The sequence below is a fragment of the Pseudomonas sp. NPDC090233 genome, assembly GCF_044772285.1.
Taxonomy (GTDB): Bacteria; Pseudomonadota; Gammaproteobacteria; order Pseudomonadales; family Pseudomonadaceae; genus Aquipseudomonas.
Map to the genome: position 1 here is coordinate 741,431 of NZ_JBIVYQ010000002.1, position 57,136 is coordinate 798,566.

The 57,136-nt window shown below is 61.9% G+C and carries 52 protein-coding genes (2 of these 52 cut by a window edge); 15 read left to right on the forward strand and 37 right to left on the reverse strand.

The features are described 5' to 3' along the window. The 3 genes in view from ACIQUF_RS07785 to ACIQUF_RS07795 are tightly spaced (each overlapping or abutting the next) and all read right to left on the reverse strand, a layout consistent with a single transcriptional unit that may run on beyond the window. Positions 1–102: the 5' portion of a response regulator transcription factor gene (locus ACIQUF_RS07785; RefSeq protein WP_403130163.1), read on the reverse strand. The gene continues 567 nt to the left of window position 1, outside the view; the window shows 102 of its 669 coding nt (coding positions 1–102); the start codon lies at positions 100–102; its stop codon lies off the left edge, out of view. Beyond that, complete coding sequence (locus tag ACIQUF_RS07790; RefSeq protein ID WP_403130166.1) at positions 103–417, reverse strand: PepSY domain-containing protein; 315 nt, start codon at positions 415–417, stop codon at positions 103–105. Further along, complete coding sequence (locus tag ACIQUF_RS07795; RefSeq protein ID WP_403130169.1) at positions 417–725, reverse strand: PepSY domain-containing protein; 309 nt, start codon at positions 723–725, stop codon at positions 417–419. The genes ACIQUF_RS07790 and ACIQUF_RS07795 overlap by 1 nt, the downstream gene beginning before the upstream one ends. 153 nt (positions 726–878) lie before the next feature. Here ACIQUF_RS07795 and ACIQUF_RS07800 point away from each other — a divergent pair, with 153 nt between their 5' ends. Continuing rightward, complete coding sequence (locus ACIQUF_RS07800; protein WP_403130172.1) at positions 879–1,958, forward strand: patatin-like phospholipase family protein; 1,080 nt, start codon at positions 879–881, stop codon at positions 1,956–1,958. 53 nt (positions 1,959–2,011) lie between these two features. Continuing rightward, a complete protein-coding gene (gene queD, locus ACIQUF_RS07805; protein WP_119140288.1) occupies positions 2,012–2,368 on the forward strand; it encodes a 6-carboxytetrahydropterin synthase QueD in 357 nt (118 codons plus the stop codon). Positions 2,369–2,435: 67 nt separating this feature from the next. On the opposite strand, the gene ACIQUF_RS07810 is transcribed toward queD, so the two are convergent. Continuing rightward, positions 2,436–2,915, reverse strand: a complete 480-nt coding sequence (locus ACIQUF_RS07810) for a DUF1289 domain-containing protein (RefSeq protein WP_403130175.1) — start codon at positions 2,913–2,915, stop codon at positions 2,436–2,438. A gap of 405 nt (positions 2,916–3,320) precedes the next feature. Here ACIQUF_RS07810 and acnB point away from each other — a divergent pair, with 405 nt between their 5' ends. Next, complete coding sequence (acnB, locus tag ACIQUF_RS07815) at positions 3,321–5,930, forward strand: bifunctional aconitate hydratase 2/2-methylisocitrate dehydratase (RefSeq protein ID WP_403130326.1); 2,610 nt, start codon at positions 3,321–3,323, stop codon at positions 5,928–5,930. Positions 5,931–5,977: 47 nt separating this feature from the next. Here the strand turns inward: acnB and ACIQUF_RS07820 are convergent, their stop codons facing one another. Continuing rightward, positions 5,978–6,982 carry an amidohydrolase family protein gene (locus ACIQUF_RS07820; RefSeq protein WP_403130178.1) on the reverse strand — a complete coding sequence of 335 codons (1,005 nt, stop codon included), beginning with the start codon at positions 6,980–6,982 and terminating at the stop codon, positions 5,978–5,980. Positions 6,983–7,095: 113 nt separating this feature from the next. Here ACIQUF_RS07820 and ACIQUF_RS07825 point away from each other — a divergent pair, with 113 nt between their 5' ends. Continuing rightward, entirely contained in the window at positions 7,096–7,959 is an 864-nt protein-coding gene (locus ACIQUF_RS07825) for a pirin family protein (RefSeq protein ID WP_403130180.1), read from the forward strand. Positions 7,960–7,989: 30 nt separating this feature from the next. On the opposite strand, the gene ACIQUF_RS07830 is transcribed toward ACIQUF_RS07825, so the two are convergent. The 4 genes from ACIQUF_RS07830 to ACIQUF_RS07845 form a co-directional block, all read right to left on the reverse strand. Beyond that, positions 7,990–8,715, reverse strand: a complete 726-nt coding sequence (locus ACIQUF_RS07830) for a dienelactone hydrolase family protein (RefSeq protein WP_403130183.1) — start codon at positions 8,713–8,715, stop codon at positions 7,990–7,992. Between the two features lie 64 nt (positions 8,716–8,779). Then, positions 8,780–10,684 carry a molecular chaperone HtpG gene (gene htpG / locus ACIQUF_RS07835; protein WP_403130186.1) on the reverse strand — a complete coding sequence of 635 codons (1,905 nt, stop codon included), beginning with the start codon at positions 10,682–10,684 and terminating at the stop codon, positions 8,780–8,782. Positions 10,685–10,754: 70 nt separating this feature from the next. Next, positions 10,755–11,237 carry a PaaI family thioesterase gene (locus tag ACIQUF_RS07840; protein WP_403130189.1) on the reverse strand — a complete coding sequence of 161 codons (483 nt, stop codon included), beginning with the start codon at positions 11,235–11,237 and terminating at the stop codon, positions 10,755–10,757. Continuing rightward, the gene (locus tag ACIQUF_RS07845; protein WP_403130191.1) at positions 11,234–11,710 is read right to left on the reverse strand and encodes a PaaI family thioesterase; all 477 of its coding nucleotides are present in this window, start codon (positions 11,708–11,710) and stop codon (positions 11,234–11,236) included. Before ACIQUF_RS07845 ends, ACIQUF_RS07840 begins: the two co-directional genes overlap by 4 nt. Positions 11,711–11,857: 147 nt before the next feature. On the opposite strand from ACIQUF_RS07845, the gene ACIQUF_RS07850 reads away from it, so the two are divergent. Further along, on the forward strand, positions 11,858–12,118 hold the full coding sequence (locus ACIQUF_RS07850; protein ID WP_400794113.1) for a hypothetical protein: 261 nt from the start codon (positions 11,858–11,860) through the stop codon (positions 12,116–12,118). 67 nt (positions 12,119–12,185) lie between these two features. Here the strand turns inward: ACIQUF_RS07850 and ACIQUF_RS07855 are convergent, their stop codons facing one another. The 11 genes from ACIQUF_RS07855 to sdhC all read right to left on the reverse strand — a co-directional run bounded on the left by ACIQUF_RS07855 (position 12,186) and on the right by sdhC (position 26,122). Further along, on the reverse strand, positions 12,186–12,929 hold the full coding sequence (locus tag ACIQUF_RS07855; protein ID WP_403130194.1) for a DUF599 domain-containing protein: 744 nt from the start codon (positions 12,927–12,929) through the stop codon (positions 12,186–12,188). Between the two features lie 183 nt (positions 12,930–13,112). Then, complete coding sequence (gene brnQ / locus ACIQUF_RS07860; RefSeq protein ID WP_403130198.1) at positions 13,113–14,426, reverse strand: branched-chain amino acid transport system II carrier protein; 1,314 nt, start codon at positions 14,424–14,426, stop codon at positions 13,113–13,115. Between the two features lie 361 nt (positions 14,427–14,787). After that, the gene (sucD, locus tag ACIQUF_RS07865) at positions 14,788–15,672 is read right to left on the reverse strand and encodes a succinate--CoA ligase subunit alpha (RefSeq protein WP_016393102.1); all 885 of its coding nucleotides are present in this window, start codon (positions 15,670–15,672) and stop codon (positions 14,788–14,790) included. Continuing rightward, on the reverse strand, positions 15,672–16,838 hold the full coding sequence (sucC, locus tag ACIQUF_RS07870; RefSeq protein WP_403130202.1) for an ADP-forming succinate--CoA ligase subunit beta: 1,167 nt from the start codon (positions 16,836–16,838) through the stop codon (positions 15,672–15,674). Before sucC ends, sucD begins: the two co-directional genes overlap by 1 nt. Positions 16,839–17,010: 172 nt before the next feature. Further along, the gene (gene lpdA, locus ACIQUF_RS07875) at positions 17,011–18,447 is read right to left on the reverse strand and encodes a dihydrolipoyl dehydrogenase (RefSeq protein ID WP_403130206.1); all 1,437 of its coding nucleotides are present in this window, start codon (positions 18,445–18,447) and stop codon (positions 17,011–17,013) included. A gap of 93 nt (positions 18,448–18,540) precedes the next feature. Then, a complete protein-coding gene (gene odhB / locus ACIQUF_RS07880; protein WP_400794106.1) occupies positions 18,541–19,761 on the reverse strand; it encodes a 2-oxoglutarate dehydrogenase complex dihydrolipoyllysine-residue succinyltransferase in 1,221 nt (406 codons plus the stop codon). A gap of 42 nt (positions 19,762–19,803) precedes the next feature. Further along, entirely contained in the window at positions 19,804–22,635 is a 2,832-nt protein-coding gene (locus ACIQUF_RS07885; RefSeq protein WP_403130209.1) for a 2-oxoglutarate dehydrogenase E1 component, read from the reverse strand. 246 nt (positions 22,636–22,881) lie between these two features. Then, a complete protein-coding gene (locus tag ACIQUF_RS07890) occupies positions 22,882–23,586 on the reverse strand; it encodes a succinate dehydrogenase iron-sulfur subunit (RefSeq protein WP_133331444.1) in 705 nt (234 codons plus the stop codon). An 11-nt stretch (positions 23,587–23,597) separates the two neighbouring features. Further along, positions 23,598–25,370, reverse strand: a complete 1,773-nt coding sequence (gene sdhA, locus ACIQUF_RS07895) for a succinate dehydrogenase flavoprotein subunit (protein WP_172287553.1) — start codon at positions 25,368–25,370, stop codon at positions 23,598–23,600. 3 nt (positions 25,371–25,373) lie between these two features. Next, positions 25,374–25,742, reverse strand: a complete 369-nt coding sequence (gene sdhD, locus ACIQUF_RS07900) for a succinate dehydrogenase, hydrophobic membrane anchor protein (protein ID WP_008091903.1) — start codon at positions 25,740–25,742, stop codon at positions 25,374–25,376. Next, a complete protein-coding gene (sdhC, locus tag ACIQUF_RS07905) occupies positions 25,736–26,122 on the reverse strand; it encodes a succinate dehydrogenase, cytochrome b556 subunit (RefSeq protein ID WP_012315350.1) in 387 nt (128 codons plus the stop codon). The genes sdhD and sdhC overlap by 7 nt, the downstream gene beginning before the upstream one ends. 352 nt (positions 26,123–26,474) lie before the next feature. On the opposite strand from sdhC, the gene gltA reads away from it, so the two are divergent. Next, on the forward strand, positions 26,475–27,764 hold the full coding sequence (gene gltA / locus ACIQUF_RS07910) for a citrate synthase (RefSeq protein WP_403130214.1): 1,290 nt from the start codon (positions 26,475–26,477) through the stop codon (positions 27,762–27,764). A 67-nt stretch (positions 27,765–27,831) separates the two neighbouring features. Here gltA and ACIQUF_RS07915 read toward each other — a convergent pair whose 3' ends face one another. The 9 genes from ACIQUF_RS07915 to ACIQUF_RS07955 form a co-directional block, all read right to left on the reverse strand. Continuing rightward, positions 27,832–28,437, reverse strand: coding sequence for an START domain-containing protein (locus ACIQUF_RS07915; protein WP_403130329.1), 606 nt, complete (start codon positions 28,435–28,437; stop codon positions 27,832–27,834). 34 nt (positions 28,438–28,471) lie between these two features. Continuing rightward, positions 28,472–28,726: a YkgJ family cysteine cluster protein gene (locus ACIQUF_RS07920; RefSeq protein WP_403130216.1), complete on the reverse strand. Its 255-nt coding sequence runs from the start codon at positions 28,724–28,726 to the stop codon at positions 28,472–28,474. Between the two features lie 121 nt (positions 28,727–28,847). Continuing rightward, positions 28,848–29,306 (reverse strand): hypothetical protein, encoded by a 459-nt coding sequence (locus ACIQUF_RS07925; protein ID WP_403130219.1) that lies wholly within the window; start codon positions 29,304–29,306, stop codon positions 28,848–28,850. A 63-nt stretch (positions 29,307–29,369) separates the two neighbouring features. Next, positions 29,370–30,812 (reverse strand): PLP-dependent aminotransferase family protein, encoded by a 1,443-nt coding sequence (locus ACIQUF_RS07930; protein WP_403130221.1) that lies wholly within the window; start codon positions 30,810–30,812, stop codon positions 29,370–29,372. A gap of 187 nt (positions 30,813–30,999) precedes the next feature. Beyond that, the gene (locus ACIQUF_RS07935; RefSeq protein WP_403130223.1) at positions 31,000–31,812 is read right to left on the reverse strand and encodes an OmpA family protein; all 813 of its coding nucleotides are present in this window, start codon (positions 31,810–31,812) and stop codon (positions 31,000–31,002) included. Next, on the reverse strand, positions 31,809–32,162 hold the full coding sequence (locus ACIQUF_RS07940) for a DUF4398 domain-containing protein (RefSeq protein WP_403130226.1): 354 nt from the start codon (positions 32,160–32,162) through the stop codon (positions 31,809–31,811). Before ACIQUF_RS07940 ends, ACIQUF_RS07935 begins: the two co-directional genes overlap by 4 nt. A 9-nt stretch (positions 32,163–32,171) precedes the next feature. Beyond that, positions 32,172–32,993: a substrate-binding periplasmic protein gene (locus ACIQUF_RS07945; RefSeq protein WP_403130229.1), complete on the reverse strand. Its 822-nt coding sequence runs from the start codon at positions 32,991–32,993 to the stop codon at positions 32,172–32,174. A 77-nt stretch (positions 32,994–33,070) separates the two neighbouring features. Continuing rightward, the gene (locus tag ACIQUF_RS07950) at positions 33,071–34,000 is read right to left on the reverse strand and encodes an electron transfer flavoprotein subunit alpha/FixB family protein (RefSeq protein ID WP_403130232.1); all 930 of its coding nucleotides are present in this window, start codon (positions 33,998–34,000) and stop codon (positions 33,071–33,073) included. Then, a complete protein-coding gene (locus ACIQUF_RS07955) occupies positions 34,001–34,750 on the reverse strand; it encodes an electron transfer flavoprotein subunit beta/FixA family protein (RefSeq protein ID WP_012315360.1) in 750 nt (249 codons plus the stop codon). A 538-nt stretch (positions 34,751–35,288) separates the two neighbouring features. Between ACIQUF_RS07955 and ACIQUF_RS07960 the strand changes: the two genes are divergently transcribed. Further along, positions 35,289–36,971, forward strand: a complete 1,683-nt coding sequence (locus ACIQUF_RS07960; protein ID WP_403130234.1) for an electron transfer flavoprotein-ubiquinone oxidoreductase — start codon at positions 35,289–35,291, stop codon at positions 36,969–36,971. Between the two features lie 72 nt (positions 36,972–37,043). Here ACIQUF_RS07960 and ACIQUF_RS07965 read toward each other — a convergent pair whose 3' ends face one another. The 5 genes from ACIQUF_RS07965 to ACIQUF_RS07985 all read right to left on the reverse strand — a co-directional run bounded on the left by ACIQUF_RS07965 (position 37,044) and on the right by ACIQUF_RS07985 (position 41,373). Further along, positions 37,044–37,877 carry a hypothetical protein gene (locus tag ACIQUF_RS07965; protein ID WP_403130235.1) on the reverse strand — a complete coding sequence of 278 codons (834 nt, stop codon included), beginning with the start codon at positions 37,875–37,877 and terminating at the stop codon, positions 37,044–37,046. A 75-nt stretch (positions 37,878–37,952) separates the two neighbouring features. Continuing rightward, positions 37,953–38,735, reverse strand: coding sequence for a hypothetical protein (locus ACIQUF_RS07970; RefSeq protein ID WP_403130236.1), 783 nt, complete (start codon positions 38,733–38,735; stop codon positions 37,953–37,955). A gap of 130 nt (positions 38,736–38,865) precedes the next feature. Beyond that, positions 38,866–40,173 carry an MFS transporter gene (locus ACIQUF_RS07975; protein ID WP_403130237.1) on the reverse strand — a complete coding sequence of 436 codons (1,308 nt, stop codon included), beginning with the start codon at positions 40,171–40,173 and terminating at the stop codon, positions 38,866–38,868. Positions 40,174–40,244: 71 nt separating this feature from the next. Continuing rightward, positions 40,245–40,724 carry a histidine kinase gene (locus ACIQUF_RS07980; RefSeq protein WP_403130238.1) on the reverse strand — a complete coding sequence of 160 codons (480 nt, stop codon included), beginning with the start codon at positions 40,722–40,724 and terminating at the stop codon, positions 40,245–40,247. Between the two features lie 172 nt (positions 40,725–40,896). After that, complete coding sequence (locus ACIQUF_RS07985) at positions 40,897–41,373, reverse strand: sigma-70 family RNA polymerase sigma factor (RefSeq protein WP_403130240.1); 477 nt, start codon at positions 41,371–41,373, stop codon at positions 40,897–40,899. Between the two features lie 205 nt (positions 41,374–41,578). On the opposite strand from ACIQUF_RS07985, the gene ACIQUF_RS07990 reads away from it, so the two are divergent. Genes ACIQUF_RS07990 through ACIQUF_RS08000 form a run of 3 tightly spaced genes read left to right on the forward strand, consistent with a single transcriptional unit; the run spans position 41,579 to position 46,126 of the window. After that, complete coding sequence (locus tag ACIQUF_RS07990; RefSeq protein WP_403130243.1) at positions 41,579–42,757, forward strand: efflux RND transporter periplasmic adaptor subunit; 1,179 nt, start codon at positions 41,579–41,581, stop codon at positions 42,755–42,757. After that, entirely contained in the window at positions 42,758–44,722 is a 1,965-nt protein-coding gene (locus tag ACIQUF_RS07995; RefSeq protein WP_403130245.1) for a MacB family efflux pump subunit, read from the forward strand. Positions 44,723–44,725: 3 nt separating this feature from the next. Continuing rightward, positions 44,726–46,126, forward strand: coding sequence for an efflux transporter outer membrane subunit (locus ACIQUF_RS08000; RefSeq protein WP_403130248.1), 1,401 nt, complete (start codon positions 44,726–44,728; stop codon positions 46,124–46,126). Between the two features lie 48 nt (positions 46,127–46,174). Here the strand turns inward: ACIQUF_RS08000 and ACIQUF_RS08005 are convergent, their stop codons facing one another. Further along, complete coding sequence (locus ACIQUF_RS08005) at positions 46,175–47,797, reverse strand: twin-arginine translocation signal domain-containing protein (RefSeq protein WP_403130250.1); 1,623 nt, start codon at positions 47,795–47,797, stop codon at positions 46,175–46,177. Positions 47,798–47,979: 182 nt separating this feature from the next. Here ACIQUF_RS08005 and pvdM point away from each other — a divergent pair, with 182 nt between their 5' ends. The 5 genes from pvdM to ACIQUF_RS08030 all read left to right on the forward strand — a co-directional run bounded on the left by pvdM (position 47,980) and on the right by ACIQUF_RS08030 (position 55,886). Beyond that, complete coding sequence (pvdM, locus tag ACIQUF_RS08010) at positions 47,980–49,332, forward strand: pyoverdine-tailoring dipeptidase-like protein PvdM (protein ID WP_403130253.1); 1,353 nt, start codon at positions 47,980–47,982, stop codon at positions 49,330–49,332. Between the two features lie 8 nt (positions 49,333–49,340). Beyond that, entirely contained in the window at positions 49,341–50,624 is a 1,284-nt protein-coding gene (locus tag ACIQUF_RS08015; protein WP_403130256.1) for an aminotransferase class V-fold PLP-dependent enzyme, read from the forward strand. A gap of 33 nt (positions 50,625–50,657) precedes the next feature. Further along, entirely contained in the window at positions 50,658–51,578 is a 921-nt protein-coding gene (locus tag ACIQUF_RS08020) for a formylglycine-generating enzyme family protein (protein WP_403130259.1), read from the forward strand. 122 nt (positions 51,579–51,700) lie between these two features. Continuing rightward, entirely contained in the window at positions 51,701–53,350 is a 1,650-nt protein-coding gene (locus ACIQUF_RS08025; protein ID WP_403130262.1) for a cyclic peptide export ABC transporter, read from the forward strand. Positions 53,351–53,507: 157 nt separating this feature from the next. Next, complete coding sequence (locus ACIQUF_RS08030; protein ID WP_403130265.1) at positions 53,508–55,886, forward strand: TonB-dependent siderophore receptor; 2,379 nt, start codon at positions 53,508–53,510, stop codon at positions 55,884–55,886. A 52-nt stretch (positions 55,887–55,938) separates the two neighbouring features. Here ACIQUF_RS08030 and ACIQUF_RS08035 read toward each other — a convergent pair whose 3' ends face one another. Then, positions 55,939–56,883 carry an alpha/beta hydrolase gene (locus ACIQUF_RS08035; protein ID WP_403130267.1) on the reverse strand — a complete coding sequence of 315 codons (945 nt, stop codon included), beginning with the start codon at positions 56,881–56,883 and terminating at the stop codon, positions 55,939–55,941. 68 nt (positions 56,884–56,951) lie between these two features. After that, positions 56,952–57,136, reverse strand: the 3' portion of a protein-coding gene (locus tag ACIQUF_RS08040) for an amino acid adenylation domain-containing protein (protein WP_403130332.1). It continues 11,650 nt past the right edge of the window; the window shows 185 of its 11,835 coding nt (coding positions 11,651–11,835); its start codon lies beyond the right edge, outside the window; the stop codon is at positions 56,952–56,954.

Genomic DNA, 57,136 nt, shown 5'->3' on the forward strand with positions numbered 1-57,136 from the left:
ACGGCCGTCGGCCAGCCAGTCCACGGCGTAGCCCTGGCGCTGCAGGCCGGCAATCAGTTCGTCAGCGAGCGGGACATTGTCCTCGACAAGCAACAGGCGCATTCAGTCGTCTTCCTCGTCTTTGAGCAGGGCACCGGTGCTGGCGTCGAGCTTGATCTCACGCACCACGCCCGCGCTTGTCAGCAGCTCGACTTCATATTCGTAACGATCATCGTCTTCTTCCAGCTCGGCCTCCAGCAGACGCGCCCCGGGGTGACGCCCCAGGGCGGTCTCCAGCAGTTGCTCAAGCGGCAGGATGACACCCTCCTGGCGCAGCTTGAGGGCTTCATCCTGGTCCAGGTCGCGGGCAACAGCCAGGGAGCAGACGGCCAGCAGCGAGAGCGCCAGGTAACGCGCTGGCCGGGGTACGTGGATCATTAGCGGTCCTGTTCGTCCTTGAGGACTTCACCGGTCTTGGCATCCAGGTCGACGTCCCATTCGACGTTCTGAGTGTCTCGCAATTCGACCTTGTAGATGTAGCGGCCGTACTCGTTTTCCAGTTCGGAATCGGTGACGGTGGCGCCCGGGTGCTTGGCCACGGCGGCGGCTTTCAGCTCGTCCAGCGACTTGATGGTCTTGGCGTTGACCAGCTTGACCACTTCGTCAGGCTGAACGTCCTTGGCAAAGGCAGCGTTGGCACCGAAAGCCAGGGCAGCGGCGGTGAACAGGGCAGTAAAAGTCTTCATGGGGTCTCTCCATCGAGATATGTAATGTGTCTACGGGGTTAAGATTAACCACCGGTCCTTAACTCAACCTGAAAACAGCTGGCGTCATGATAGCGCAGCCGGTTATCGCATTCAGACCTTATACTGACCCGCTTGCCGCCTGCGAGGTCCCCCATGAGCGCCATTCACATCAAATTCCCCGCCTTGACCTTCAGGGCCGGCCAACGCGCGCTGCAGCACATCCGCGAACGTGGACTGCAAGCCGCAGATGTGGGTGTGGTGCCGGGTGCCGCTGGCGGGCCGAAGCCTTTGGGCATCCAGGGTCTGGACCTGGCGTTGTTCGGCGAGTGGCTGCCCTCCGCGCCGCGCCAGCGCGCCTTGATCGGCGCTTCGATTGGCTCCTGGCGCTTCGCCAGTGCCTGCCTGAACGACCCGGTCGACGGCATTCGGCGCCTGGGCGAGCTGTATACCGAGCAGGATTTCGCCAAGGGCGTCACGCCGAGCGAAATCAGCCGCAGTTGCCAACGTATGCTCAATGACCTGCTGCAGGGCCGCGACGGGCAGATCCTCGCCAACCCCAACTACCGCCTGAACATTCTGGTGGTCAAGAGCCATGGCCAGTTGGCCCACGACCATCGCGGTCGCCTGGGCATGGGTTTGGGTTCGGTGGTCGCCAGCAACCTGCTGGGTCGCGCACGCCTGGCCCGGCATTTCGAACGCATCATCCTGCATGACCGGCGCGCCCCACCGCCGCTCGACGCACTCACCGACTTCCCTTCGCGTTGCCTGCCACTGGACCTCGCCAACCTGCGCCATGCCCTGCTGGCGTCCGGCTCGATTCCGATGGTGATGGAAGGGGTGCGCGACATCCCCGGTGTTGGCAGCGGCACTTACCGTGACGGCGGGCTGCTCGACTACCACCTCGACCTGCCTTACCGTGGCGATGATCTGGTGCTTTATCCGCACTTCACCGACAAGGTGGTGCCCGGCTGGTTCGACAAGGCCCTGCCGTGGCGCCGTGGCGATGCCAGGCGCCTGCAGAACGTGCTGCTGCTGACGCCATCGCCGCAATACCTGGCAGCCCTGCCCTTCGGCAAGCTACCCGACCGCGGCGACTTCAAGCGTTTCATGGGCGATGCCCCGAGCCGCAAGCGCTATTGGTACAAAGCCATTGCCGAAAGCCAGCGCCTGGGCGACGAGCTGCTGGAGCTGATCGCCACCGGGCGGCTGCAGGATCAGTTGCAAGCCTTGTAGCGGCCATGCTGGTAGACTGCGCGCATCATTGATACACACAGAGTTCTGACAGCGTGGAAATCTTCAAGGAATTTACGTTCGAATCGGCCCACCGCCTGCCTCACGTCCCTGAGGGACACAAGTGCGGCCGCCTGCATGGCCACTCGTTCAAGGTCGCCCTGCACCTGACCGGCCCGCTCGATCCGCATACTGGCTGGATTCGTGATTTCTCCGAAATCAAGGCGATCTTCAAGCCGCTCTACGAGCAACTGGACCACAACTACCTGAACGACATTCCTGGCCTGGAGAACCCGACCAGCGAAGTGATCGCCAAGTGGATCTGGGAACAGGTCAAGCCGTTGCTGCCGGAGCTGTCGAAGGTGCGGATTCACGAGACGTGCACCAGCGGGTGCGAATATACCGGGGATTGATCGGGGATTTTCAGCGGCCCCATCGCGGATTCATCCGCGATGGGGCCGGCAGCTTCACTGCAACGACTCAACCCTGCCCATTCTCCAGGGCATCACGCAGAAAGCTCGGGGCGATGTAACGCTGGTAATGCGCCTCGGACAGCAAAAAGAACTCGCGGTCGATGGCATCGCGCAGTTGCGGCAACTCCCAGTCACGAAACTCCGGCAGCAAAGCCATCCCATAAGCCTCCAGGTCGCGAATCATCCGCGCCCCACGGGCGATCAGCTGATACGCCCAGCAATATTCCGACTGCTGCTCGACAAAGCGAATCGAGCGCTGCTGCAGCTGCTGGCGCAGCAAACTTTTGTCGAACACTTCCAGCTTGGCCATCATCACCTGCGCCAAAAGCTGCTCCAAGCGCAGCCACACCGCACGCTTCTGCGCCTCGTCATAGCCATTCCAGTTGATCACTTCATGGTGGAAACGCTTGCAGCCACGGCACACCGTGTCTCCATACACCGTGGAGCAAAGGCCGACGCAAGGGGTCTTGATGGACTGGTTGGACATGAAAAAACAACGGCTTGGCGGAGGAACACGGCCCCATGTTAGCCCTTTGTCTAACCAGGGTCACCCGTTAAAGTCATGTTCGCCGCCTTACCTTCCGCGACAATTTGCCGTAGAATCACTCCGCCTTTTCAAGGCAACAATGTCCGTTGGAAGCTGTTTTCAAAGCGTCACGAGCACAGTTCATCCGGTAGAACGGCGTTGGCCCGGGCCATGCACCCTCGCATGCCCGCGCCAGCCCTCATCAGCTCCCCGTTCTGCAGGCGTAAAACTTTGAAAGCAGCTTCTGTAAGGATTCTCTGCGACCCTGGCTGGGCGGCCCAAGAAGCCGTGATTGCGCATGGGTGCATGGAATGCTGGATGAGCGTCCCGGACTCCCTTTAGGGACCACTGATGAGGGTAATAACTGTGCTTGAAGCCTACCGCAAACACATCGAAGAGCGTGCCGCCCTGGGTATCGTGCCCCAGCCGCTGAACGCCGAACAAACTGCAGGCCTGGTCGAGCTGCTGAAAAACCCGCCGGCCGGCGAAGAAGCCTTCCTCGTAGACCTGATCACCAACCGCGTTCCGCCAGGAGTCGACGAAGCCGCCTACGTCAAGGCTGCCTTCCTCTCCGCCGTGGCCAAGGGCGAAGCCCAGTCCCCACTGCTCGACCGCAAGCACGCCACCGAGCTGCTGGGCACCATGCAGGGCGGCTACAACATCGAAACGCTGGTCGCGCTGCTGGATGACGCCGAACTGGGCGCCGTCGCGGCCGAACAGCTCAAGCACACCCTGCTGATGTTCGATGCCTTCCACGACGTGGCCGAAAAAGCCAAGGCGGGCAATGCCCACGCCAAGGCCGTGCTGGAATCCTGGGCTGCCGGCGAGTGGTTCACCTCCCGCCCGGCGATCGCCGACAAGTACACCCTGACCGTGTTCAAGGTGCCTGGCGAAACCAACACCGATGACCTGTCCCCTGCCCCGGACGCCTGGTCGCGCCCTGACATCCCGCTGCACGCCCTGGCCATGCTGAAAATGGCCCGTGACGGCATCGAGCCAGAGCAACCCGGTTCGGTCGGCCCGCTGAAGCAGATTGAAGCGGTCAAGGCCAAAGGCTTCCCGGTTGCCTACGTCGGTGACGTGGTCGGTACCGGTTCGTCGCGTAAATCCGCCACCAACTCGGTGCTGTGGTTCTTCGGCGACGACATCCCGAACGTGCCGAACAAGCGCGCCGGTGGCTTCTGCTTCGGCACCAAGATCGCCCCGATCTTCTACAACACCATGGAAGACGCCGGCGCCCTGCCGATCGAATTCGACTGCACCAACCTGGCCATGGGCGACGTGATCGACGTCTACCCGTACAAAGGTGAAGTGCGCCGTCACGAAAGCGACGAGCTGGTCACCAGCTTCGAGCTGAAAACCGAAGTGCTGCTCGATGAAGTGCGCGCTGGCGGCCGTATCCCGCTGATCGTCGGCCGTGGCCTGACCGAAAAAGCCCGCGCTGAACTGGGCCTGGGTGCATCCGACCTGTTCAAGAAACCAGAGCAGCCTGCCGACTCCGGCAAAGGCTTCACCCTGGCGCAGAAAATGGTCGGCCGTGCTTGCGGCCTGCCAGAAGGCCAGGGCGTGCGCCCAGGTGCCTACTGCGAGCCGAAGATGACCACCGTCGGCTCCCAGGACACCACTGGCCCGATGACCCGCGACGAGCTGAAAGACCTGGCGTGCCTGGGCTTCTCCGCCGACCTGGTCATGCAGTCGTTCTGCCACACCGCTGCTTATCCGAAGCCGATCGACGTCACCACCCACCACACCCTGCCAGACTTCATCCGCACCCGTGGCGGCGTGTCGCTGCGCCCAGGCGATGGCATCATCCACAGCTGGCTGAACCGCATGCTGATGCCGGACACCGTCGGCACCGGTGGCGACTCGCACACCCGCTTCCCGATCGGCATCTCGTTCCCGGCCGGTTCCGGCCTGGTGGCCTTCGCCGCCGCCACCGGCGTCATGCCGCTGGACATGCCTGAGTCGATCCTGGTGCGCTTCAAGGGCAAACTGCAACCGGGCATCACCCTGCGTGACCTGGTGCACGCCATCCCTTACTACGCCATCCAGAAAGGCCTGCTGACCGTCGAGAAGAAGGGCAAGAAAAACGCCTTCTCCGGCCGCATCCTGGAAATCGAAGGCCTGGACGAACTGACCGTCGAGCAAGCGTTCGAGCTTTCCGACGCCTCGGCCGAGCGTTCCGCTGCAGGCTGCACCATCAAGCTGCCGGAAAAGGCCATCGCCGAATACCTGCAGTCCAACATCACCCTGCTGCGCTGGATGATCGGCGAAGGCTACGGCGACCCACGTACCCTGGAGCGTCGCGCCCAGGCCATGGAAGCCTGGCTGGCCAACCCTGAGCTGCTGTCGGCCGACGCCGATGCCGAGTACGCCGAAATCATCGAAATCGACCTGGCCGACGTCAAGGAGCCTGTGCTCTGCGCGCCGAACGACCCGGACGATGCCCGCCTGCTGTCTTCGGTACAGGGCGAGAAGATCGACGAAGTGTTCATCGGCTCGTGCATGACCAACATCGGCCACTTCCGCGCTGCCGGCAAGCTGCTGGACAAGGTCAAGGGCGGTATTCCGACCCGTCTGTGGCTGGCCCCGCCAACCAAGATGGACGCCCACCAGCTGACCGAAGAAGGCTACTACGGCATCTACGGCAAGGCCGGCGCGCGCATGGAAATGCCAGGCTGCTCGCTGTGCATGGGTAACCAGGCACGTGTGCAGACCGGTTCGACCGTGGTCTCCACCTCGACCCGTAACTTCCCGAACCGCCTGGGCGACGCGACCAACGTGTACCTGGCCTCGGCCGAGCTGGCGGCTGTCGCCTCGATCATCGGCAAACTGCCGACCGTCGAAGAGTACATGCAGTACGCCAAGGACATCGACAGCATGGCTGCCGACGTCTACCGCTACCTGAGCTTCGACCAGATCGCCGAGTTCCGCGAAGCTGCGGCCAACGCCAAGATCCCGGTTGTTCAGGCTTGATCAGTAGTAAGCTGTAAGAAAAAACCCGGCAGAAATGCCGGGTTTTTTTATTGCCCTTTAGGCAACACCGCCAGGAAGTTATCCCGCGCCACCCGATTGGCCACTCCCTCCGGCAGGGCATCGAGGAACGGCTTGAAGCCGTGCATCTGCTCGCCAACACTGCCAAATTTCCCGACGACATCGGAGCCGAGCATGAACCGCTCTGGATAACGCTCGACCAACGCCACCCACTCCTTGCGCGGCACGCCCTTGTCATCCAGCAGATAGGGCTGGAGCACACTCCAGGACAAGTCCACATACAAGTTCGGGTAGTCCTCCAGCAGGCGCGTCAGCACCGGCAGTAGAAAATCCATCTGCGTCTGGTGCCGATGGATTTCCATGCTGGTGCCCGCATGCGCCCAGATGAACCGCGTATGCGGATGATTGCGCAGCGGCTCTTCGATCTCGGCCAGGTACAGCGGATTGCGTTCGCGCTTGGAGGTGATGTTGGAGTGCAGCAGCACCGGCATGTCGCGCTCGGCCGCCAGATGATAGATGCGCGTCATGGCCTCATTATTGGCCCGTGGTGTGTCACCGCTGGTCAGCGCGGTCAGGTCATCGTGGCGAGTGAATACTTCGCCGATCCCCTGCCACAACCCCGGATAGAGATCGAGCATGCGCTCGATATGGTTGGCGGCGTTCTTGTCCACCGGGTTGAAGCCGGTCAGAAAAGGATGGAAGCGTTTGCGCTGCTCTTCAGGCAGCTTCTGCAGCGCCGCCGCAACGTAGGTATCGGTGGCGCTGTACCAGTAGGCATCGGCGTCATCACCGGCGTAATAACGCGGGCGCTTGGGCTCGTCTTCGTGCCATTTCTTGGCCACCGGAATGCCGGAAATCATCGCGTGCTCGACACCCGCATCGTCCATGGACTTAATCAGGGCAGGCATGCCCTCGGTTTCCTGGAAAAAGTCCACATAGTGCAGATGGGCATCACTGTAGCGGTAGTCACGCGCCTGTGCCGCCTGGCACAGCCCTCCACACAACAGCAGGCAGGCCAGCGCTCTGGCGATCATGGGCAGCTTCCTTATCGAGTATGAACAGAGTAGACCCGGCAGTGCTGCCGGCGGTTCAGCATTGCCTGGCAAACCGCTATGCTGGGAGCCCCGCACCCCGCTCGGAGCCCCACATGAGCCGCCCCCTGATCATCCGTCCGCGCGCCGAATCGGTCGAGGGCCAGCCGATCCTGCGCCCGCTGCCATCGGCTCAGTGCCGCAGCGTCGGGCCCTTCGTGTTTTTCGACCACATGCTGGAGACCGATTACGCGCCGGGCCAAGGCATGGACATCCGCCAACACCCGCATATCGGGCTTTCGACCCTGACCTACCTGTTCGAAGGGGCAATCCTGCACAAGGACAGCTTGGGCTCCAACCAGCAGGTGCTGCCAGGCGATGTCAGCTGGATGACCGCAGGCAGCGGTGTGGCGCATGTCGAGCGCACGCCTGCGGACGCGTTGGCCCATGGCTCACGTTTGCATGGGTTGCAGGTATGGCTGGCATCGCCGCAGGCAGCCGAACAAGGCGAGCCCAGTTACAGCCATCATCCTGCAGCCAGCCTGCCGGTTAGCGAGAATCTGGGGGTACGCATCTGCATGATCGCCGGCAGCGGTTTTTGCCTGGAATCACCCGTGCCGGTGCTCTCCCCTACCCTCTACGCGCATGTGCAAATGCAACCGGCGACCACACTGCTGGTGCCTCATGAGCATGTGCAGAGGGCGCTGTACGTGCTCGAAGGCGAGCTGATGTTGAACGATGAGGACGTCGAGCCGTGCAGCCTGGTAGTGCTGCCAGAGGGCGAAGAAGTCACCCTTTATGCGCAAGGTAACTGCCAGCTGGTGCTGATCGGGGGGGCGCCTCTGGATGGGCCGCGGCGGATGAACTGGAACTTCGTGGCAAGTGACTCTGAGCTGATCGAGCGGGCCAGGGCCAAATGGGCTGCCGGCGATTGGCCGACGGTGCCGGGTGAAACGTCGCGTATCGAATTACCCCGCTGATTGGGGCCGCCTTGCGGCCCCAATGCAACCTCAGCGCTGGAACACTTCAGCGAGCAGATTGTGCATCGCGCGGAACGCCCGCTCGGAAGTGCGGCGGTCATACTGCATCTTGCCCGGCACATTGGCATTCGGGTCGGTGAACGAATGCACCGCGCCGCCATAGCTCAGCAACTGCCAATCGACCTTGGCCGCGTTCATCTCGTCCTCGAACGCCGGCAGTTGCTCCTTCGGCACCAGAGGGTCGGACGCCCCATGCAGCACCAGGACCGAACCCTTGATTCGCTTGGCATCTTCCGGATTCGGCGTATCCAGCGTGCCGTGGAACGACACGGCAGCCTTCAGGTCAGCGCCAGTACGCGCCAACTCAAGGGCGCAGCAACCACCGAAGCAGAAGCCGAAGGTTGCCACCTTGCCGGGCTCCAGCAACGCCTTGGATTGGCCCAGCAACTGCGCCAAGGCTTCCTGCATGCGCTTGCGCAGCTCGGCGCGATCATTCTTCAACGGCATCATCGCCGCCCCCGCCTCGTCGGCGTTGGACGGACGCACCGACTGCCCATACAAGTCGGCGATCAGCACCACGTAACCCTTCTCGGCCACTTCCTTGGCAATGCGCTCGGCGCCTTCGCCGATGCCCATCCAGTTCGGCGCCATCACCAGGCCCGGGCGCCCCAGCGCACCGGGCTCGTACACCAGGCGGCTTTCGTAGGTTTTGCCGGACAGGTGATAGACCAACGATTCGACGATTACCTTGCTCATCAAGCACTCCTTATGCCTTCACCATGAAAAAAGCCCGCCGAGGCGGGCTTTCCTGTGCATCAACTCAAGCAGACAGCTCGACCAACAGCTTGTTCAGACGACGAACGTACGCCGCCGGGTCCTTCAGGCTGTCACCGGCCGCCAGGGCCGCCTGATCGAAGAGGATGTGCGACAGCTCGGCGAAGCGGTCCTCGCTCTGCTCGTTGTCGAGTTTCTCGATCAGTGGGTGGGTCGGGTTGAATTCGAAGATCGGCTTGGAATCCGGTACCTTCTGCCCGCTGGCTTCGAGGATCTGGCGCATCTGCAGGCCCAGGTCCTGTTCGCCGATGGCAAGGATCGCCGGCGAGTCGGTCAGGCGGTGCGACACACGCACTTCGGCAACGCTGTCACCCAGCGCGCCTTTCAGGCGCTCGACCAGGCCTTCCTTGTCCTTGGCGACTTCTTCCTGGGCCTTCTTGTCTTCTTCAGAGTCCAGCTTGCCCAGGTCCAGGTCGCCACGGGCAACATCGACGAAGGACTTGCCGTCGAACTCGTTGAGGTAGCTCATCAGCCACTCGTCGATGCGGTCGGTCAGCAGCAGCACCTCGATGCCTTTCTTGCGGAAGACTTCCAGGTGCGGGCTGTTCTTGACCTGCGCGTACGACTCACCGCTGAGGTAGTAGATCTTGTCCTGGCCTTCTTTGGCGCGGGCCAGGTAATCCGCCAGGGCAACGCTCTGCTCGCCGCTTTCGTCCTGGGTGGAGGCGAAGCGCAGCAGGCCAGCGATTTTTTCCTTGTTGGCGAAGTCTTCGGCCGGGCCTTCCTTCAGCACCTGCCCGAAGTTCTTCCAGAAGCCTTTGTACTGCTCGGGTTCGTTCTTCGCCAGCTTCTCCAGCATGTCCAGCACGCGCTTGGTCAGCGCGGTCTTCATCGAGTCGATGATCGGATCTTTCTGCAGAATCTCGCGGGAGACGTTCAAGGACAGGTCGTTGGAGTCGACTACACCCTTGATGAAGCGCAGGTACAGCGGCAGGAACGACTCGGCCTGGTCCATGATGAACACGCGCTGCACGTACAGTTTCAGGCCACGCGGTGCTTCGCGCTGGTACAGGTCGAACGGTGCACGGGCTGGCACGTACAGCAGCGAGTTGTACTCAAGCTTGCCTTCGACCTTGTTGTGGCTCCAGGCCAGCGGGTTTTCGAAGTCATGGCCGATGTGCTTGTAGAACTCCTGGTATTCCTCGTCCTTGATCTCGGTGCGCGGACGGGTCCACAGGGCGCTGGCACGGTTGACCACTTCCCATTCCAGGGCCGGCTGCTCTTCGCCTTCGGCGGCAGCCTGCTCCTTCGGCAACTGGATTGGCAGAGCGATGTGATCGGAGTATTTCTTGACCAGGTTACGCAGGCGCCAGCCATCGGCGAACTCCTGCTCGTCCTTCTTCAGGTGCAGGACGATACGGGTACCGCGCTCTGGCTTGTCGACGGTGGCGACTTCGAATTCGCCCTCGCCTTTGGAGGACCAGTGCACGCCCTCGGAGGCCGGCTGGCCGGCGCGACGGCTGAACACGTCGACCTTGTCGGCAACGATGAAGGCCGAATAGAAGCCCACGCCGAACTGGCCGATCAGGTGCGAGTCCTTCTTCTGATCACCGGTGAGGTTCTTCATGAAGTCGGCGGTGCCGGACTTGGCGATGGTACCCAGGTGGGTAATCACGTCTTCGCGGCTCATGCCGATGCCGTTGTCGTCGAGCGTGAGGGTACCGGCGTCCTTGTCGAAGCTCAGCTGGATTCGCAGTTCAGCGCCGCCTTCGAGCAGTTCCGGCTTGGCCAGGGCCTCGAAACGCAGCTTGTCAGCGGCGTCGGAGGCGTTGGAAATCAGCTCGCGAAGGAAGATTTCCTTGTTCGAATACAGCGAATGAATCATGAGGTGCAGCAGTTGCTTCACCTCGGTCTGGAAGCCCAGGGTTTCCTTTTGTGTTTCCACACTCATGGTCTTCAAAACTCCGATCTGATGGCAAGGGCCGCCTGGCGGCCGGTTTGGCCTGCGTTGACGGCGGATGTCATGCAGATGGGGGCTGCCCGGACGATTTCAAGGGCTTTTCCGGTTCGATCTTGAAATGCGCCCGCGCCGTGGCGATCGGCGCCTGTCGATCGCCCTGCCAGGCGGTGATCGCGACATTGGTTACCCGTCGGCCTTGGCGCCAGAGCTGGCACTGCGCGTAGGTGTCGCGAAAATGCCCGGCGCGCAGGTAATCGATGGAGAAATCGATGATTTTCGGGATGCTGACGCTTTCACTGTAAATGAGCAGGTACAGGGCCGCTGAGAGCTCCATGAAGCCTGCGATCACGCCGCCGTGAATGGCCGGCAGCAAAGGGTTGCCAATGTTGTCCGGGTTGGCCGGGAGACGGAACAGCAGGTCATCACCCTGGCGCTCGCAGGTGATGCCGATCAGGCCGGCATAGGGAATCAGGGCCAACAGGGGCTGATAGTCACCCACGGCATGGGCCTCATTCAGCTGTTTACGGACATCCTGCGGAATCATTCACCGCCCTCCTTCAGACTTTTGCCGAACCGAATGCCACCTTTGATTTCCGGCCCAAGGCGCATGAACGTACCCACCACTTGGCAGATTGGCTCGTCGGGGTCGTCCTGGTAAGCCGTGCCACGGGTAAAGATCACGTCCCGGGTGACCCGATAGCACTGGGCATGGCCGTAGATGGCCTTGCCGGGCTCTGCCGGGTGCATATAGTCGATGCGCAAGTCCAGGGTCGGGCACACTTCGAAGCTCGGCAGCACGCACAGCGTGGCCATGCCACAGGTGGTGTCCATCAGCGTGGTCAGGGCGCCACCATGCACTGCGCCGGTCTGCGGGTTGCCGACTATGGTGGGCGACCAAGGCAACAACAGGGTTATGCCATTGCCGTCAGCGTGGGCAACTTGCATCTGTAACACCTGGCAATGTTTTAACGCCGACAAGAAGCGTTCAGCCATCGCCTGCAAATTAGAATCGGTCATCGGTGCACGTCCTGAATCCGCTGCATAAAATCAGAAAAAAGTCTATCTAGTACGCTGTGTTATATATCTGTAAAAGATACGGAACTTCTGCGGTAAGCTCGAACTCGAAGGAACAACTCACTTATTCCACCAAGGAGATACACCCCCATGCGTAAACCATTTGCTTTTGCTCTGATGCTGGCTGCTGCCATGGGCCTGGCTGCTTGCGATAAAGCGAGCGAAGACAAAGCCCAAGACGCACAGCAACACGCCGAGCAAGCCCAGGAAAAAATGGGCGAAGCTCAGGATAAGATGAACGACGCTGCCAAGGAAAACGCCGAAGCCGCCAAAGATCAGGCTGAAGCCGAGCAGAAGGCTGCCGAAGAGGCCGCACCTGCTACCCCACCAGCCGAGCCTGCCAAGCAGTAATCGCGCCGTACAAAAAAACCCGACGATGTCGGGTTTTTTTGTGCCTGGCGTTTAGCGATTAAACGTTTCAGGTGCTGACACTTTCGGGATGCACTTCCATGGCGGTACTTGCTGCCGGCTTGAACATCATCACTTGCAGCACGTCGGAATGGAACTCGCGGCGATACAGGATCAATACCACCCCGACACTCACGACCATGAACAGCCAGGCGCTGATGAACCACGTCAGCATCGCCATACCGAAGTAGTAACTACGCAGACCATAGTTGAACTGGTTGGCGGCCAGCGACAAAACCCTCGCTGCCCGTGAAGCGAACGCCTTGCGCTCTCGCTCATCGGCCAGACACTCGCCAACCACAGGCGCGGAGCCGACCAGCACGGCAGCAAAATTGTATTGGCGCATGCACCAGCTGAACGTGAAGAACGCATAGACGAAGACCATCGCCAGACACAGCAACTTGATTTCCGAAACCCCCTGAGAATCATGTTGCACCAGCGGAAGGTGAGCCAGTAGCGACAGGGCGCGATCCGAGGCGCTAAGCACAGTCAGAATACCTGCCAGGATAATCAGGGTGCTGGAGGCGAAAAACGAGGCATTGCGCTCAAGGCTACCTACCACGCTGGCATCGGCGATGCGGCCGTCGCGCAACAGCATGCGCCGCATCCAATCCTCCCGATAGCGGTGCATGACACTGGCCAGGCAAACAGTCTCGCGGCCTTTCCACGTGGCGTAGCGGGTAAAGCCGCTCCAGCACAGGACAAACCAGCAAGCGGCCGATACGTTGAGGAGGTGTTCTTGAATGAATTGCATGCAGGGGTCTCGAAATCCAGGCGCGACCGGATTAGATCCCGTGACGCAAAGCCTGCGAACACGGAAAAGCACACCCCTGAAAGCTAAAAAGCCCCGCATCCTCAGGGATACGGGGCTTTTGGTATCGACTCGGGGCTGACACCCTACGGCTTGTGGCCGGTGCCCGCAGCGGGTCTCAACACATCAGGCCAGCGCTTCGCGCGGCTTGCCGAGCATGCGGTCGCACGCCACGGCACCCACCAGGGTCACCACGGACGGCACCAGCCAGGCAAGGCCTTGGTCGCTGAGCGGCAGGTGTGCCATGAAGTCCGGCAGCACGTGAGCAATGCTGCTGCCCTTGATCGCATCGACCATGCCGAACAGCAGCGACACCAGCATCACCGGCGCGAGGATACGCGTTGGCGAATTCCACAGGTCTTTGACGAAGCTCAGGCCCACCACCACGATGCACGGCGGGTAGATAGCGGTCAGCACCGGGATCGAGAACATGATCAGCTTGGTCAGGCCCAGGTTGGAGATCAGCAGCGAGAAGCCCGCGAGGATCACCACCAGCGCGCGGTACGACAGCGGCAGGATCTGGCTGAAGTATTCGGCGCAGGCACAGGTCAGGCCAACAGCCGTTACCAGGCAGGCCAGTGCGATCAGTACGGCGAGGAAGCCACTGCCGAGCGAACCGAAGGTGTGCTGCACATAAGCGTGCAGGACCGCCGCGCCATTGGTGGCATCAGCCGCGATATCGTGGCTGCCGGCACCCAGGCGGAACAGGCTGATGTACACCAGCGCCAGGCCCACACCGGCAATCAGGCCGGCAATGATGGCATAGCGAGTGATCAGCTTCGGCGACTCGACGCCGCGCGAGCGGATGGCGTTGACGATGACGATACCGAACACCAACGCGCCCAGGGTATCCATGGTCAGGTAACCATCGGAGAAGCCTTTGGAGAACGCTGCGGCCGCATAGGCCGGTTGCGCTTCACCAATGGTGCCCGCCGGCAACGCGAAGGCAGCAATACCCAGTACGGCCAGGGCGATGATCTTCAGCGGCGCAAGGAAACGGCCCACGGTATCGAGCAGCTTGCCCGGATACATGGAAACGGCCAGCACCACGATGAAGTACACCAGGCTGTAGAGGAACAGCGCCAACGGGCTTTCACCGGTCAACGGCGCAACGCCCACTTCGAACGACACGGTCGCGGTACGCGGGGTTGCGAACAGCGGGCCGACCGACAGGTAGCAAACCGCGGCCAGCAGGCCACCGAAGAACTTGCCGATCGGGCTGCTCAACGCATCCATGCCGCCACCGACCTTGGCCAGGGCGACCACGGTGATAACGGGCAGGCCCACGGCAGTCACCAGGAAGCCTAGTGCTGCCATCCACACGTGCGGCCCGGATTGCAGGCCGACGATAGGCGGGAAGATGATGTTGCCGGCGCCTACGAAAAGCGCAAACGTCATAAAGCCAAGTGCCAGGATATCCTGGCCTTTTAAAACTTTCATTTAGGGTAGTACCACACTGCTGAAATCGGGATTCGAGAGGGGATTTCCCCATGGATGAGGGAAATGCTGCCCGGCTTGGTAGGCCAGACCCGTTTAGCGTGTCGTTCCCTTTTGGGGTACGGGCACAGAGTGAGCGCGTAGATTAACCGTTTTACCCGGCAAACGCACCGCAATAGTGCTGCTTGTCCGATGTGCGTACATGTTTGTCGTCTGGATGTCTGTGCTGGACGACAATTTATTGCTGATTCGAGCCAATGTCTGGTTGAAAATCCTGATGGAGTTAATCGAATTTTCCTAACTTGCATAACGACAAAGGCCACCCGAAGGTGGCCTTTGTGCGCGTGGGGGTATTACGTGTTACTTACTTCTTGGCTTCCCAGCCAGTCAGCTCGGCCAGGGCCTTGCCGATGTCAGCCAGGGAACGCACGGTCTTCACGCCAGCGTCCTGCAGTGCGGCGAATTTCTCGTCCGCAGTGCCTTTACCGCCGGAGATGATGGCGCCAGCATGGCCCATGCGCTTGCCCGCAGGTGCGGTAACACCGGCGATGTAGGAAACGACTGGCTTGGTGACGTTGGCCTTGATGTAGGCCGCAGCTTCTTCTTCAGCCGAACCGCCGATCTCACCGATCATGACGATCGCTTCGGTCTTCGGGTCTTCCTGGAACAGCTTCAGGATGTCGATGAAGTTGGAGCCTGGGATCGGGTCACCGCCGATGCCGACGCAGGTCGACTGGCCGAAGCCGGCGTCGGTGGTCTGCTTAACAGCTTCGTAGGTCAGGGTGCCGGAACGCGACACAATACCGACCTTGCCTGGCAAGTGGATGTGGCCTGGCATAATGCCGATCTTGCACTCGCCCGGGGTGATGACACCTGGGCAGTTAGGGCCGATCAGGGTAACGCCCAGCTCGTCGCACTTGACCTTGGCATCCAGCATGTCCAGGGTAGGAATGCCTTCGGTGATGCAGACGATCAGCTTGATGCCACCGAAGGCCGCTTCCAGGATCGAGTCCTTGCAGAAAGGAGCCGGTACGTAGATGACCGAAGCGTCAGCGCCGGTGGCTTCTACGGCTTCTTTCACGGTGTTGAACACCGGCAGGCCCAGGTGAGTGGTGCCGCCTTTGCCTGGGGTCACGCCGCCAACCATCTTGGTGCCGTAGGCGATGGCTTGTTCGGAGTGGAAAGTACCCTGCGAGCCGGTGAAGCCCTGGCAGATGACTTTGGTGTCTTTATTGATCAGGACGCTCATTACTTGCCCTCCGCAGCTTTGACAACTTGTTGAGCAGCGTCGGTCAGGCTGGTTGCCGCAATGATGTTCAAACCGCTTTCTGCCAGTACTTTAGCGCCCAGTTCGGCGTTGTTGCCTTCAAGGCGAACGACAACCGGTACTTTGACGCCGACTTCTTTCACTGCACCGATGATGCCTTCGGCAATCATGTCGCAGCGAACGATGCCGCCGAAGATGTTGACCAGAACGGCCGCGACATTGCTGTCGGACAGAATGATCTTGAACGCTTCGGTAACGCGCTCTTTGGTAGCGCCGCCGCCCACGTCGAGGAAGTTGGCTGGCATGCCGCCGTGCAGGTTGACGATGTCCATGGTACCCATGGCCAGGCCGGCACCGTTGACCATGCAGCCGATGTTGCCTTCGAGGGCAACGTAGTTCAGTTCGAACTTGGCAGCGTGGGCTTCACGGGCGTCGTCCTGCGACGGGTCGTGGAAGGTCTTCAGCTTAGGCTGACGGTACATGGCGTTGGCGTCGATGTTGATCTTGGCATCGAGGCAGTGCAGGTCGCCGTCGGCCTTGATCACCAGCGGGTTCACTTCCAGCAGGGCCAGATCGTGATCCTTGAACAGCTTGGCCAGGCCTACGAAGATCTTGGCGAACTGTTGAACTTGCTTGCCTTCCAGGCCCAGCTGGAACGCCAGCTCACGGCCCTGGAACGGCTGAGCGCCGACCAGCGGGTCGATGGTGGCCTTGAGGATCTTCTCAGGCGTGTCGTGAGCGACTTTCTCGATGTCCACGCCACCTTCGGTGGAAGCCATGAACACGATACGGCGGCTCGAACGATCCACGACAGCGCCCAGGTACAGCTCTTTGGCGATGTCAGTGCAGGATTCGACCAGAATCTTGGAGACGGGTTGACCGTTGGCGTCGGTCTGGTAAGTAACCAGATTCTTGCCCAACCACTGTGCAGCGAACGCCTTGGCGTCTTCTTTGCTGCGAACCAGCTTTACGCCGCCCGCTTTACCGCGACCACCGGCGTGAACCTGGGCCTTAACAACCCACTCGGAACCGCCGATCTTGTCGCAGGCTTCTGCTGCAGCTTCAGGGGTGTCGACTGCGAAACCCTTGGAAACTGGCAGGCCGTATTCAGCGAACAGCTGCTTACCCTGATACTCGTGAAGATTCATGCTTTTTACCGTCTTCGTTAGGTACTGCGCTTCGGCGCTGCGCCATTACTGGCGCCGCACCACCTGTGACCGTTGACCCCGGGTTTTCCCGTGTAGTCCGGTCCGGCGGACGTTCCGCGGTGAGTCATGCACGCAAGACTCACGACGGGCAGCCCGCCGTGGTTTCTTATAATTAACGCTTCTTACGGTTGGCCACGTGAATGGCGCCGCCATTCACTGCCAGCGCTGCTTCATGCAACGCTTCGGACAGGGTTGGATGGCTGAAGACCATCATGCCCAGATCCTCGGCACTGGTGCCGAATTCCATTGCGATTGCGCCCTGCTGCACCAGTTCGGCAGCCGATGGGCCAATCACGTGCACACCCAGTACGCGGTCGGTCTTGGCATCGGCGATGACCTTGACGAAACCACCGGTGTCGTTGGCCGCCATCGCACGGCCGCTGGCCGCGAACGGGAAGGTGCCTACGTTAACCTCAACACCCTCTGCCTTCAAGGCTTGTTCGGTCTTGCCGACCCACGCGATTTCCGGGTGGGTGTAGATAACCGATGGGATCAGGTCGTAGTTCATCTGGGCTTTGTGGCCCTTGATGCGCTCGACGACCATGATGCCCTCTTCCGAGGCCTTGTGGGCCAGCATCATGCCGCGCACCACGTCACCGATGGCGAACACGCCCGGTACGCTGGTGGCGCAGTGATCGTCGACGAAGATGTAGCCACGCTCGTCGATGGTCACGCCGCTGTCGGAGGCCAGCAGGTCGGTTGTCACCGGACGACGGCCGACCGCGACGATCAGCTTGTCGAAGGTGATCTTCTGCTCGCCTTCGGCATTGGTGTAAGTCACTTCGACTTCATTGCCGTTGACTTTCGAGCCAGTGACGCGAGCGCCCAGCTTGATGTCCAGGCCTTGCTTGGTCAGGGTCTTCTGGGCTTCTTTCGACACGGCGGTGTCGGCAGCCATCAGGAAGGTGTCCAGGGCTTCCAGCACGGTGACTTCAGCACCCAGGCGAGCCCATACCGAACCCAGCTCCAGGCCGATCACGCCAGCACCGATTACGCCCAGGCGCTTGGGTACCGATTGGAATTCCAGGGCGCCGGTGGAGTCGACGATGACGTTCTGGTCGACCGGAGCCGGCGGAATGTCGATGGGACGCGAACCGGAAGCCAGGATCACGTTTTCGGCTTCGATGATTTCGGTGGTGCCGTCAGCCTTGGTGACTTCGACTTTCTTGCCAGCCAGCAGTTTGCCGTGGCCCTGGATCGAAGTGACGCCGTTGGCCTTGAACAGGGTGGCAACGCCGCCGGTCAGGTTCTTGACGATGCCAGCCTTGCGGCCAACCATCGCGGCCACGTCCATCTTCACTTCGCCAGTGGAGATGCCGTGGACGTTGAAGCTCTCTTTGGCTTCCTTGTACTTCCAGGAGCTGTCCAGCAGCGCCTTGGACGGGATGCAACCTACGTTCAGGCAGGTGCCGCCCAGGGCCAGTTTGCCCTCGGCGTCGGTGTACTTCTCGATACAGGCAGTCTTCAGACCGAGTTGGGCAGCCTTGATGGCAGCCACATAGCCGCCAGGACCTGCACCAATCACCACTACGTCGAATTTCTGGGTCATAAAAGATTCCTTATCAGCTACAAGCTACAAGCCGCGAACCGCGCGGCCCCGCTTCTTTCGAAGCCAGGGGCCGAACGGTACGCAGCCAGAGGGTTAGATGTCCAGCAGCAGGCGAGACGGATCTTCCAGCAGGTTCTTGATGGTGACCAGGAAGGTTACCGCTTCCTTGCCGTCGATCAGACGGTGATCGTACGACAGCGCCAGGTACATCATCGGGCGAATCACAACCTGGCCATTGATGGCCATTGGACGCTGGATGATGTTGTGCATGCCGAGAATAGCGGCCTGCGGCGGGTTGACGATCGGGGTCGACATCATCGAACCGAAGGTACCACCGTTGGTGATGGTGAAGGTGCCGCCGGTCATTTCTTCGATCGACAGCTTGCCGTCACGGGCCTTTTTGCCGAAGGTGGCGATGCCGTTCTCGATTTCCGCCAGGCTCATCGACTCGGCGTTACGCAGTACCGGTACCACCAGGCCACGGTCGCTGGAGACGGCAACGCCGACGTCGGCGAAGCCGTGGTAGACGATGTCGTTGCCGTCGATCGAGGCGTTGACAGCCGGGAAACGCTTCAGCGCTTCGGTGGCGGCCTTGACGAAGAACGACATGAAGCCCAGGCGCACGCCGTTGTGGGTCTTCTCGAACAGGTCCTTGTACTTCGAACGCAGGGCCATGACTTCGGTCATGTCGACTTCGTTGAAGGTGGTCAGCATCGCCATGTTGGACTGGGCTTCGACCAGACGCTCGGCGATCTTGGCGCGCAGACGGGTCATCGGCACGCGCTTCTCGGTACGGTCGCCAGCGGCGGTCACGACCGGAGCAGCGGCGGCAGCGGCCGGCTTGGCAGCCGGAGCAGCGGCAGGTGCCGACTTCTTGTTGGCGACTGCAGCCACCACGTCTTCCTTGGTGACGCGACCGCCTTTGCCGGTGCCGGCAACGGTAGCCAGGTCGATGCCGTTCTCTTCAGCCAGCTTGCGCGCGGCTGGCGCGGCGACCGGGTCGTCTTCGCCAGCGTCGGCGGCAGCGGCTGCCGGAGCAGCAGCGGCCGGAGCAGCGGCAGGAGCGGCAGCTGCGCCACCTTCAACGATCGAACCCAGCACTTCGTCGGACAGGACGGTGTCGCCCTCGCCCTTGACGATGTCGCCCATCACGCCATCGGCGGTGGCCAGTACTTCCAGGACGACCTTGTCGGTCTCGATGTCGACGATCAGCTCGTCACGCTTGACGGCTTCGCCCGGCTTCTTGTGCCAGGTGGCAACGGTGCCATCGGCAACCGATTCCGGGAAGGTTGGGGCTTTGATCTCGATAGCCATTATCAGTGTTTCCTTAAATTCGGTTTCAGGTGCGCGAAGGCGTTAAACAGTGAAGGCGTCTTGCAGCAGTTTTTCCTGCTGTTCGGCGTGCTTCGAAGCGTAACCACAGGCTGGCGCGGCAGAGGCGTCGCGGCCGGCGTATTCCAGGACCAGCGCCTTGTTGTGGCGGCCAAGGATACGGCGCATGTGGTGCTGACTGCTGTACCAGGCACCCTGGTTCATCGGCTCTTCCTGGCACCAGACGGCGTGCTTGAGGTTGCTGTACTGCGCCAGGATTTCGACCAGGTCGTCTTCCGGGAACGGATACAGCTGCTCCAGACGCAGGATCGCGATGTCTTCGCGGCCTTCGGCACGGCGTTTTTCCAGGAGGTCGTAGTAGACCTTGCCGCTGCACAGCACCAGGCGTTCGACCTTGGCCGGATCGATCGCGTCGATTTCCGGGATCACGGTCTGGAACGAGCCTTCTGCCAGGTCTTCCAGGGTCGAGATGGCCAGCTTGTGGCGCAGCAGCGACTTCGGCGTCAGGACTACCAGCGGCTTGCGCAGCGGGCGGATGACCTGGCGACGCAGCAGGTGGTAGATCTGTGCCGGGGTAGTCGGTACGCAGACCTGGATGTTGTGCTCGGCGCACAGCTGCAGGTAACGCTCCAGACGCGCGGAGGAGTGCTCCGGTCCCTGCCCTTCGTAGCCGTGTGGCAGCAGCATGGTCAGACCGCACAGGCGGCCCCACTTGTGCTCACCGCTGGTGATGAACTGGTCGATCACCACTTGCGCACCGTTGGCGAAGTCGCCGAACTGGGCTTCCCAGATCACCAGCGCGTTTGGCGTGGTGGTGGAGTAGCCATATTCGAAGGCCAGTACCGCTTCTTCCGACAGGAAGGAGTCGTACAGGTCGAAGCGCGGCTGGCCCGGGAACAGGTTCTGCAGCGGTACGTAGGTGCTGGCGTCCTTCTGGTTGTGCAGCACCGCGTGACGGTGCGAGAAGGTGCCACGGCCGATGTCCTGGCCGGTCATGCGGATCGGGTGACCTTCGAACTGCAGGGTGGCGTAGGCCATGGTCTCTGCATAACCCCAGTTGATCGGCAAGCCACCGGCCTGCATCTTCTGGCGATCTTCGTAGATCTTCGACACCTGACGCTGGACGACGAAGCCTTCTGGCAGTTCGAGCAGCTTGGCCGACAGGTCTTGCAGGGTCTTGAGGTCGAAGCGGGTGTCGTGACGCGCGGTCCAGGCGTGGCCCAGGTACGGACGCCAGTCGACGAACAGCTCGCGGTTCGGCTCCTTGACCAGGCTCTTGACCACGTGCAGGCCGTTATCCAGCGCATTGCGGTAGTCGTCGATCTTGGCCTGAGCGCGCTCAGCGTCGATGCGACCGGCCTGGATCAGCGCGTCGGCATACAGTTCACGGGTGGTGCGCTGCTTGCTGATCTGCTGGTACATCAGCGGCTGGGTGCCGTTCGGCTCGTCGGCCTCGTTGTGGCCGCGACGGCGGTAGCAGACCAGGTCGACAACCACGTCACGCTTGAACTGCATGCGGTAATCGATGGCCAGCTGGGTCACGAACAGCACGGCTTCCGGATCATCACCGTTAACGTGCAGGATCGGCGCCTGAATCATCTTGGCAACGTCGGTGGCGTACTCGGTGGAGCGCGCATCCAGCGGGTTGCTGATGGTAAAACCGACCTGGTTGTTGATCACGATGTGCACGGTACCGCCGGTCTTGAAACCGCGGGTCTGCGACATCTGGAAGGTTTCCATGACCACGCCCTGGCCAGCGAAGGCCGCGTCGCCGTGGATCGAGATCGGCAGCACCTTGTCGCCGACGGTGTCGTTGCGGCGGTCCTGACGGGCGCGCACCGAACCCTCGACCACTGGCGAGACGATTTCCAGGTGGGACGGGTTGAACGCCATGGCCAGGTGAACTTCGCCACCGGTGGTCATCACGTTCGAGGAGAAGCCCTGGTGATACTTCACGTCACCGGAGCCCAGCTCGTTCATCTTCTTGCCTTCGAACTCGTCGAACAGCTCGCGCGGGTTCTTGCCGAAGGTGTTGACCAGCACGTTCAGACGGCCACGGTGAGCCATGCCGATCACGACTTCCTTGGTGCCGTAGGAACCGGAGCGCTGGATCATCTCGTCGAGCATCGGGATCAGGCTTTCGCCGCCCTCAAGACCGAAGCGCTTGGTGCCTGGGTACTTGGTGCCCAGGTACTTCTCGAGGCCTTCACCGGCGGTCACGCGCTCGAGCAGGTGGGCCTGCACGTCGGCGGAGAAATCCGGACGGCCGCGCACGCTTTCCAGGCGCTGCTGGAACCAGCTGCGCTGCTCGGAATCGACGATGTGGGTGAACTCGGCGCCAATGGTGCGACAATATGTCTTCTGGAGCGCGTCGACGATGTCGCGTAGGCTCGCTTCCTCTTTGCCGATGTACAGGTCGCCGGCACGGAAGGTCGTATCAAGATCGGCATTGGTCAAGCCGTAATGATTGATCGACAGGTCTACGGGCGCGGAGCGCTGCCACAACCCCAACGGGTCGAGCTTGGCAGCCTGATGGCCGCGCATACGATAGGCCTGGATCAGTCGCAGAACTTCAACCTGCTTCTTCTCGTGTTCGCTGCTCACGCTCCCGGCAGATACCGGTTGGGCGCGGCGCTGGTTCTTTGCCAGCAGTACGAAATGGTCGCGGATTGTCGAGTGCGATACATCGGTAGCGGTGCTGCCATCAGCAGGCAACTTCTGGAAGTAAGTGCGCCACTCTTCTGGCACAGCGTTAGGGTCGTGCAGGTAGAGCTCGTAGAGCTCTTCCACATATGCAGCGTTACCACCTGAAAGGTGGGCGCTTTCCCACATGCGCTGCATCACGCTTTCTTGCATGCTTGGTCACCCTCGGTTAGGGGACTGATCGGCGAGAGCCATAGAAAACCTGGAAAAGTCCGAACACAGCGACTGAACCACGCCACTTGGATCTTGCTGATTTTCCGGGTACCAGCCCGGAAAGCCCCTGCTGGTCTCATATCTTCATAGGTATCGAGCGCAGGCTTTGTGGGCCCTTGCTCAGGTTTTACCTCAGTGCGGGCTCACCACCCGCACCTCGGCTTACTGCAGTTGCAACGCTTTGAATCAGGTGCCGCTTTGCAGCAGCATGTTACGTACGTGGCCGATTGCCTTGGTCGGGTTCAGACCCTTCGGGCAAACGTTGACGCAGTTCATGATCCCGCGGCAGCGGAATACGCTGAACGGGTCATCCAGGGACGCCAGGCGCTCCTGGGTCTTGGTGTCACGGCTGTCGGCCAGGAAGCGGTAGGCCTGCAGCAGAGCGGCGGGGCCCAGGAACTTGTCCGGGTTCCACCAGAACGATGGGCAGGAGGTCGAGCAGCAAGCGCACAGGATGCACTCGTACAGACCGTCCAGCTTGTCGCGGTCTTCCGGCGACTGCAGACGCTCGATGGCCGGAGCCGGGGTGTCGTTCTGCAGGAACGGCTTCACCTTCTCGTACTGCTTGTAGAAGATGCTCATGTCGACGACCAGGTCACGAATGACCGGCAGGCCCGGCAGCGGGCGCAATACCAGCTTGTTACCCTTGACCACGCCCGACAGCGGGGTGATGCAGGCCAGGCCGTTCTTGCCGTTCATGTTCATGCCATCGGAACCGCACACGCCTTCACGGCACGAGCGACGGTACGAGAAGCCCTCGTCCTTTTCCTTGATCAGCGCCAGCACGTCCAGGACCATCAAGTCCTTGCCGCCGGTATCGACGTCGAACGACTCCATCTTGGGGGCCGCGTCGGTGTCGGGGTTGTAGCGATAAACTTCGACTTTCAACATAGCAGCCACCCTTAGTAAGTCCGGATTTTTGGTTCGAAGGCTGGAACAGTCTTCGGCGCAAAGTTGACGCCACGCTTGGCAACGCGCTTCTCACCCGGGTAGTACAGGGTGTGGCACAGCCAGTTCTCGTCGTCACGGTCTTCGAAGTCTTCACGGGCGTGAGCGCCGCGCGACTCTTTACGGGCTTCGGCCGCAATGGCGGTAGCTTCGGCAACTTCCAGCAGGTTCTGCAGCTCCAGCGCTTCGATACGCGCGGTGTTGAAGGCCTGGGACTTGTCGTTGATCTTCACGTTGGCGATGCGGTCACGCAGGCCAGCCAGCTGCTCGATACCCTTCTGCATGTATTCGCCGGTACGGAATACACCGAAGTAGTTCTGCATGCAGCTCTGCAGCTCGCGCTTGAGGCTGGCAACGTCTTCGCCGGTGGAGCGCTCGTTGAGCTTGTTCAGGCGGTTCAGGGCAACATCGATGTCGGTGTCGCTGGCGTCGAGATGCTCGATGCCGTCGCTCAGCGCCTTCTCCAGGTGCAGGCCGGCAGCACGGCCGAACACCACCAGGTCGAGCAGCGAGTTGCCGCCCAGGCGGTTGGCACCGTGAACCGATACGCACGCCACTTCACCTACGGCGAACAGACCCGGGATGATGTGATCCTTGCCCTCTTCGTCCATGGTGATGGCCTGGCCATGGATGTTGGTGGCAACGCCGCCCATCATGTAGTGGCAGGTTGGAACGACCGGAACCGGCGCGACCACAGGGTCGACGTGGGCGAAGGTCTTGGACAGTTCGCAGATACCTGGCAGGCGGCTGTGCAGCACTTCCTCGCCCAGGTGGTCCAGCTTCAGCAGTACGTGGTCCTTGTTCGGGCCCACGCCGTTGCCGGCGATGATCTCTTTGACCATGGAACGGGCGACCACGTCGCGGCCGGCCAGGTCTTTCGCGTTCGGCGCATAACGCTCCATGAAGCGCTCGCCGTGGGCGTTGATCAGGTAGCCACCTTCACCACGGCAACCTTCGGTCACCAGTACACCGGCGCCGGCGATGCCGGTCGGGTGGAACTGCCACATCTCGATGTCCTGCACCGGCACACCGGCACGCAGGGCCATGCCGATACCGTCGCCGGTATTGATCAGGGCGTTGGTGGTGGAAGCATAGATACGACCAGCACCGCCAGTGGCCAGAACGGTGGCCTTGGACTTGATGTACATGGTTTCGCCGGTTTCGATGCAGATCGCGATCACACCGACGAAGGCGCCTTCCTGGTTCTTCACCAGGTCAACGGCATAGTACTCGTTGAGGAAGGTGGTACCCGCTTTCAGGTTGCCCTGGTACAGGGTGTGCAGCAGCGCGTGGCCGGTACGGTCGGAAGCTGCGCAAGTACGCGCGGCCTGGCCACCTTTACCGAAGTCCTTGGACTGACCACCGAACGGACGCTGATAGATACGGCCGGTTTCGGTACGCGAGAACGGCAGGCCCATGTGGTCCAGCTCGAAGACCGCAGCCGGGCCTTCTTGACACATGTATTCGATAGCGTCCTGGTCACCGATGTAGTCGGAGCCTTTGACGGTATCGTACATGTGCCAGCGCCAGTCGTCGTTCGGGTCGGCCGAAGCGATGGCGCAGGTGATGCCGCCCTGGGCGGATACAGTGTGCGAACGGGTCGGGAAGACCTTGGTGACCACGGCAGTCTTGTGGCCGCCTTGAGCCAGTTGCAGCGCAGCACGCATGCCGGCGCCGCCGCCGCCAATGATGATGGCGTCGAAGGAAATAGTAGGAATGCTAGCCATGGATCAGATACCCCAGAGAATCTGCACACCCCAGACGAAGTAAGCGAACATCGCAACGCCGCATACCGCCTGGAACAGGAAACGAATCGCAGTTGCCGACTTACCGAACGACATTGGCGTCAGGTAGTCGGTGGCAATGGTCCACATGCCGACCCAGGCGTGAGCGCCAAGGGCAACGAGGGCCAGCAGACTGAAGATCCGCATCGCGTTATTGGAGAACAGACCGTGCCACTGGGTGTAGTCGATGCCTGGGTGGGCGACCACGTAGCCGATCAGGAAGATGAAGTAAGCCGCGAGAACGACCGCTGATACGCGCTGCGCCATCCAGTCATAGAGGCCCGAACGCGACAGGTTCGTGACATTGGTTACCATACCCAAACTCCCACCAGAACGATCAGCACCACGGAGATGACGATCACGATTTTCGAGCCCAGTTTGCCGCCTTCCAGCGTCTCACCGATGCCCATGTCCATGATCAGGTGACGAACACCTGCCACGAGGTGATAAAGCAGGGCGGACAGCAGGCCCCAGGTCACGAACTTGGCCAGCGGGCTGGTCAGACACGCCTTCACCTCACCGAAGCCTTCCTCGGAACCCAGCGACTTGCCCAGTGCATAAAGCATGATGGCAAGGCCGAGGAACAGGATGACGCCGGAGATACGGTGCAGAATGGACGTGTACGCAGTGACAGGAAGCTTGATGGTCCTTAGGTCTAGGTTTACAGGTCGTTGGCTTTTCACGGCTTTTTTCACACTGAAGAGCCCCTAGCGAATCAGGGCAAAGTTGTTGGTAAGTGTACTGGTCAGGTACCCACCACCCAGGGAACGGCGACCCCCAGCAGTTCGGGCTTGCAAGCCCCTGGGAGTCGGGTGCCGAGTATAGACAGTTAGGCTGCTTATGACAACGTGACGGGGTAGCCCAAATAGCGCATTGCCTTTAGCGAGCAAAAGGCGTAAATGGGCGAGAAGTTCTTGAAAAATCAGGCTTCATGGCCCCTTTCAACCAGCCTTTAGGCAAATTGACATTCGAATTTAGTTCTCTATAGTGGTGCGGGCCCTGCGTGGGGGGACTGTCTGATGATTTCAAGCATTAATAGGAGGCCACATGGCTGACAAAAAAGCGCAGTTGGTCATCGAGGGCGCTGCCCCCGTCGAGCTGCCCATTTTAACCGGCACCGTTGGTCCTGATGTAATCGACGTCCGCGGGTTGGGGGCCACTGGTCACTTCACCTTCGACCCAGGTTTCATGGCGACCGCCTCGTGCGAGTCGAAGATCACCTACATCGATGGCGACAAGGGCGTGCTGCTGCACCGCGGCTACCCGATCGAACAGCTCGCCGAACAATCGGACTACCTGGAAACCTGCTACCTGCTGCTCAACGGCGAACTGCCGAATGCCGAGCAGAAGGCCCAGTTCGTCAGCACCGTCAAGAACCACACCATGGTTCACGAGCAGCTGAAGTCCTTCTTCAACGGTTTCCGCCGCGACGCTCACCCGATGGCGGTGATGTGCGGTGTGGTTGGCGCCCTGTCGGCGTTCTACCACGACTCCCTGGACATCAATAACCCGCAACACCGCGAAATTTCTGCGGTGCGCCTGGTCGCCAAGATGCCGACCCTGGCCGCGATGGTTTACAAGTACTCCATGGGCCAGCCGATGATGTACCCGCGCAACGACCTGTCGTACGCGGAAAACTTCCTGCACATGATGTTCAACACCCCGTGCGAGATCAAACCGATCAGCCCGGTGCTGGCCAAGGCAATGGACCGGATCTTCATCCTCCACGCCGACCATGAGCAAAACGCCTCCACCTCCACCGTGCGCCTGGCGGGCTCCTCGGGTGCCAACCCGTTCGCCTGTATCGCCGCCGGTATCGCTGCACTGTGGGGCCCTGCCCACGGCGGTGCGAACGAAGCCGTGCTGACCATGCTCGATGAAATTGGCGATGTCTCGAACATCGACACCTTCATCGCCAAGGCCAAGGACAAGAACGACCCGTTCAAACTGATGGGCTTCGGTCACCGCGTGTACAAGAACCGCGACCCGCGCGCCACTGTGATGAAACAGACGTGCGACGAAGTCCTGCGCGAGCTGGGCATCAAAGACGACCCGCAGCTGCAACTGGCGATGCGCCTGGAAGAAATCGCACTCACCGATCCTTACTTCATCGAGCGCTCGCTGTACCCGAACGTCGACTTCTATTCGGGCATCATCCTGAAGGCCATCGGCATTCCGACCAGCATGTTCACCGTGATCTTCGCCCTGGCACGTACCGTGGGCTGGATCTCGCACTGGAAAGAAATGCTCTCCAGCCCGTACAAGATTGGCCGCCCGCGCCAGCTGTACACCGGCGAGCAGAAGCGCGATATCGTCGCACTGAGCGACCGCAAGTAAGCTCAGCGAGCCGAACGCAAAAAAAGGCTGCCCTCGGGCAGCCTTTTTTGTATTCGCTACGCGACCCTCAGGGCTTTTCAGCCCGCTCGCGCAACCCCTTCAGGGTATTGAACGGCGCATCGACCACGAACTTGTTGGCAACCATCGCTGGCACACTGCCGCCCGGCTCGGTGTGCACCTGGTAAGTCACTTCGGTAGTGTCACCCTTCGGCACCAGCTTCCAGAAACCCTCGACTTTGGCCACCCGCACGAAACCCTTCTCTTCGGGGATATAGGTCGGCTCTTCTTTCAGTTTACGGGTCAGGCTGCCGTCAGCACCCTTGAGCGTCGTGATATGCAGCACCGAATCACGCGGCGTCACTGGCCATGGCGTGTTGAACTGGGTGTAGGTCCAGCTTTGGTCGCCTTCATGCTTGAGCAGCTTCTGCGACTTGCACTCGTGAATCCACTTGCACGCCCCCGCCACATCTTCCTGCAGCGCCTGGACCTTTGCCAGTGGTGCCTTGATCAAGGTCACGCCCTGGTAGGCCTTGTACTTGGAGCCTGGCACCTCACTGAGCGAGACCTTGATCCCCTCCTCGTCCTTGGCCACCTGCCAATTCTCGGCCCAGGCAGCCGGCGCCAGCAGGACACCCATGCCACACAGCAGTGCAATACGCTTGAACGATCTCATCATCTTTATCCTTGTTGTCGAAGATCCAGCCTTGTCACGCCGCCGTCATCTGCTCCCACCAACCGAGAATCCTGATTGCCTCGTCGCGATCATTGCCGCACACCTCGATATCCGCCTTGAAACCACCACACACTGACGGCCGCTCGGGCTTGCCGAACAGGTCGCAGAGGTTTTCGACGGTCAGGTGCAGGCAGCGCTCGCCGGCCGGCTTGCCCTGGGGCATGCGCGGCATCGCTGAGCTGATGGACGGGGCGATGCAGCAGGCACCGCAGCCCTCACGGCAATTCATGACAACAGGACTCCCTGGAACAAAACGGGACGAACGTCCCTGGATAGTAACCGCTCAAACATACGTTTGAAATTGCTGGCCGGATGAAATCGGCCGTGACTCGGCAGTCAGTTGCACTGCGCTACTGACGGAACTCGAAGTCGATGGCCGCGCCTTCAACATCGCGACGGCTGTCATTGCGCATCTGCAGCTGCATTTCGTTGCTGATCAGCCGGCCATTGAGCTGGAAGGGGCTGTCGTCGCTCTGGGGCTTCTCCGTGAACATGGCGGGCAGCAAAGGTTTGCGACGCGTGGTAGAACTGCCGACATTGGGCTCGAGATCATTGACCATGTCCGCCGGCAGGCTCAGATCAAGCTTGGTTTTTGGCAGCGGCTTGGCCACAGCCTTGCTGACCGGCTTGCGTGCCGCCTTGGCTTTAGGCTTGGGCTTGACCTTGGCTGGCTGCTTACTTGCCGGCTTTACCGGGGCATGCTTGCCCTGCTGCGCTTGAGCCGCAGGCTGCGCAGCCTGGGCTACGCCTGAAAGCGTACAGAGCGGCGCAAGGCAAACGATCAGGGCAACACAACGCAAGAGTTTCATGGACACCGGCAGGCAGGCAGGGAATGTGCGTATGCTCTCCGTTCCGCCCGCGCCTGGCAAGCCTTACAAAAGTGTGGGCTGCGACTCCCTGCACAATTGCTGCGCCAACAAGCCCAGTGTCATCACCGCCCGCTCGGCCTCTTTGTTCCACGGAATGCCGCAGTTGAGACGAATGCAATGGTTGAACTGCTCGGTATTACTGAAGATCAGCCCGGGCGCGATGCTGATGCCCTGCTCCAGCGCACGCACGTGCAGCTCTTGGGTATTGACCCGCCCCGGCAAGCTGACCCAGAGAATGAAGCCTCCCGTGGGCCGGGTCATTTGCGTACCCTCCGGGAAGTGCTGCTGCACCGCCAACTGATAGGCACTGAGGTTCTTGCGGTACTCCTGGCGGATATAGCGCAAGTGGCGGTCATAGCCGCCATTCTCCAGATAGGCCGCCACCCCCATCTGGGTCACGCTGCAGGCCGAATGGGTGGTGAAAGTCTGCAGCCGCTGGATCTCGTCCTGGTAACGTCCCGCCACCATCCAGCCAACCCGCACACCGGGTGACAGGGTCTTGGAAAAGCTCGAACAGTAGATCACCCGGTCCAGTCGGTCGTAGGCCTTGAGCGCCTTGGTCTTGCCTTGCTCGAACATCAGCTCGCCGTAGATGTCGTCCTCGACGATCTGGATGTCGAAGTCCGACGCCAGGCGCAGCAACTGTTTTTGCCGCTCTTCAGGGATGGTGCCGCCCAATGGATTGCTCAGGCGCGAGGTCAGCACCAGGGCCTTGATCGACCACTGGTTCGCCGCCAGTTGCAAAGCCTCAAGGCTGATGCCGGTGGACGGATCGCTGGGAATCTCGATCACCTTCAGCCCGAGCAAGTCGGCCAATTGCAGCAAGCCGTAATAGGTGGGCGATTCGGCAGCGATCAGGTCGCCGGGGCGCGTCAACACGCGCAGCGACATCTGCAGGGCATCGACACAACCATGGGTGACGATCACTTCGCGCGGGTCTACCAGCACACCGGCGTCGCGCATGCGGATCGCGATCTGCCGACGCAAGGGCTCGAAACCGGGGCTGAACATGTAGCTGAACGCACGGGGGCTGTGAAAACGGGTGACCTTGGCGATCTGTTGATGCAGGGCGCGCACTGGCAGGTAATCGACATGCGGTACAGCCGCGCCGAACGGAAACACGCCATCGCGACGCGCCTCGGTGAGCACTTGCTGGATGATGCTGGCACGGGTGACCAGGCCCGGGCGCTCGACCCGGGCAATGTCCGGGGTCTGCGCGGTCAGGGCCGGGGTCTGGTGCACGTAGTAGCCCGACTGCGGCCGGGCGCGAATCAGCCCCTGGTCTTCAAGATTGGCATAGGCCTGCAGCACCGTGGCATGGCTGACGTTGAGCTGGGCGCTCATCTTGCGCACGGACGGTACGCGCTCGCCTGGCTGGTAGACACCACGACGGATGTCATCGGCCAGTTGCTGGGCGATACGCTGGTACAGCAGCAGGTTGGTCATGGCGGGTGGCTCGTTGTTTTTGTGCGACTCACTGGCGGTAGAGCATACCGTAACAGTTGCAAAGTGTACTGGGACAGATTGCAGGATAGTCGACATTACAGTTGCGTGGCATCTGTCTAAACGATTAACCCTTCACCGTTCGGCAAAAAAATGGGACCGCAATGCGATCCCATATTGTCATCAACGGTCAGCGCGCTGGCGCGAGCTTACCCTTGTCGTCGGAAAAGACGATTTCCACACGACGGTTCTGTGCCCTACCCCGCTCCGAGGCATTGGCCTCGATCGGATACTGGTCGCCATAGCCTTCGACCTGCAGGCGCTTCTCGTTGATACCGAGATCGACCAGCATGTCGGCCACCGCCTGCGCCCGGTCCCGCGACAGCTTGAGGTTATCCTCCGGCGCGCCGGTATTGTCGGCATAACCCTCGATCCGCACGATGCGTCGCGGGTTGAGCTGGAGGAACTGCACCAGTTTGAGCACGGTGCGGCTGGCCGAATTCTTAAGGTCCGCACGGCCCGTGTCGAACAGCACATCACCCAAGGTCATGACCAGGCCCCGGTCAGCCTGCTCCGAGGCCAGCGCAGCGATTTGCGTTTCGACCCACTTGCCCTGTTGTTGCACGCTGGCCAGCTTGGCCTCGCGCAAGGCCAGCTGCAGGCGCTGGCGCTCGAGATCGAGCTTGGCGATGCGCTCCTGGTTCAGTGCCAATTTGGCGTGTTCACCGGCAATCTCGCTGTAGCGCTGGCTCAGATAAGCGTAGTGGCGTACGTCGCTGCCGGTGCCAATGTAACTGGACAAGCGCTCGGCGCGGGCCAGCGATTCACCGGCACGGATCACATCACGCGGCGCGCTGCGCAGTACGTCGGAATCATCCTTGACCTTCTGGAAGGCGGTCGCGGCATCGTCCAGCGCCGCCTCGCTGCGCTGGCTGGCGCAACCCTGCAGGCCGGCAGCGAGCGCCAGGAGCGCCAATGCGGCCATGGGCTTGAAGCGCATCATGGCTGCACCTCCAGCTGCTTGCGCAAGCGCTTGACCCGCGACTGCAACGCATCAAGCTGCTCGTCACTCTTCTGGTTCAACACCCGCGCTTCGGCCAGGCGCGCATCCAGCTCGGCCTGCTCGGCGCGCATGCGCGCGTCGCGGTAATCTTCGGTGAGCATGTTGGTCTTGGCCCGGGCGAGCTTGTCTTCGGCCATCTTCAGTTCTTCGACCTGGTCGGTGGCGCCGACTGCCTTGGCTTGTTCCAGCGCCTGCTCGGAAATACGCATCTGCTCATTGGGCGCCGGATCATTGGCGCAGCCAGCCAGGCCGAGCATGGCCACGGCAAGGATCAGTGATTGGGTTCTCACGCACTCTTCCTACTGTTTGGGGGCGTCCGCTTGCACGTGCATCTGCGCTTTCCAGCGCTCGACGTTACGTTGCAGCACGGCTTCGGACGCACCGGAGATCGGCAATTCTGTCAGCTTTTTTGCCAGTTGCCCACGCAACCAGCTGTCATTGCATGCTGAGTTGTGGGAGACGGCCAGGTACAGGCCTGGCCGGTCCACCGGCAGGCCACGCGCGATAAGGTCATTGCTCATGCCCAGGCTTTGGGTCATGGCCATGCCCGAGTAACGCCCAGCCAGGACGTAATCGACCTGGCCCAGCACCAGTTTCTGGAAGGCCTGGGTGAGATTCTGCGCTGGCTCCAGCTTCAGCTGGCTTTTGGCGAAGGCGCTGAAGGCTGGGGTCAACCGGGCGCGCTCCGAGAGGCTGCCCCGGTAATTGGCCAGGTCGGCCGGGCCGTCGAACTCCACTTGGGCGTCATGACGAGTCCACACGAGGTATTCGTTGAGCTGCAAGGGCGGGTGAATGTAGTCCAGCGCGGTCAACTGCTCAACCTGCATCGGCGTATCGAGCAGCAGGTCCATACGCCCGCTGCGCACCTCTTCCAACGCCTGATCGCGCCGACCAGCATTCAGCACTTCGACCTTGACGCCCAATTCACTGGCCACCTGGCGCAACAGGTCGACGTTGGCACCGACCAGGTGTTTTGGGTCTTTCGGGTCCTGCCAGGAATAGGGCGGCGCATCCGGGCTGCCGGTCGCCACCAGGCGCTCACACTTGCCAGCAGCCATCGCCAGCGGCGACAGCATCGCCACCGTGCATGCCAGCACCTTGCCTGCTTTGCGAAACGCCATCCTTCACTCCTTGCCCGCATAAAAAAACCCGGCCCTCATGACAAGGGCCGGGCTTCTTTATAAGTGAAGCAGCCGGATCAGACCAGCTTTTCCAGCTCCGGAACCGCTTCGAACAGGTCGGCGACCAGGCCGTAGTCGGCTACCTGGAAGATCGGCGCTTCTTCATCCTTGTTGATCGCAACGATCACCTTGGAGTCTTTCATGCCGGCCAGGTGCTGGATCGCGCCGGAGATACCGACGGCGATGTACAGCTGCGGCGCGACAATCTTGCCGGTCTGGCCGACCTGCATGTCGTTGGGCACGAAGCCTGCGTCGACTGCGGCGCGCGAAGCACCGACGGCGGCGCCGAGCTTGTCGGCCAGGCTGTACAGGTGCTTGAAGTTGTCACCATTGCCCATGCCACGGCCGCCGGAAACGACGATCTTGGCAGCGGTCAGCTCTGGGCGGTCGGACTTGGCCAGTTCTTCACCGACGAAGGCGGAGATACCGGCGTTGTGCGCAGCACCCACCGCTTCGACGGCAGCCGAGCCACCTTCGGCAGCGACAGCGTCGAAGCCGGTGGTCCGCACGGTGATGACCTTGACTGCAGCGCTCGATTGCACGGTGGCAATGGCGTTACCGGCGTAGATCGGGCGCTTGAAGGTGTCGGCGGATTCGACCGAGATGATCTCGGAGATCTGGTCGACGTCCAGCAGCGCGGCAACCCGTGGCAGGACGTTCTTGCCGTTGGTGGTGGCCGGGGCCAGCACGTGGCTGTAGCCCTTGGCCAGCTCGACGATCAGCGGCGCGACGTTCTCTGGCAGAACGTGGGCGTAGGCGGCGTTATCGGCAACCAGCACCTTGGCCACGCCAGCGATCTTGGCGGCGGATTCTGCAACGCCACCGACGTTCTGGCCTGCGACCAGCACGTGCACATCACCACCGATCTTGGCGGCAGCGGCAACAGTGTTCAGGGTGGCCGGGGCAACGGCACCGTTCTCGTATTCAGCGACAACCAGGATAGTCATTTAGATTACCTTCGCTTCGTTCTTCAGCTTCTCGACCAGTTCGGCCACCGATTTGACCTTGATGCCGGCGCTGCGGGCAGCAGGCGCTTCGACTTTCAGGGTTTTGTTGGTGGAAGCGAGGGAAACGCCCAGCGCGTCTGGAGTAAGGGTCTCCAGCGGCTTCTTCTTGGCCTTCATGATGTTCGGCAGCGACGCGTAGCGTGGCTCGTTCAGGCGCAGGTCGGTGGTGACGATGGCCGGCAGGTTCAGGGCAACGGTCTGCAGGCCGCCATCGATTTCACGGGTGACGTTCAGCTTGTCGCCAGCGACTTCGACCTTGGAGGCGAAGGTGCCTTGGGCGTAGCCGGTCAGCGCGGCCAGCATCTGGCCGGTCTGGTTGTTGTCACTGTCGATGGCCTGCTTGCCGAGAATCACCAGTTGCGGCTGCTCTTTATCGACAACGGCCTTGAGCGCCTTGGCCACAGCCAGGGAGTTCAGCTCATCGGCGGCTTCGACCAGGATGGCACGATCGGCACCCAGAGCCAGCGCGGTACGCAGCTGCTCCTGGGCGGTGGTCGGGCCAACGGAAACGACCACGATCTCGCTCGCTACGCCCTTTTCTTTCAGGCGTACGGCCTCTTCCACGGCGATTTCGCAGAAGGGGTTCATGGACATCTTGACGTTTGCAAGGTCGACGCCGGAGTTGTCCGCTTTCACGCGAACCTTGACGTTGTAGTCGACCACTCGTTTGACAGCTACAAGAACCTTCATGGATTCCTCGTTACTCTCCGGTGAATAGATAGTCGCCTGGGGCTGAGCCCTGCGATGCGCGTGGGTACAAGGGCACCTCTAAAAACGTACTGGGAGGCGTAAACTTCAGCGTGACCGAACAGTCCTGTCACGACCGTTGCGGCAATTACTCACGGGTCATTTTCTGTCGTGGCGTGTAAACTCCACTACAAACTGGCCAAAAGCCGCAAAACCCTGCTCCACACCTGGTTTTTAGAGGTGTACCTGCGCCCGGCTGCAAGCCTACGGCGAACGTAAAACCGCTCGTATCTTGACCGCATCACCCCATCCGGTCAATACGGCAAATCGGTCACCCTCCAGCCGCGTTCCTGTGATTTTACTGGCCTGCGGCAAATTCAAACAAACGTTTGTATTGGACCCGCCAAGTGGTGTAGATATAATGCGCGGCCAAGACAAAACGGTGTAGTCCATCCTCTGCGCTGCTACAGCTCCGCTCCCGTGAAGCGCGGTGCGCATGATCACCCCACACCCATAAGACCTAGCAACAGCACGAGCCTTGATGAGTAGGAGAGAACCAGTGGAACGCGAATACATGGAATTCGACGTGGTCATCGTCGGCGCTGGCCCGGCGGGCCTGTCAGCCGCCTGCCGCCTGAAGCAGAAGGCCGCCGAAGCCGGTAGCGAGATCAGCGTCTGCGTGGTCGAGAAAGGCTCCGAAGTCGGCGCCCACATCCTCTCCGGTGCGGTGTTCGAACCGCGCGCCCTGAAAGAGCTGTTCCCCGACTGGAAAGAACTCGGCGCACCGCTGAACACCGAAGTGAAGCGCGACGATATCTACGTGCTCAAGGATGCTGGCAGCTCGACCAAGGTCCCAGACCTGTTCGTGCCCAAGACCATGCACAACCACGGTAACTACATCATCTCGCTGGGCAACCTGTGCCGCTGGCTGGCCCAGCAGGCCGAGAACCTCGGCGTGGAAATCTACCCAGGCTTCGCCGCCCAGGAAGCGTTGTTCGACGACAACGGCGTGGTGCGCGGCATCGTCACCGGTGACCTGGGTGTCGACCGCGAAGGCAATCCGAAAGACGGCCTGTACACCCCGGGCATGGAACTGCGCGCCAAGTACACCCTGTTCGCCGAGGGCTGCCGCGGCCATATCGGCAAGCAGCTGATCAAGCGCTTCAACCTCGACAGCGAGTCCGATGTCCAGCACTACGGTATCGGCCTGAAAGAAATCTGGGAAATCGACCCGTCCAAACACGAGCAAGGCCTGGTGGTGCACACCGCTGGCTGGCCGCTGGACGTGGTGAGCGCCGACAACACCGGTGGCTCGTTCCTCTATCACCTGGAAAACAACCAGGTGGTGGTCGGCCTGATCGTCGACCTGTCCTACGCCAACCCGTACCTGTCGCCGTTCGACGAATTCCAGCGCCTCAAGCACCACCCGGTGATGAAGCAGTATCTCGAAGGCGGCAAGCGCATCAGCTACGGCGCCCGCGCCATCTGCAAGGGCGGCCTGAATTCGCTGCCGAAGATGGTGTTCAATGGCGGCGCACTGATCGGTTGCGACCTGGGTACCCTGAACTTCTCCAAGATCAAGGGCAGCCACACGGCGATGAAATCCGGGATGCTCGCGGCCGAGGCCGTGGCTGACGCGCTGATCGCCGGCAGTGAAGGCGGCGACGCACTCAACACCTATGTAGAAGCGTTCAAGGCCAGCTGGCTGCATGAAGAACTGTTCGCCAGCCGCAACTTCGGCCCGGCGCTGCACAAGTTCGGCCCGCTGCTCGGTGGCGCGTTCAACTATGTCGACCAGAACTGGTTCGGCGGCAAGCTGCCGTTCACCCTGCACGACACCAAGCCGGACTACGCCTGCCTCAAGCTCGCGGCCGATTCGAAAAAAATCGACTACCCGAAACCGGACGGCAAGCTCAGCTTTGACAAGCTCAGCTCGGTATTCCTCTCCAGCACCAACCACGAGGAGGAACAACCCTGCCACCTGAAGCTGACCGACCCGAACATTCCGATCGCCAGCAATCTGCCGCTGTACGACGAACCGGCGCAGCGTTACTGCCCGGCCGGCGTGTACGAAGTGGTCACCCAGGAAGATGGCAACAAGCGCTTCCAGATCAACGCGCAGAACTGCGTGCACTGCAAGACCTGCGACATCAAGGACCCAGCCCAGAACATCACCTGGGTCACCCCTGAAGGCGCCGGCGGGCCGAACTACCCGAACATGTAACGCCTGCCTCTGGCAAAGAAGCCCCCAGCCTGCAAGCCTGGGGGCTTTTTTTTGCAAGTGCAGGGTGTCCGTTCAGGCCGCTGGCGGCGCTTTACTCAATTGCACTCGATCCAGGGCCCCGTCTCGGGTAAGTACTTGCGTGTTGGAAGTGTCAAACCCCAGTTGCTCAAGCCGCTCGAGCACATGCCCCAGGCAGGCGCCGCCATCCGGCTTGTAGTGCCCCGAAGCATCATTGATCATGCCCAGCATGTCCTGCACGGCCATATGGGAGGTGTCTGGACGGATAGTGAATTCGCCCGCGCACACCACCGGCTTGCCCGCGCCCAGCTGGCTGTGGCGAATGTACTGGTCGCGCGAAGCGGCCTTGTCCCAATGTTTGACGATAATGCTGCCCTGGGGCGTGTAGACCCAGGTATAGGCATCATTGGCTGTATTGGGTTTGAGGTGGACCGGGATTTTGTTCTTCAGGTCGTAGGCCCGGATCTTGCCGCCGGTAACGCCGATCAGTTGGCATACGCCGTCGATACTTGCAGGATCATAGCTGCGCCAGGACAACCAATCCGCGAGCATCGGTAACCACTGCACCGGATAGGTGTAACCCGCGTAATCAAGCGGCGTGCTGCTATCCTCATGCCGCCAGTCGAGCCAGTTCACTTTGCTGCTCCAACATGGCCCTTCGGCAGATAGCATCCAAGGGCTTTCAGCACCCAACACGGTATTGATCATGAAATGATTGACTACCAGATACAGCTTGCTCATTCGCCAAGCCGGGCCATAGTGATCGGTAGATACCTGATACAACTCGACGCAGAGCAGATCGTCCGCGAACACCCTTTGACCGGGGAACAGATGGTTCAGATCAACAGTGACATGCAACCCTGAGCCGCGCTCGAAATTCTCGGCCAAATCCTGATGCGCCTTACTGCCATTGATCGAGAAGGATATCTTGTCGCTGGTCCCCGCCTGGTAGTCATTGGCGACCTATACATAAAGATCCAGTTTTTCGACAAGCAAACCGGAAGTCTTGCTGGGTGCGACCTGGCCTGGCCATTGGACCTGCCATCGTGTGCCCGCCGCCGACGGGGTATGAGACTGCAGCCGGACCTCCCCGTTAGCCGGGTCGGCAACCAGTACGCGAGCACCGTCACCGAACCTGAGTTCGCCCTCTGGCGACAAGTGCCAATGTCCTGCCTCCTCGGCGACAGGCAAGGTCCGGATACCGAGCCCAAGCATTTGTCGCGTGGCCATATGGGTCAGCCGACCGTCCTTGAACAGCCACCGCGCCGCCAACGCATCCGACGCCACGGCAACCCGAACGCCGCCCTCGTCCACCGTCAGAACATCATGCCCATTGCTCAGACAGAACGGAATATTTGCAGGTAATCGCTCCAGCTCATCTTTGCGGCTCTCCCTGCCAACCAATTTTTCAAGTTGCAGGTGAGTGATTTCGAGCCAACGTCCACTGGCGTCATACAGATCCAGGGCAATGCCCTTGGGCGATTCCTTGATGTCATGAATGTGTCGAAAGTCTGTCAGCTGAATGCCGCCGGTGACATGCTGACCATCACCGTAAACCACCAACCAGGCATGCTGGTGATGCATTCGATCATCGAACACGTAGGCCCGGTGGTGCACCCACGTGATCATTGGAGTCATCACCTCCGATTCAGCGCCTGATTCCCTCGGCACACCTGCGAACAACATGTCTGAGGGTATTTCCGGCAGTTGCTCGCGCCCCTGCCACTTCACTTCAAATCCGTACATGCTGCTTGCTTCCTCTGACATGGGTATGGGGTCCGACTCGTCGGACCCTGCACGCTACCCAAGCCGATACTGGCAAGCTGTCGGGCGGTTCTCATGAAGTTGCATGAAGCCTAGGCCAGCAACGGTCGGATCAGGACACCTGGCATTGCGCGATAAAGAAACGCTCCCGGCGCCCGTAATACAGCGCCGTCAGCAAGCCGACCGCGCCCATGACCAAACAGAAGCCTGCACATACCCACGGGCTCCACGGCATCAGTGCGATCAGCGCCAGCGGCGTGGTGCTGGCCCACAGCGCATAGGCCACGTTGTAGGTAAAGGAAATCCCCGACACACGAATCTCGGCCGGGAACAACCCGACCATCACCGACGGCACCACCCCCACCACTCCGCACGACAGCCCCGCCAGCGCATAGGCCAGCCAGGTCATGCCCCACTGCCCCACCAGGCTGGCATACAGCACGCCAATCCCCACCGGCAGCAACAGGCTGTAGATCATCAACGCTCGCCAGGCGCCCAGGCGATCGACCAGCAGGCCGGCCAGCACGCAGCCGATATTCAGGAAGACAATGCCCACACTGCTCAGGGCGAAGGTGTGCCCGGCGGTCATGCCAAAGCGCTGCTGCATCACCGTCGGGGTGATCACCACCAGCACCACCACCGCCGAGGTCAGCACGCAGGTCAACAGCGCTGCTGGAATCAGCGCCCCGCGGTGCTCGCCCAGCACACGCCGCAGCGGGAACGCCACCGGCTGCTCCTTGCGTTCGCGCAAGGCCAAAAACACCGGTGTTTCGCTCAGCCAGCGGCGCAGCCATACGCCGATCACGCCAAACACGCCACCCAGCAGGAAGGGGTAGCGCCAGGCGTAATCGAGAATTTCCTGTGCGGTGAAGACCTGGGCCAACAGCGTTGCCGTCAGCGCCCCCAGCAGGTAACCAAAGGTCAAACCTGCCTGCAGAAAGCCCAAGGCATAACCGCGCCGCCCCTGCGGCGCGTGCTCGGCAACGAAGGTCCAGGCGCTTGGCACCTCACCGCCGACCGCGGCGCCCTGCAGAATGCGCAACCCCAGCAGAATCAGCGGCGCGGCATAGCCGATGTCGGCATAGGTCGGCATCACCCCGATCAACAGGCACGGCAAAGCCATCATCAGGATGCTCAGGCTGAATACCCGCTTGCGCCCCAGGTGATCGGCGAAGTGCGCCATGACGATGCCACCCAGCGGCCGCGCCAGGTAGCCGGTGACGAAGATGCCGAAGCTCTGCAGCAGACGCAGCCACTCGGGCATTTCCGGCGGGAAGAACAGCTGGCTGAGGGTCAGGGCAAAGAACACGAAGATGATGAAATCGTAGATTTCCAACGCGCCGCCCAACGCCGCCAGGCCCAGGGTCCGGTGGTCGCCACGGCTGAACCGGGGCGGGCGAGCGGTATCGATGGCAGTCATGGCAGGGGTCCGCAAATCGGCAAAGGGCAGGAGGATAGCAAATACTCGCCGCCTTGCCCCGCCCGCCCCCGCTAACGGTTGAACACCGTGTGGGCGAAGTTCCTGCGCGGATAGGCCGCTGGCCCGCCACCAGCAAGCCCCGGCGGCAACGGCAGCTTGCCGATCAATATCGGTGCATCGATGATCGCCATGAAAGCCTCCAGGGCCTCATTGTCCGGCACCTGCGGCAGGCTCACGTTCACCGCCTGACGCTCGGTCTGCGGCACCGCTGGCACCTTCAGGTTACGAGAGTGATACAGCAGCGCATGCTGGATCTGCGTGCTGACCCGGCAAAAGCGCGCCAGGTCGACTCCGGCATGGCTGGCCAGCTCGATATTGCCCACCAGCAGGTTGAACGGCTGCAGCGCGCAATGCACCAGGCGCTGCAACTCATCGAAGCTCTCCACCGGGGCGATGCGGTAATAGCCCAGGCCATTGAGCAGTTTCTCCAGCTGCAAGCGCTGGTACGGATGCTCGTCGGCAATCAGGATGCGCAGGGTCTTGTTGGTCATGGTCGGACCTGGGCAGTCAGGTAGATAGGGCACGCTCCCTGACCAAACTGCGCCAGCAACAGGCAACCACCAGGGCTGAACACCTGGAGGGGTCAAACTAGATAGTTGTCGTGAAACACTTGGAAATCAAGTTGCCAGCACACAGAATTTTCACCCGCAATTTACCCGCTTTTCAGGATTCCCATTCCCGCATACGCACACGGCAATGCTTCATGGCATTGACGATGTGCTTTTCCACCAGGCTGCGGGAGATGCTCAGTTGCTCGGCAATCTGCTGGTGCGAAAGGCCATCGAGCTTGCGTAGCAGGAAGCTGTCTCGACAGACCGGGCTCAATTCCCCCAGCGCTCTTTGCATCAGGGTCAGACGCTGATCGAGTTGAAATGCCTGCTGCAATTCCTGGCCTGAGCAACTGGCATCGACTTCCAGACCGTCCAGCTGTTCGGTCTGGCGCACCCGATTACGGCGGTGTCGGTCAACCACCAGATTCAGTGCTGTGCGGTACAAAAAAGCGCGCGGGTGTTCGATGTGCTGGCTGTCAGTGCGCTCCAACACCCTGAGATAGGCATCGTGCGCGACGTCCTCCGCTGCCTGTCGACTGCCCAGGCGCGTGCAGAGGAAACTCACCAATTCGCGATAGTAATGTTCCAAAACGGCACCTGAGGTCGCCCGGCAACCCTTTTCAGGGCCTGAATGATGTCAACGTGGAATCTTACAAATTATAATTATTCTCAGCAACTCTGCTCCCCCAGCCCCTGCCTAACTAAATCCCTCCCGCCTGAGCTCGTCTAACGGGGACCTCCGTGCGCGCCTTGATCAGGCTGCGCATGGCCACCACTTTTGGCTGGAAGTCTGCATGAGACGCTTACCCAACACCCGTCGCCGCGTCCTCCTTGGCGGCCTGTGCCTGCTCCCCCTGGGTGCACTGCTGGCCTGGACATCCCTCCCCTTCGGCAGCGTGCCGGTCAGTACCGTAGCGGTCACCCGCGCGGACATAGAAAGCAGCGTCACCGCCCTCGGCACCTTGCAACCCAGACGTTACGTGGATGTCGGCGCCCAGGCATCGGGGCAGATCCGCAAACTGCATGTGGAGGCTGGCGATGTCGTGCACAAGGGCCAGCTGCTGGTCGAAATCGACCCCTCCACGCAACAGGCCAAGCTGGATGCCGGGCGGTTTTCCATCGACAACCTCAAGGCCCAGTTAGCCGAACAACGTGCCCAGTACCGTCTGGCGCAGCAGCAGTACCGCCGGCAAAGCGATCTCGCCGCCGCCGGTGCCACCCGCGAAGAAGACCTGCAAACCGCCGATGCCCAGCTGAAGGTGACGCAAGCCCGTATCGACATGTACCAGGCGCAGATCCGCCAGGCACAAGCCAGCCTGCGCAGCGACGAGGCAGAGCTGGGTTACACGCGCATCTACGCCCCCATGGACGGCACCGTGGTGGCCGTGGACGCACGCGAAGGCCAGACCCTCAACGCCCAGCAGCAAACGCCGCTGATCCTGCGGATCGCCAAGCTCTCGCCGATGACCGTTTGGGCCCAGGTGTCCGAGGCGGACATCGGCAAGGTCAAGCCCGGTATGACCGCCTACTTCACCACCCTGGCCGGTGGCAAGCGGCGCTGGAACAGCACGGTTCGACAGATCTTGCCCATCCCCCCCAAGCCACTGGATCAGACCAGCCAGGGTGGCGGCAGCCCAAACAGCGCCACGGCCGGCAGCACAGGCAGCCAGGTGGTCCAATACACCGTGCTTCTGGACGTGGACAATCCCGACGGCGCCCTGATGGCAGAGATGACCACCCAGGTGTTCTTTGTCGCCGGCCAAGCCAACCAGGTACTGACCGCGCCACTGGCGGCGCTCGACGACAGCGAGGTCACGGACCTGCGCCTGGCCCAGGTGCTCAGCCAGGATGGCAAGATCGAACAACGAAAAGTTCGCACCGGCCTCAGCGACCGCCTGCGCGTGCAGATTCTCGACGGCCTGAGCGAAGGCGAACGCCTGGTCATCGGCGCCCCTATGGCCAGCGGAGGTTGAATGACCATCCCCCTGATCGAACTTCGCGACATCCGTAAAGCCTACGGAGGCATCGACACGCCCAAGGTCGAGGTCCTTCGCGGTATCAGCCTGCGCATCCACCCTGGCGAATTCATCGCCATCGTCGGCGCCTCGGGCTCAGGCAAATCAACCTTGATGAACATCCTCGGCTGCCTCGACCGGCCGACGTCCGGCAACTACCTGTTCGCCGGCAAGGACGTTGCCCAGCTGGACAGTGACGAGCTGGCTTGGCTACGCCGCGAAGCATTCGGTTTCGTCTTTCAGGGCTACCACCTGATACCTTCGGGCTCGGCCCAGGAGAACGTGGAAATGCCGGCCATCTATGCCGGCACACCCGCCGCCGAGCGCCACGCCCGCGCAAGCGCCCTGCTCGAGCGCCTGGGCCTGGCCAGCCGCACCGGCAACCGCCCGCATCAGTTGTCCGGCGGCCAGCAGCAGCGGGTGTCGATTGCCCGGGCCTTGATGAACGGCGGCCACATCATCCTCGCCGACGAACCGACCGGCGCACTGGACAGCCACAGCGGCGCCGAAGTCATGACCTTGCTGGACGAGCTCGCCAGCCAAGGCCATGTGATCATTCTGATCACCCACGACCGTGAAGTGGCGGCCCGGGCGCGGCGGGTGGTGGAAATCCGCGACGGCCTGATGATCAGCGACTCTGCCGCCGAGCAGGCACCCGAGCAGACAGCTCAGGCCCTGCAGGCCGACGACCTGCGCCAGCGCCTGGACCGTGGCGCAACCTCGCGTGGGGCCTGGAAAGGCGAACTCCTGGAAGCCCTGCAGGCGGCCTGGCGGGTGATGTGGATCAACCGTTTTCGCACCGCGCTGACTTTGCTCGGGATTGTCATCGGGGTTGCCTCGGTGGTGGTCATGCTGGCGGTGGGCGAAGGCAGCAAGCGCCAGGTCATGGCCCAGATGGCGGCGTTCGGTTCGAACATCCTCTACCTCAACGGGCGCCAGGCGACGCTGCGTGAACCCGGTGGCATCGTCACCCTCGATGACGTCGCGGCCATCGCCGAATTGCCTCAGGTAAAACGCATCATGCCGGTGATAGGCGACGACGTGATGGTGCGCCATGGCAACAACAACCAGAAATTCTACGTCGGTGGCAACAACGTCGAATTCCCTCACATTCTCAACTGGCCAGTGGTCGAAGGCAGCTTCTTCAGCGAAGCCGACGAGCGCAGCGGCGCGGCGGTGGCGGTCATTGGCCAGAAGGTTCGGGACAAGCTGCTCGACCCGGGCAGCAATGCCCTGGGCCAGTACCTGCTGATCGGCAACGTGCCCTTTCAGGTGGTCGGCATCCTTGCCGCCAAGGGCGCCAGCTCCGGCGACCAGAACAGCGACGAACGCATTGTCGTGCCCTACTCCGCAGCCTCCATGCGCCTGTTCGGCAGCCATGATCCCGAGTACGTGATCATCGCCGCCGCCGACTCGGCACGGGTCGCCGACACCGAAGCGGCGATCGACCGGCTGATGCGCAAGCGCCATCAGGGCAAGCAAGATTTCGAGCTGACCAACGATGCGGCGCTGATTCAGGCCGAGGCACGCACGCAGAACAGCCTGTCGCTGATGCTCGGTGCGATTGCCGCGATCTCGCTGCTGGTGGGTGGCATCGGTGTGATGAACATCATGCTCATGACCGTGCGCGAACGTACCCGCGAAATCGGCATTCGCATGGCCACCGGTGCGCGCCAGCGCGACATCCTGCGCCAGTTCCTCAGCGAAGCGGTGATGCTGTCGATGGTCGGCGGCGTGACCGGCATTCTCCTGGCCCTGGGCATCGGTGGCGGCTTGATGATCGCCAATGTCGCGGTCGCTTTTGCTTTGCCCGCCATCCTCGGCGCCTTCACCTGCGCTGTCGTCACCGGTGTCGTATTCGGCTTCATGCCGGCCCGCAAGGCCGCGCGACTCGACCCGGTCAAAGCCCTTACCAGCGAATAACCCATGACCTTGCCAAGCCGTACCAGCCTGTTGACCCTGAGCCTGTGCCTCGCCGCCTGCAGCACGCCGCCGCCACCCGACAGCGGCATCGCGCCGCCACCGGCCTGGCAGAACGAGGCTGGCGAACAGACGCTCGCCTTGCCTCCCGCGCAGTGGTGGCAGGCCTTCGCCAGCCCAACCCTGAACCGCCTGATCGAGCGCGCGCAGCTCAATGCCCATGACCTGGCTGCCGCCGCTGCGCGAGTGCGCCAGGCCCAGGCCCGTGCGGTGATCGCCGGCGCGCCGTTGCTGCCGGAACTGCAATTCGGCCTGGACGGCTCGCGCCAGCGCCTGCTGCGGGGTGAGGGCAACGACCAGCTCGACACCAGCAGCAGCGAACGGACCAGCACATCGTTCGATGCCACTTTGAGCGCGACTTACGAGGTCGATTTCTGGGGCGGGCTTCGCGCCGCCCGGGACAGCGCCGAGTTTGGTGTCGATGCCAGCCGCTACGACCGCCAGACGGTGGAGCTGACCTTGCTCAGCGCCGTGGCCGACAGCTACTTGCGCAGCCTCGCCCAGCAGGAGCAACTGCGTATCGCCCGGCTCAACCTGCGCAACGCTCGCGATGTGCTGGGCCTGGTCGAGGCCCGACAGCGCTCGGGGTCGGCCACCCGCGTAGAACTGGCGCAGCAGCGCAGCCTGGTGGCCGCACAGGAACGGCAGCTGCCGCTGCTGGAGCAACAGCTACAAGACAACCGCGTGACACTGGCGACCCTGCTGGGCGACCCCGTGCAAGCCTTGCCGGCCATCAGCGAACCTATCCAAGCGCTGCAGTGGCCTGGCATCGGCGCGGGCGTACCGAGCACCCTGCTCACCCGTCGCCCCGACATCGCCGCCGCCGAAGCCCGCTTGGCGGCCGCCAGCGCCAATGTCCAGGTGGCCAGGGCGGCGCTGCTGCCCAAACTGGTACTCGGTGCAGACCTGGGCAGTGGTGCCGAATCCTTCGCCAGGATCCTCGACAGCCCGTTCTACACCCTCACCGCCGGCCTGGTCACGCCCGTCTTCAACAATGGCCGCCTGAAGGCCGCCCGCGCATTGGCGGTGGCCGAGCAAGAAGAGTTGCTGGAGGTGTATCGCAGCAGCATCCTGGCCGGCTTCGCCGACGTCGAGAAGGCCCTCAATGCCATCCACGGGGTCGACCGCCAGCGGCAATGGCAGGATGAAGAGGTGGCGCAGGCGCGACTGGCCTTCGACCTGGCGCAACGGCGCTATGCCGCGGGAGCGGAGACGTTGCTCAGCGTGCTTGAAACCCAGCGCACCTTGTATCAGGCCCAGGACCAGCAAGCACAGCTGACGCTGGCGCGGCTGCAGGGCAGCGTGGCGCTGTACAAGGCGTTGGGTGGGGGTTGGCGGATCGAATGACGCGTGCTCGGGCGGCCTGGCGCCGCCCGCTGATAACGGCCGGCCTGATCAGGCCGGCATGCCCTTTAGGGTCAGATGCCGGGCATACCACGGCCGCTTCGGCACCTGGCGCATGAGCCCGGCCAGCTTGCCTTCGTCCTCGCCAAAGATGATCCGCAACGCCAGTTTCATGGTTTCGACATCCATCTCCACCGACTTGCCCGGGCGCACGCCCGGCACGCTGCTGCAGCCATGGGTGTCCGGCCCCAGCCAGGGGTCAGCCACTTCGACCCAGCGCCCCGGCGCAAACCAGGGCACACCATTGACCTGCAGCCGGCTCACCTCGCCAGGATGGAACCGTTCATGGGCGGCGAACCAGTCTTCCACGCGGTCATCTATCCAGCCATGGAAGCGCCAGAACACCGGATGCACATGGGACGAGAATGGATCGCCCAGGAAATCGTTCTCGGCGGCGTACCAGCGTGGCGCGAAGTCATCCAGTTCCCGCGCCAGCGGGACCGGCGCACCGTTGGACGGGTCACGCGGCACCGAAGCCCAGCGCATGTGCAGCCAGTCGTGCAGGCCCAGCTCCATCTCCGAACCGAGCTGGCCCAACGTCAGGCGCGACAGGTAACGGGGGTCACGGTACTGCGACTCCCATACGGCAAAGTTGCCCTGGAAGGTTTCCTCACGCTTGATCCCTCCCACCCATTCGGTGAAGGCATCATCGTCGTGCGCCAGCCACGTCGGCGGCACCGAGCAGCCATCGTGGTTATCGAAATAGCGAGCAAAGCCCTGGCGATCGCGCTCCAGCTCCGGCTGCGGCAACGGGAAGGCCGGCCACGACGGCAACGGTTGCAGCGCGCGGGCCATGCCCAGCATGTGCCGGTGCATGTAAAAGAAATCCTCACCCGAGCCGTTGCGGTCCTTGTGCCGTCCACGTGCGTCACGTTCCAGATCGCGCGGGCCGGGCTGCCAACCGAGGCCACGCAAGGCCTTGCGTTTGTCATCGCTAAGCTTGTGCCACTGGTCCCGCGAGGCATGCCACAACTGGTGGAACAGCCGGTGTTCCGGCGAGATCAGCCAGGCCTGCAACGCTGGGTTGAAGCCAATGCGCTCGCGGGCTTCAGGGAAGTGCTGCTTGGTGGCGACGAAGCGATTGTCCTGCTCAGGCAAGGCCAAGGCGCGATCCAGGGGGATCAGCCGACCACTGAGGGTGTCACTGCCGGCATTACCGAACCCGGCCCAGACTTCATCGACCACGATCGCCATCTCGAAAGCCGTGCCGCCGTTTTCAGGCAGCAAGCGCCAGTAGAGGCGGTTGGGTTGCTCATGCACCAGGTCACCGAGCACCCGGTAGCGCGGCAGCTGTTCACCCCGCAGGCGCTCGGGCGTATCCAGGCAGCCACGCACGCCACGGCCTCGGGCGGCAATGTCGATGAACAACTCCAAACCTTGCTGCCCCAGCCCGGGCAGGCCTGCGTCGGCGCCTTCCAGGCGCAGCGACCAGATACCGCGCAGGCGGTTGGCCAGGCGCTGGCCGACGGTATCCGCCAGCTCAACACTGGCCTCGCCGGGCGTTTCCGGTGGTTCCGGTTCCTTGGTCAGCTCGGCATGTGCGTAGTAGGCCGCTGGCAGGGCAGCGCCCGCCAGGGCCACACCGGCCATGAACCCTCGTCGAGAAATCGTCATTACCCCACCTGTATCAGCCATGAAGCAGGCTTTATCCCAGCAAGGACGTATGTTGAAGCGAGAAATTTAGGCCGCAGGCAGGGCACCTCAACCGGCCTACCGGTAAATTTCCGCACGCGCTGCTCGTCCCTCCCAGATAGCCAAAGCCCCCACTGGACTTGCGGACCTGTATCGAGATGGCCATGACACGACCTCGCTGGAAGAAGACCTTGTACATCGGCGCCCCCCTTGCCCTGCTACTTGGGGCGGGCGGCTGGCTGGCCTGGGACCACTGGTTCAATTCCAATCCCGGCTACCCACGCGAGGTCATCAAACAGGCCGACGACCTGCAGGACCGGCTGATTTCCTTCGACAGCCACATCACCCTGCCGCTGGACTTCGGCACCCATGGCCAGGAAGCCGACAAGGACGGCGACGGCCAGTTCGACCTGGCCAAGGCGGCCAAGGGGCGCCTGTCGGGTGCAGCGCTGACCATCTTCGGCTGGCCGGAAATCTGGAACGGCGCCAATGCACCGCACCGCCCGACCGCAGGCTTTCTCGACGAGGCCCGTAACCAGCAGGAAGTACGGTTCAAGATCATCTCCGGCCTGGTCCGTGACTTCCCCAACCAGGTCGGCATCGCCTACACCCCCGACGACTTCCGGCGCCTGCACGGTGAAGGCAAGTTCGCCATTTTCATCAGCATGCTCAATGCCTACCCGCTGGGCCATGACCTCAGCCTGCTGGACAAGTGGGCAGCACGTGGCATGCGCATGTTCGGTTTCAGCTACATCGGCAACAATGACTGGGCCGACTCCTCCCGGCCTCTGCCGTTCTTCAACGACTCGCCCGATGCGCTTGGCGGCCTGTCGCCGATCGGCAAACAGGCCGTGCAACGGCTCAACGACCTGGGCGTGATCATCGATGTCTCGCAGATGTCCACCCTGGCCCTGGAGCAGGTCAGCGCACTCAGCCGCGCACCATTCGTGGCCTCGCACTCGGCCCCCCAGGCCATGGTCGACATCCCGCGCAACCTCAGTGACCGCGAGCTGCAGCTGATCAAGAACAGCGGCGGCGTGGTACAGATCGTCGGCTTCTCGGGCTACCTGCGACCGCTGACGCAGAAAACCCAGGACAAGCTCAATGCACTGCGTGCCAAGTTCGACCTGCCCCCTTTGCCCAACCTGGCCATGGCCCTGATGCCGGGTGACCCGATCATCGCCGCCTGGCCCGAGCAGCGCTTCGGCAGCTACGCCAGCCAGCTCTACGCCATTCTCGATGAAGAACCCAAGGCCAGCCTCAAGGACCTGGGCGATGCCATCGACTACACCGTGCGCAAGATCGGCATCGACCACGTCGGCATCGCCTCGGACTTCAACGAAGGCGGCGGCGTGAAAGGCTGGGATGACGTCAGCCAGGTGCGCAATGTCACCGCCGAACTGATCCAGCGCGGCTATTCCGAGGCCGATATTGCCAAGCTTTGGGGCGGCAACTTCCTGCGCGTCTGGGCGCAGGTGGAAAAAGCCGCGAGCCCCTCTCTTTCCTCTGCCCGGTAACCGCAACCATGAGCGACCGCCGTACCTTCCTCAAGCAAGCCAGCGTCCTCGCCATCGCCCTGCCGCTGGGTGGCGGCCTCGACCAGGCGCTTGCCACCGCCGCTTCCCAGGAAACGACCGCCAGTGATCAATGGCGGCAATTGCGCACGCTGTTCAACCAGGACCCGGCCTACCTGCACCTGTCCAACTTCCTGATCACTTCGCACCCCAGGCCGGTACAGCAAGCCATCGACCGCTACCGCGCCGAACTCGATCGCAACCCCGGCCTGGTAATGGACTGGGACCTCCAGCAGCCCTGGCAGCACGAGGCGCGCGTGCGCGAGTGGGCCGGCAAGTACCTACAGGCGCGACCGGCACAGATCGCGCTGACCGGCAGCACCACCGAAGGCCTCTCGATCATCTACGGTGGCCTGCATGTGCGTGCGGACCAGGAGATCCTCACCACGGTGCACGAGCATTCCGCCACCGAGGCCATCCTCGACTTCCGTACCCAGCGCCAGGGCACCCAAGTGCGCAAGATCCGCCTGTTCAAGGACCCGGCCAAGGTCAGCAACGACGAGATTATCGGCACCATCGATCGCAGCATCCGCCCACAGACCCGTGTACTGGGCATGACCTGGGTGCAATCGGGCAGTGGTGTCAAGCTGCCGCTGGCCGAGATCGGTGCGCTGGTCGACCGGCACAACCGTGAACGCAACGACGCGGACCGCATCCTGTATGTGGTCGATGGGGTCCATGGTTTTGGCGTGGAGGACCTGAGCTTCCCGCAGATGAACTGCGACTATTTCATTGCCGGCACCCACAAATGGCTGTTCGGCCCACGCGGCACCGGCATCGTCTGCGCACGCAGCGAGCAGGTGAAAGACCTGACGCCGCTGATTCCGACGTTTTCGCAAGACACCGACTTCGCCACCAGCCTGACACCCGGCGGCTATCACAGCTTCGAGCACCGCTGGGCGCTGGACGAAGCGTTCAAACTGCACCTGCAGCTGGGCAAGGCCAACGTCCAAGCGCGCATTCACCAGCTCAACAGCTACCTCAAGCAACGCCTGGCCGAACACCGCCAGGTCGAACTGGTAACGCCACTGGCGCCTGAACTCAGTGCCGGGTTCACCTTCTTCCGGGTTAAAGACCGCGACAGCGACAAGATTGCCGCCGCGCTGCTGCAGCAAAAGGCAATCGTCGACGCGGTGTACCGCGATGTCGGCCCGGTGATCCGTACGGCCCCAGGGCTGCTCAACGATGAAGCGCAGATCGACCGCTTCATGACCCTGCTGAACGCCCAGCTGTAACGGCTGTTTTTCTCCCTTTGAACGAGACCACTCATGAGCACTGAACGTTACGCAGTACCTCGCCGCTCTCTGTCCGCCTTCGCTTCCCTGACATGCCTGGCGCTGCTGGCAACCAGCGCGACTGTCCAGGCGGACACCGCCAAACCGGGTACGGTCTTCAAGGACTGCGAAAAGGATTGCCCGGAGATGGTCGTGCTGCCCACTGGCTCGTACATGATGGGCACCCCGGATGACGAAGTGGGACGCCAGGCAGACGAAGGCCCACTGCACCAGGTGACGTTCACCAAGCCGTTCGCCATCAGCCGCTTTCAGATCACCTTTGGCGAATGGGATGCCTTCATCAAGGCCACTGGCTACAAGATGCCCAGTGGTGACAAGCGACCAGGCCGGTTGTGCCAGGCGGGCACCGCTACCCAGGGAGGCCGCCCGACCTATGGCGGCAACCTCAAGGTCACCAGCCGTCATCCGGCGGTGTGCATGGACTTCAAGGAAGTGCAGGCCTACGTCGCCTGGCTGTCGAAAAAAACTGGCAAGCAGTACAGCCTGACCAGTGAATCGATCCGCGAGTACGCCGCCCGCGCGGGCAGCAGCGGGCCGTTCCCATTCCCGTTCGATGAAGGCAAGGAATACAGCATCGCCCAGCATGCCAACACCTACGGCCCAACCGATGGCTACAGCTATACCGCGCCGGTCGGCAGCTTCCCGGCCAACGCGTTCGGCGTGTACGACATGCACGGCAACGTCTACGAATGGACTGCTGACTGCAAGCACGACAATTATGTCGGTGCGCCGACCGATGGCAGCCCCTGGCTGGAGCAGGACTGCAAGTTCCAGATCATCCGCGGCAACGACTACGGCGAAGCCCCGGTGTTCTCGCGCTCCGGAAACCGCAACGACCTCTACCCCAGCGAACGGGGCGACTGGATCGGCTTTCGTGTAATGCGCGAACTGTAACGCCAGCTGTTGCGTAAACCCGGCAGCGCGGCGAATCCGCCGCCGCTGCCCGGTTAAATTCCATCCGCCACCAGTCGTTCTACAGGGAGCCCAAGCCTTTTTCACAAGCGGACCCCTGCCCCATGACACAGCCATCCCGCAGCGCCCTCAGCGAACTCTTCGCCCTGCTCAGACCCTTCTGGGTGATCGTGACTGTCTCCATCGTTCTGGGCATGCTCGGCGGCCTGAGCGTCACGGCCCTGCTCGCCAGCATCAACAACGCCCTGCACAGCGACGGCAACATCACCGGTGGCGCCATCGCCGCGTTCGCCGGCCTCTGCGCACTGGCCCTGGCCTGCTCGATCAGTTCCGACATCGGCACCAACTACGTTGGCCAACACATCATCGCCAAACTGCGCAAGGAGCTTGGCGAGAAAACCCTGGCCGCGCCCATCGAACAGATCGAGCGCTACCGCAGTCACCGCCTGATCCCGGTGCTGACCCATGACGTCGATACCATCAGCGACTTCGCCTTCGCCTTCGCGCCTCTGGCCATTTCCCTGACCGTCACCCTCGGCTGCCTGGGTTACCTGGCCATGCTGTCCTGGCCGATGTTCCTCTTGATGCTCGCAGCCATCGCCATCGGCAGCGTCGCGCAATTCATCGCCCAGGCCAGCGGCGGTCGCGGCTTCGCTGCCGCACGCGAGGCCGAAGACATCCTGCAGAAGAACTACAGCGCGATTGCCGAAGGTGCCAAGGAGCTGCGCATCCATCGCCCACGCCGCAAGCGCATGTTCCGCGAAGGTGTGCAAGGCACCGCCGATTTCATCTGCAAGACGCAGATCAAGGCCATCAACACCTTCGTGGTCGCCAAGACTTTCGGCTCCATGCTGTTCTTCGTGGTCATCGGCCTCGCCCTGGTCCTGCAGTCGCTGTGGCCGAACAATGATGCAACGGTCATGAGTGGTTTCGTGCTGGTGCTGCTGTACATGAAAGGGCCGCTGGAGCACCTGATCGGCACACTGCCGATCGTCAGCCGGGCCAGGATTGCGTTCGCCCGCATCGCCCAACTCTCCGAGCAGTTTTCCTCGCCAGAGCCGCACTTGCTGCTCGATGCCAACGCCAGCAAGGCCGACGCCGTGCACAGCCTGGAACTGGTCGACGTCAGCTATGCCTTCCCTGCCGTCGAAGGCAGCGCGCCCTTCAGCCTGGGCCCGGTCAACCTGCGTATCGAGCAGGGCGACATCATCTTCATCGTCGGTGAGAACGGTTGCGGCAAGACCACGCTGATCAAGTTGCTGTTGGGACTGTACGCGCCCCAGCAAGGTGAAATCCGCCTGAATGGCAAAACCATCAGCCCGAACAACCGTGATGATTACCGCCAGTTGTTCACCACCATCTTTGCCGACTATTACCTGTTCGATGACGTGGTCGAAGGTGACCAGCACATCCCTGACGATGCCAACCGTTACTTGCAGCGCCTGGAGATCGGCCACAAGGTCAGCGTGCGCGATGGCAGCTTTACCACCACCGACCTGTCCACCGGCCAGCGCAAGCGTCTGGCCCTGATCAATGCCTGGCTCGAGGAGCGCCCGGTGCTGGTCTTCGACGAATGGGCGGCCGACCAGGACCCCACGTTCCGTCGCATCTTCTACACCGAGTTGCTGCCCGATTTGAAACGCCTGGGCAAGACCATCATCGTCATCTCCCATGACGACCGCTACTTCGATGTGGCGGATCAACTGGTCAGGATGAACAGCGGCAAGGTGAGCTCGACCCCCGTACCGGCCTGAGAAGAAAAAAAGCGATGAATTTCTTTTCCGGAATTCATCGCTAAATGCGTCTTCTTATCAACAACCATAAATCTGCCGATATCACTTACCTTGAGCATCTGAAATGTCATCCGCCGATAAAGCATTTACCCTTTCCACGCTCGTCATGCGCTGCACCTTGCGCCTCAAACCTCTGTCCCGTTATGGGTTGCTGCTGGCCCTGCCCGTGGCCGCCCAGGTGCAGGCCCAGGAGACCCGCTTCGACATCCCGGCCCAACCACTGGCCAGCGCGCTGCAAAGTTTCGGCCAGCAGGCGGGCATGCAGATCCTGTTCAACCCCGACGACGTCAGCGGCCTGTCGAGCCAGGCAGTCAGCCAACGGGCCGAGCCAGCCCGTGCCCTGGCCCAGTTGCTCGCCGGCACCGGCATGAGCTTCTCCCTGCAAGGCAATCCTCCGGTCATTCTGCTGCGCAAAGGCAACAGCAACGACCTGGAGCTGGCCCCGACCAACGTCAGCGGCGCAAGCCTCGGAGATACCACCGAAGGCACCCATTCCTATGCCACCGGTCGCTCGTCCACCGCCACCAAGCTGCCCATGACCCTGCGCGAGACCCCGCAGTCGGTGACCGTGGTCACGCGCCAGCGCATGGATGACCAGAACATGAAAAACCTCGACGATGTGATGCAGAACGCCACCGGCATCACCATCGTCAAGAACGGCGGTGAGCGCTCCCTGTACCAGGCGCGCGGCCAACTGGTCGACAACCTGCAAATCGACGGCGTGCCGACCAACATCAGCAATGCCTATTCGATGGACGCCATCTCCAAGCCCACCACCGATATCTACGACCGCGTGGAAATCGTCCGCGGCGCCACCGGCCTGATGGAAGGCGCCGGCAACCCTTCGGCGTCGATCAACCTGATCCGCAAGCGCCCCACCGCCGAGCCCCAGGCACTGGTCGAAACCTCGGTCGGCTCGTGGGACGACTACAAGACCATGGTGGATGTTTCCTCGCCCCTGAACGAGGCGGGAACGCTGCGCGGTCGCTCGGTGATTTCGTACAACAATGCCAACAGCTACCTGGACACTGCCCAGAAAGAAAACCAGCTGTTCTACGGCATTCTCGAGGCCGACCTGAGCGAGTCGACCATGATGACCTTCGGCTTCACCTACCAGAAGGAGCGCAACTCCGGTTATGACTGGTCAGGCCTGCCAACCCGCGAAAGCGGCGAGTTCTACCCGCTGTCCCGTTCCACGTCGCTGACCGGCGACTGGAACAAACTGGACAAGCGCAACACCACTGTGTTCGCCGACATCCAGCACACCTTCGACAACGGCTGGAAATCGGTGATTGCGGTCAACCAGATGTGGGCCAAGTCGGACTTCCTGGGCAACTACACCTGGCCGGCGGGCGGCACCGACCAGTTCACCCTCAACCCTCGCCAGTTCCACTACGACGACACCCAGACCAGCGTCGATGGCTACCTCACCGGGCCCTTTCAGTTGCTGGGGCGCCAGCATGACCTGATCGTCGGCGGCAACTGGCGCAAGGACGACTTCGACTACCACGGTGGCCGCGATGCGGGCTATCGCTACGTGGTCGACATGAACAATGTCGCAGCCTTCGACCCGCCCAAGCCGACCGGCCTGAACGTCAACATGTGGCAGTACAACCGTACCCAGCAACAGAAAGGGGTCTACGTCGCCAGCCGCTTCAGCCTGACCGACAGCACCAAGTTCATTCTTGGCAGCCGGATCAGCTGGGTCGACTACGACACCCTCGACGCGGTGTCCGCGCGCAACAAAGAGCATTACTCCAAAAGCGGCGAAATCACCCCGTACGCCGGCCTGGTCCAGGACCTGAACGAAAACTGGACCGCCTATGCCAGCTACACCGAAATCTTCAAACCGCAGGATGTACGCGGGGCTGACGGCGGCATCCTCAAGCCGATGACTGGCAGCAACTATGAGCTCGGCCTGAAGGGTGAGTTCTTCGACAAGCGCCTGCAAACCTCGATGGCCATCTTCCAGGCCGACCAGACCGGCCGCGCCGAACTGGTCACGGCCGACAACTGCCCCGATGGCTGCTACCGCGCCTCTGACAAGGTCCGCAACAAGGGCATCGAGCTTGAGCTGAACGGCGAGCTGCTGCCGGACTGGAACCTGTCTGCCGGCTACACCTACACCCAGTCCAAGTACATCGGCGGCCAGCAGAAAGGCGACGATTTCAACGGCGCTTCGCCGCGTCATCTGTTCAAGGTTGCCACCGACTACCGCCTGCCTGGCGCACTCAACCACCTGCGCGTCGGCGGCAGCTTCTATGCCCAGAGCAAGATGACCCAGACCGAAGTGGGTGAGGATTACAAGATCCAGCAAGACGCCTATCACCTGACCAACCTGCATGCGATCTACGAGATCAACAAGAATCTCGAAGTGCAGTACAACCTGGACAACGTGTTCAACAAGAAGTACTACCAGACCCTGGGTAACACCAACTACTGGAACTTCTACGGCGAGCCACGCAACTTCAACCTGGCGCTGCGCGCCAAATTCTGATCCCGCCTGAACCACGACAGGGTGCCTGGCACCCTGTCGCTCACCTCTCTGCCTATTTCAGGCAACGCTGCAACGCTTCGGCAATCACTTCCAACGCTTCCTCGGCTTCTTCAACCAAGGCATCCATGCGCATGAAGTCGTGGGTCATCCCAGGGTAGATGCGCTCCTCCACCTCGACGCCCTGCGCCTTCAACCGCGCCGCATAGGCCCGGCCTTCATCGAACAGCGGGTCACACTCGGCCAGCAGCAGCAAGGCGGGAACGCGCAGGCGCTCGGCCGTTTCCAGCAAAGGCGAGAAACGTGGGTCGCGGCGGTCTTCGGCACTGCGCTGATAATGCTGGTAGAACCACTCCAGGGTGTCGGCTTCGAGCAGATAGCCGCTGGCGTAGCGTTGTACCGAATCATGCCAGCGGCTGGCATCGGTCACCGGGTAGATCATCACCTGCAGGCGTGGCGACACGTCGGCGTGGTTGGCCACCACCGTCGCCAGGCTGCCACCGACACTGTCACCCGCCACGGCCAGACGCCCGGCGTCGATACCGAACGCCGCGCCCTCGGCCAACAGCCACTGCCACGCATCCAGCGCATCGTTGGCCGCGACAGGGAAGCGCCATTGCGGTGCCAGGCGATAGGCCACCGACACCACCACACAGCCCGAGCGGGCCGCCAAGGTACGGCACAGCGCGTCATGGGAATCCAGGCTGCCCACCACGTAGCCGCCACCGTGGAAATACAGCACCGCCGGTTGCAGGCGGTCTCGGCTGATGCCGTGGGCACTGTACAGGCGAGCAGGCAACGGCGTGCCGTCTGCCGCCGGGATGTGCAGTTCTTCGACATGTTCCAGGTCGTCGCCGCCGGCACTCATCAACAGCGATGACTGGTCAAACGCCTCGCGTGCCTGCTCGGGGCTGGCAGCGTGCATGGCCAGGGTCTTGCCCTCGGCACGGCCAGCTTCGACCAATTGCAGGTAGGCGGCGATATCAGGGTTCAGGGACATAGTGCAAACACTCCGGGCCGGTCGGCACAAGGCACGACCGGCAGTTGAGAGAAAAGGAAGGGAAAGGGTCAGCAGCTCAGGGCAGCCTGGGTCAGGGCGTCGAGCGCCTCGCCCAGCGCCGCCAGCAGCGCACCCTGGCGTGGCACCTCGAAGTGCCCACAGGCGAGTATGTCGCCCTCAAGTGGCTGGCCAATCTGCGCAGCCAGCGCGATGCGCTCGGCGTCACGCCCCGGTACCCACCAGCTGGCAGGCT

Excerpts from the sequence above, each read along its gene's own strand:
- ACIQUF_RS07790 (WP_403130166.1), bottom strand. The coding sequence starts at position 417 with ATGATCCACGTACCCCGGCCAGCGCGTTACCTGGCGCTCTCGCTGCTG.
- ACIQUF_RS07795 (WP_403130169.1), bottom strand. The coding sequence starts at position 725 with ATGAAGACTTTTACTGCCCTGTTCACCGCCGCTGCCCTGGCTTTCGGT.
- ACIQUF_RS07800 (WP_403130172.1), top strand. The coding sequence starts at position 879 with ATGAGCGCCATTCACATCAAATTCCCCGCCTTGACCTTCAGGGCCGGC.
- ACIQUF_RS07810 (WP_403130175.1), bottom strand. The coding sequence starts at position 2,915 with ATGTCCAACCAGTCCATCAAGACCCCTTGCGTCGGCCTTTGCTCCACG.
- ACIQUF_RS07820 (WP_403130178.1), bottom strand. The coding sequence starts at position 6,982 with ATGATCGCCAGAGCGCTGGCCTGCCTGCTGTTGTGTGGAGGGCTGTGC.
- ACIQUF_RS07825 (WP_403130180.1), top strand. The coding sequence starts at position 7,096 with ATGAGCCGCCCCCTGATCATCCGTCCGCGCGCCGAATCGGTCGAGGGC.
- ACIQUF_RS07830 (WP_403130183.1), bottom strand. The coding sequence starts at position 8,715 with ATGAGCAAGGTAATCGTCGAATCGTTGGTCTATCACCTGTCCGGCAAA.
- htpG (WP_403130186.1), bottom strand. The coding sequence starts at position 10,684 with ATGAGTGTGGAAACACAAAAGGAAACCCTGGGCTTCCAGACCGAGGTG.
- ACIQUF_RS07840 (WP_403130189.1), bottom strand. The coding sequence starts at position 11,237 with ATGATTCCGCAGGATGTCCGTAAACAGCTGAATGAGGCCCATGCCGTG.
- ACIQUF_RS07845 (WP_403130191.1), bottom strand. The coding sequence starts at position 11,710 with ATGACCGATTCTAATTTGCAGGCGATGGCTGAACGCTTCTTGTCGGCG.
- ACIQUF_RS07850 (WP_400794113.1), top strand. The coding sequence starts at position 11,858 with ATGCGTAAACCATTTGCTTTTGCTCTGATGCTGGCTGCTGCCATGGGC.
- ACIQUF_RS07855 (WP_403130194.1), bottom strand. The coding sequence starts at position 12,929 with ATGCAATTCATTCAAGAACACCTCCTCAACGTATCGGCCGCTTGCTGG.
- brnQ (WP_403130198.1), bottom strand. The coding sequence starts at position 14,426 with ATGAAAGTTTTAAAAGGCCAGGATATCCTGGCACTTGGCTTTATGACG.
- sucD (WP_016393102.1), bottom strand. The coding sequence starts at position 15,672 with ATGAGCGTCCTGATCAATAAAGACACCAAAGTCATCTGCCAGGGCTTC.
- sucC (WP_403130202.1), bottom strand. The coding sequence starts at position 16,838 with ATGAATCTTCACGAGTATCAGGGTAAGCAGCTGTTCGCTGAATACGGC.
- lpdA (WP_403130206.1), bottom strand. The coding sequence starts at position 18,447 with ATGACCCAGAAATTCGACGTAGTGGTGATTGGTGCAGGTCCTGGCGGC.
- odhB (WP_400794106.1), bottom strand. The coding sequence starts at position 19,761 with ATGGCTATCGAGATCAAAGCCCCAACCTTCCCGGAATCGGTTGCCGAT.
- ACIQUF_RS07885 (WP_403130209.1), bottom strand. The coding sequence starts at position 22,635 with ATGCAAGAAAGCGTGATGCAGCGCATGTGGGAAAGCGCCCACCTTTCA.
- ACIQUF_RS07890 (WP_133331444.1), bottom strand. The coding sequence starts at position 23,586 with ATGTTGAAAGTCGAAGTTTATCGCTACAACCCCGACACCGACGCGGCC.
- sdhA (WP_172287553.1), bottom strand. The coding sequence starts at position 25,370 with ATGGCTAGCATTCCTACTATTTCCTTCGACGCCATCATCATTGGCGGC.
- sdhD (WP_008091903.1), bottom strand. The coding sequence starts at position 25,742 with ATGGTAACCAATGTCACGAACCTGTCGCGTTCGGGCCTCTATGACTGG.
- gltA (WP_403130214.1), top strand. The coding sequence starts at position 26,475 with ATGGCTGACAAAAAAGCGCAGTTGGTCATCGAGGGCGCTGCCCCCGTC.
- ACIQUF_RS07915 (WP_403130329.1), bottom strand. The coding sequence starts at position 28,437 with ATGAGATCGTTCAAGCGTATTGCACTGCTGTGTGGCATGGGTGTCCTG.
- ACIQUF_RS07920 (WP_403130216.1), bottom strand. The coding sequence starts at position 28,726 with ATGAATTGCCGTGAGGGCTGCGGTGCCTGCTGCATCGCCCCGTCCATC.
- ACIQUF_RS07925 (WP_403130219.1), bottom strand. The coding sequence starts at position 29,306 with ATGAAACTCTTGCGTTGTGTTGCCCTGATCGTTTGCCTTGCGCCGCTC.
- ACIQUF_RS07930 (WP_403130221.1), bottom strand. The coding sequence starts at position 30,812 with ATGACCAACCTGCTGCTGTACCAGCGTATCGCCCAGCAACTGGCCGAT.
- ACIQUF_RS07935 (WP_403130223.1), bottom strand. The coding sequence starts at position 31,812 with ATGATGCGCTTCAAGCCCATGGCCGCATTGGCGCTCCTGGCGCTCGCT.
- ACIQUF_RS07945 (WP_403130229.1), bottom strand. The coding sequence starts at position 32,993 with ATGGCGTTTCGCAAAGCAGGCAAGGTGCTGGCATGCACGGTGGCGATG.
- ACIQUF_RS07950 (WP_403130232.1), bottom strand. The coding sequence starts at position 34,000 with ATGACTATCCTGGTTGTCGCTGAATACGAGAACGGTGCCGTTGCCCCG.
- ACIQUF_RS07955 (WP_012315360.1), bottom strand. The coding sequence starts at position 34,750 with ATGAAGGTTCTTGTAGCTGTCAAACGAGTGGTCGACTACAACGTCAAG.
- ACIQUF_RS07960 (WP_403130234.1), top strand. The coding sequence starts at position 35,289 with ATGAGTAGGAGAGAACCAGTGGAACGCGAATACATGGAATTCGACGTG.
- ACIQUF_RS07970 (WP_403130236.1), bottom strand. The coding sequence starts at position 38,735 with ATGTACGGATTTGAAGTGAAGTGGCAGGGGCGCGAGCAACTGCCGGAA.
- ACIQUF_RS07975 (WP_403130237.1), bottom strand. The coding sequence starts at position 40,173 with ATGACTGCCATCGATACCGCTCGCCCGCCCCGGTTCAGCCGTGGCGAC.
- ACIQUF_RS07980 (WP_403130238.1), bottom strand. The coding sequence starts at position 40,724 with ATGACCAACAAGACCCTGCGCATCCTGATTGCCGACGAGCATCCGTAC.
- ACIQUF_RS07990 (WP_403130243.1), top strand. The coding sequence starts at position 41,579 with ATGAGACGCTTACCCAACACCCGTCGCCGCGTCCTCCTTGGCGGCCTG.
- ACIQUF_RS07995 (WP_403130245.1), top strand. The coding sequence starts at position 42,758 with ATGACCATCCCCCTGATCGAACTTCGCGACATCCGTAAAGCCTACGGA.
- ACIQUF_RS08000 (WP_403130248.1), top strand. The coding sequence starts at position 44,726 with ATGACCTTGCCAAGCCGTACCAGCCTGTTGACCCTGAGCCTGTGCCTC.
- ACIQUF_RS08005 (WP_403130250.1), bottom strand. The coding sequence starts at position 47,797 with ATGACGATTTCTCGACGAGGGTTCATGGCCGGTGTGGCCCTGGCGGGC.
- pvdM (WP_403130253.1), top strand. The coding sequence starts at position 47,980 with ATGACACGACCTCGCTGGAAGAAGACCTTGTACATCGGCGCCCCCCTT.
- ACIQUF_RS08015 (WP_403130256.1), top strand. The coding sequence starts at position 49,341 with ATGAGCGACCGCCGTACCTTCCTCAAGCAAGCCAGCGTCCTCGCCATC.
- ACIQUF_RS08020 (WP_403130259.1), top strand. The coding sequence starts at position 50,658 with ATGAGCACTGAACGTTACGCAGTACCTCGCCGCTCTCTGTCCGCCTTC.
- ACIQUF_RS08025 (WP_403130262.1), top strand. The coding sequence starts at position 51,701 with ATGACACAGCCATCCCGCAGCGCCCTCAGCGAACTCTTCGCCCTGCTC.
- ACIQUF_RS08035 (WP_403130267.1), bottom strand. The coding sequence starts at position 56,883 with ATGTCCCTGAACCCTGATATCGCCGCCTACCTGCAATTGGTCGAAGCT.